Raw genomic sequence first — 52,785 nt, 5'->3', positions numbered from 1 at the left:
CGCTACGGGCTGGGTCGGCCCTAGAGCTTTTTCAGCCGGTTCACATGCCCCATCTTGCGGCCGTCGCGCACCGCGCGCTTGCCGTAGAGGTGCAGCCGGACATCCGGGTCCGCGATCAGGTCTTCCCACGCATCGAAATCATGCCCGATGAGATTGGTCATCGTGCAGCGTGAGTGCGGCGCGGGGTCGCCGAGCGGCCAGCCGGCCACCGCGCGCATATGCTGCTCGAACTGGCTCGCCGGACAGGCGTCCATCGTCCAGTGCCCGGAATTGTGCACGCGCGGGGCGATCTCGTTCACCCAGAGGCCCTGTTCGCCCATGTCGAACAGCTCGACCGCGAAGACGCCGACATGCTCGAGGCCCGCGCCGATCTTCTCCGCGATGGCGATGGCCTGATCGCGGATCGCCGCGTTGGCTTCGGCAGGTCCGGTGGATTCGCGCAGGATTCCGCCCCCGTGGACATTCTCCGCCAGCGGGAAGGGCAGGACCGTCCCGTCGAGCGCGCGGGCCGCGACGACGGAGAGCTCGCGCGTGAACGGCGCGAAGCCTTCGAGGATGGCGGGCTGCCCGCCGATCTCGTCCCATGCGGCTTCGGCGTCGGAAGGTGACTTCAGGCGCGACTGGCCCTTGCCGTCATAGCCGAGGCGGCGGGTTTTCAGGATGGATGGCGCACCAACCGTTTCGATCGCGGCCTTGAGGGTGTCGAGGCAGTCGACCGCCGCCCAGGGCGCGGTCGGGATGCCAAGCCCGTTGATGAAGGCCTTCTCGGTCACCCGGTCCTGGGTCAGTTCGAGCGACCGGGCTCCGGGGCGTACCGGCGCGGCCGAAGCGGCGGCATTGAGCGCCGCGAGCGGCACATTCTCGAACTCGAAGGTGACGGCGGCGCAGCGCGCGGCAAAGGCCTGCACGGCCCCGAGATCGTCCCATGGCGCCGCCCAGGCCCGGTCGCACACCCGCGCGGCGGGGCAGTTGGGTTCCGGGTCGAAGACGTGGATGTCGAAACCCAGCTGCGCCCCGGCCATGGCCAGCATCCGCCCCAGCTGTCCGCCGCCGAGAATGCCGATGGCGGCGCCGGGTTGCAGCGGCGTGTCGTGGCGCATGGGGTGTCGGTCCTAGTCTTCGACGCTCAAGGGGACGCTGTCGGTCTGGGCCTGGCGCCAGTCGGCGAGACGTTGCGCGACCGCCTCGTCGCCGAGCGCAATGATGGACGCGGCGAGCAGGCCCGCATTCTTCGCCCCCGCCTTGCCGATCGCCAACGTGCCGACGGGCACGCCGCCCGGCATCTGCACGATGGAAAGGAGGCTGTCCTGACCCTTCAGCGCGGCCGATTCCACCGGCACACCGAGCACGGGCAGGGCGGTCATCGACGCGATCATGCCGGGCAGGTGGGCGGCGCCGCCAGCCCCCGCAATGATCACTTTCAGACCGGCATCCTTCGCACCCTTGGCGAAGTCCGTCATGCGGTCCGGTGTGCGGTGAGCGGAGACGACCCGGCAGTCATGCGCGACGCCCAGTTCCGACAGAATGTCGGCGGCGTGCTTCATCGTCGGCCAGTCCGAACGCGATCCCATGACGATCGCAACGACCGGTGTCTCGTGGCCTGCGGGCATTTCAGCCTCCCGGCGAAAGGAAGCGCGCGAACATAGACACCACCGCGCCGTCGTCAAGCAGGCTTGGGGTTTCCGGGTTAACCTTGACCCTTTCTTAACCGCGCGCCGCGACCATGCCCTTGATTGCACCCGCATTCCCGGGAAGGACAGGTCATGCGCATCGGACGGCTCGAACAATCCGGCAGCACCCGCGCCGCGGGCGACACGAAACGCGCCTCGGCGTCGTCCGGCTCTTCGGCGGCGTCCGCCAAGGCGGCGCCGCGCGATGCCGCCTCGATCATGGGCGTGCCGGAACCGGAGCTGACCCCGAATGTCCAGCGTGCGCTTCTGACCCTGATGGGCGAGGTCGACCAGCTGCGCCAGGAAACCGAAAAGCTGCGCACGCGGGTCCGCGAACTGGAGTCGCTCGCCGATCACGACGCCATGCTGCCGGTGCTGAACCGGCGCGCCTTCGTGCGCGAAGTCTCGAAGGCGCTCGCGCTGGCTGAACGGCACAACGCGCCGTCCGCGCTGGTCTTCTTCGACCTCAACGGCTTCAAGGCGATCAACGACACGCACGGCCATGCCGCAGGCGACATTGCGCTGCATCACGTCGTCAACCTGATCGCCTCGCACCTGCGCGAAACCGACGCGATCGGCCGCCTGGGCGGGGACGAGTTCGGCGTGGTCCTGACGCTCTCCACGCAAGCTGCCGCCGAGACCAAGGCCGAGCAGCTGGCGACGCTGATCGCGGAATCGCCCTTCGAGCACGAAGGCAAGGCGTTGAAGGTCGGGGCCGCCTGGGGCGTGTGGCCGCTGGAAGCGGGCATGACGACCGATGACGCGTTGGCTGAGGCCGATGCGGCGATGTACGCCAACAAGGCGGCGGGCAAGGAACGCGCCGCGTCCTGATCGCCCCTACGCGATGATATCCGGAGTCATCTGATCCTCGAGGGCCGATATCCGGTCCTTCAGGAACAGTTTTTCCTTTTTCAGCCGGGCGATTTTCAGCTGGTCGGCCACGCCGGTTTCGATCAGCGCCGTGATCTGCCCGTCGAGCGCGCGGTGTTCGCTCCGCAACTGCATGATGCGGGCTCTCAGCGCGTCCTGATCGAGAAAATCTTCGCCCATGTGCGACGTGTCACATCCGGAATGTGGAATTGGAAACCGCGTCCGGCACCACCGGGGCCAGCCAACGGGGGCGGACACTACTACTTTTCGACCGCCGGTAAAATCCGGGAAATGAGCGTTTTGAATGAGGCATTTAGTCCCGCCGCGGCGGCATAGGCGGTGAGGTTGGCGGCCGCAAGTCCGCGGAAATCGCCCGTCGCGGCCTCGCCCGGTGCGCGGGTCTCCAGCCGCTCCAGCGTGATGATCTCGGTCTCCAGCTCGATCGTCTTCACCCGCTGGCGCAGGACGGCGATGTCGTCATCGGCCTCGGCATGCGGCTTGATCGCGCGCCGCGCCGCACGCAGCGGCCGCGTCACGGTATCTCCCCAGTCCCGGCCCCAGTCGAGCGCAATCTGGAGGTCGTCTCCCGGCATCCGGCCCATCGCCGCCAGCCAGCAGCACCACAGAACCAGCGTGACGTCGCATCCAGCCGTGTCCTGCAGGTCGAGCAGCGCCTCGCGGACGCCTTCGGCGTCGTAAATGCGCAGGGAAAAGGTTTTCAGACTCTCGGTCATCCCTTTGAAGAAGGCCGTTTCCCGCCCTCAAGTTCCTCGCCCCACCGCCGAACGGGTGTCCAGTCGAGACCGAACAGGTCGAGCGCGCGGCCGACCGACTGGTCGACCATGTCCTCGAGCGATTTCGGCCGGGCATAGAAGGCCGGCAGGGGCGGCATGATGATCGCGCCCATCTCGGTCAGCTGCGCCATCGTGCGGATATGCCCGAGGTGGAAGGGCGTCTCGCGCACCATCAGGACCAGCTTGCGCCGCTCCTTCAGTACCACGTCCGCGGCCCGCGTCATCAGGCTGGAGGTCACGCCGGTCGCGATTTCAGACATCGTGCGCACCGAGCAGGGCGCGATCAGCATGCCGAGCGTCCGGAAGGACCCCGAGGCGATCGACGCGCCGATATCGGCGGGCTTGTAGGCCATGTCGGCCATGGCCTTGAGTTCTCGCGGTTCCAGCGAGGTCTCGTAGCCGAGCGTCATTTCCGCCGCCTTGGAGGCCACGAGATGGGATTCGACGTCCAGATCCTTGAGGGCCGCCAGTGCGCGCACCCCGTAGATGACGCCGGACGCGCCGCTGATCCCGACGATAAGGCGCGATCGTTCACGCATTTTCAGCCTCGTCTTTAAACGTGATGTGACAGATAGCGCACGGACGTGTTTCAATCACCCCGTCGTTAGCTTCATCAAGGAGTTGCTCTCATGGCCATCGAAGCCCGTATCCGTGAACTCGACGCCCGTCATCACCGTCTGGACGACATGATCGACGAGGAGGTCAAGCACCCGAGTTCGGATTCGCTTCGACTTAACAGCCTCAAGAAGGAGAAGCTGAAGCTCAAGGACGAGATCCAGGCGCTCAAACGGAAGCATTGACGCATTTTTGATCCTGTGAATCTCGCGGGGCGGCCCTATATAGGGTCCGCCCCGTTTGCCATTATGGCCCGACCGGAGTTGGTATTGATGATTCGCGTATCCGTCCTCATCGCCGCGCTGACGCTTTGTGCTCCCGCCTGTGCGCAAAGGGAGTCCAATGTCGCCGAGATCGAGGATCCGTGCGCCGCGGGCGAAGCCGCCCTGCGCGCCGACGAGACCGAAACCGCCATCACCTCGTTCGAAGCCTGTCTGGAAAGCCGCTCGCTCGACCCCGAGCAGGAAGCCATCGTGCATTCCCAGCTGGGCGGGGCCTATCTCTATGCCGAGCGCTGGGAAGAAGCGCTGCGTGAATTCGACCTCGCCTACGCCATTGCCGAAACGCAGGGCACGTCGCTGAACAGCCCCTATGTCCGCCGCAATCGCGGCCTCGCCCGCTTGCGTCTCGGCCGTCTCGAAGGCGCACTCAGCGATCTGCAGGCCGCCAACGCCGAGCTACCGGACGACATGCTCGCCGCGCTCTTCCTCGGCGACGCCTATATGGAACTCGACCGCCCGGCCGAAGCCGTCGCGGCCTTCGACACGGTGACCCGTCTCGAACCGGCCTGGCCGTCGGGCTGGATCAGCCGGTCCGCCGCCTTCCTCGAACTCGGCATGAATGACCGCGCCGTCGCCGACGCGCGCCGCGCGGTTGAAGCCGCACCGGAAAGCGGGTTCACGCTGAATGCGCTCTGCTGGGCGCTGGTCGAGAACGGTCAGCCCGAGACCGCGCTGCCGACCTGCCGTCAGGCGGTGGAAGCCGAACCGGAAAGCGGCGCCATCATCCATTCGCTCGCCAGCGCGCTGGAAGATTCCGGCCAGGTCGAGGAGGCACTGCCGCTCTTCGCCCGGGCCTATGAGCTGACGCCAGACAGCGACGAAATCCGCGAAGATTACGAACGCACCCACGCGTCCAATCCGTAAACGGAACGGCCGCGCGGCAAGGAGGCGCTTTTGCCCGCACAGGATCGTGTTGCCATCGTCACAGGGGCAGCCAACGGTATCGGCAAGGCGTGCGCGCGCCGCCTGTCGGAAGACGGCTTCCGTGTCGTCGTGGCCGATATAGAGGATGCCGCCGGCAAGGCGCTCGCCGAGGAACTCGGCGCCGCCAAGGACCGGGCGCTCTATGTCGATTGCGACGTGTCCGACCGCCTGTCGGTCAACAATCTGCTGGCCGAGACGCGCTCCGCCTTCGGCCGGCTCGATGTGCTCGTCAACAATGCCGGCATCATTGCCAAGGGCGATATCCTGACCCTTTCGGACGACGATTTCGACAAGGTGATGGGCGTCAATCTGCGTGGCAGCTTCATGGTCGCCCGCGCCGCCGCCCGGCAGATGGTCGAACAGATCGACGAAGACAGCGAACGGCCCGACGATGTCCGCCGCCGCTATGCCATCGTGAACATGTCGTCGATCAACTCCGTCGTCGCGATTGCCGACCAGCTGGCCTATTGCGCCACCAAGGGCGCGATCAACCAGATGACAAAGTCGATGGCGCTGGCGCTCGCGCCTTATGGTGTCCGGGTCAACGCGGTCGGCCCGGGCAGCGTGAACACCGACGTGCTGAAAGCCGTGCTCGACGACCGTTCGGCCATGGACCGTGTCCTGTCGCGCACCCCGATCCGCCGGGTCGCCGACCCGGACGAGATCGCTTCCGTCGTCGCTTTTCTGGCTTCCAGCGATGCCAGCTACATCACCGGCGAATGCATCTATGCCGATGGCGGCCGCCTGGCGCTCAACTACACGGTCGATGCGGAGTGATCATATCTCACTGAATTGAGCGGCACTTCCGGGTGTAATCTCCCTCATGCCGAGGTGCTCGCGAAGCGACCTCGCCCAGGCAGTTCAGTTTGACGCTTCCCGGACGTCCGTCAGGACGATCCGGGATCCAATCCCAAATTTCCGGACCCCGGTCTTCGCTTCGCGAAACCGGGGAGCGTCACTTTCTCGGCGACTGCCGTGCATCATCGTTTGCACGAAAGGTGCGCACGGCGATCGAACCGGAATGAAAAAGGGCGGCCCTGGGGGCCGCCCTTTGACGTATCGGAACGGGCTCTCGCCTAGTCCTTCTTGGTCTCGCCGAACAGGGTTTCCAGCGTGATTTCCGAGCCGGCTTCCTTCTCTTCGGCCTGCGGCTCGAAGGACGGCGTCAGCGTATCGTCTTCCGGTCCGCGTTCCTTTTCCATCTTGGCGCGGCGCGAGGAGGATTTGCGGACCTGCTCGTCGAGATCCACCTGGCTGCACAGGCCGAGTGAAACCGGATCGGTCGGCTTGATGTTCGCCGAATTCCAGTGCGTGCGCTCACGCACGGATTCGATGGTCGACTTGGTCGTGCCGATAAGCTTGGAAATCTGGCCGTCGGTCAGTTCCGGGTGATTGCGGACCAGCCAGGCGATGGCATCCGGGCGCGACTGGCGGCGCGACAGCGGCGTGTAGCGCGGGCCGCGCTTCTTGTTCGGCTGGTGCAGGTCGGCATATTTCGGCGCCACCGCCTTCATGCGGTATTTCGCGTCGTTTTCCGCCTTCTCGATCTCGTCGCGGGACAGCTGGCCGTTCGAGACCGGGTCCGCGCCGCGTACGCCGGCAGCGACATCGCCATCGGCAATGCCCTTCACTTCCAGCGGGTGCAGGCCGCAGAAATCGGCGATCTGGTCGAAGCTCAGCGAGGTGTTGTCGACGAGCCAGACGGCGGTCGCCTTCGGCATCAGGATTTCGGTCATCGTGTCGGCTCCCGGAAATTGGGGGTGGTGCGAAAGAAAAAGCCCGGCGCGGTTGCCGGGCTTTCGGGCTTCCGCCGCTTTTCCTCCTGTCCTGATTGAGGACCATGAAGAAGAGCGAAACTGCGCCCGATATAGCGAAGCTTGCGCCCTGTGAAAAGACGCCTGACTCAGGGCACGACTACGGGACGAGCAGGATCTTGCCCGCATGGCCGCTGGAATCGATCAGCGCATGCGCCTTGGCGGCCTCCTCGAGCGGAAACACCGCATCCGCCACGACCCGGATCTTTCCCGCTTCGATCCACGGCCAGACGGTCTTTTCTACGGCGGCAGCCAGCCGCGCCTTCTCCGCCAGCGGCCGCGCGCGCAATGTCGATCCGGTAACGGTCAGCCGCTTCAGCATGATCGGCATCATGTCGATTTCGACCCTCGACCCCTTGAGGAAGGCGATCTGCACCAGCCGGCCCCCGGTGTTCAGGCATTTCAGATTCCGGTCGGCATAGTCCCCGCCCACCATGTCGAGAACCACGTCCGCGCCGCCCGCCGCCGCGACCGCGTCGACGAAATCCGCCTCGCGGTAGTTTACAGCGATCTCCGCCCCGAGTTCCCGGCACAGCGCGCATTTCTCGTCCGACCCCGCCGTTGCGATGACGCGCGCACCGTGAGCGGCGGCCATCTGGATCGCGGTCGTGCCGATGCCGCCCGCCCCGCCATGAATCAGGAAGGTCTCGCCGGGACGAAGTGCCCCGGCTTCGAACACATTCGCCCAGACGGTGAAAACCGTCTCCGGCAATCCCGCAGCATCGCGCAGCGACACCCCGGCCGGCTTCGGCAGGACAGAGCCCTGGTGCGCGATCGCGATTTCCGCGTAACCGCCACCGGGCAGAAGCGCGCACACCTCGTCACCGGTTTTCCAGCGCGTCACGTCGGGCCCCACCGCGTCGACCGTGCCGGAAACCTCCAGTCCCAGCACGTCGCTGGCCCCTTTCGGGGGTGGATAGACTCCCATGCGCTGAAAGGTGTCGGGCTTGTTCACGCCCGCCGCGGCAACGCGAATACGCACGTCTTCCGGCCCGGGTTCACACACCTCGCGCCTTTCGAGGACAAGCGCTTCGGGACCGCCCGGCTGCGGCGCGGTGATCGCGCGAAACATTCCGTGCTCGGACATTACCGGACTCCCTGCAGGCGCGCGGGGCGACATGCCCCTTCGATTGCGCTAATCTATCCGTGGACGTTCGGTCTTGTCAGGGGAGGCATGTGCGATGTTCGATGAGGGGGACCTGCCATTGCGCACGGGCCGTACCATCATCACACCGGGCGAGGATCTGAGCGAATTTTCCGTCGAGGGTCTGAAGGAACGCGTCGAGCTGTTGAACAGCGAGATCGCGCGCGCCGAGGCCATGATCCAGTCCAAGACCGCCGGGCGCGCTGCCGCTGAATCCGTTTTCAGGAAGTCGTGACGATGGCCCGGCGCTTGCACAACTTTCCGCTGTCCCGACTGAAGCTGTGTAGAGTAATGGCGTCCCGATGACCGATATGATTGCCACGCCCGGTAATGCCGCCGCCACGCCCGCGACCCGGGTTGCCGATTTCGTCGCCTCGGAAATGTTCGCCAAGTTGTTCCACGAAGGCATGGACCTGGTCGAGCGCACCGCTGCCTATCTCGACGGGCCGGGCCGTGATGACTCCCGCGCACTCGACCGGGCCGGCGCGCTCGCCTATGCCGCGGAAAGCATGAAGCTGACGACGCGCCTGATGCAGGCCGCCTCCTGGCTGCTGGTCCAGCGCCAGGTCGCGGAGGGCGAGATGAGCGCCGATGAGGCGATGGGCGAACGCTATCGCCTGCCCCCCGATTCGATCGAGGATCCGCACTGGCCGGAGAATGGCGAGACCGCCCCGGTCGAACTGGCCGATCTGGCCGCCCTGTCCCGGACGCTCTATGCCCGCCTGAAGCGCATTGACGAAAATCTCTTCGCCGGCGAACCGCCGCAGGCCTCGGTCAATGGCGTCGGCGCGCAGATGGACCGGTTGCGGTCCGCCTTCGGAAACTAGCTTTCAGCCCCGGGCACAAATGAAAACGGCGCCCCATCGGGGCGCCGTTCGTGTTTCCGGCACTGGCCTGATGGATCAGGCGAAGCCCTTGAACTTGTCCTTGAAGCGCGAAACGCGGCCACCGCGGTCGACCAGCTGCGTGTTGCCGCCGGTCCAGGCCGGGTGCGTCTTCGGATCAATATCGAGATTGATCGTGTCGCCTTCCTTGCCGTAGGTCGAGCGCGTCTGGAAACTCGTGCCGTCCGTCATCACCACATTGATGGTGTGATAGTCCGGGTGAATGTCTTTTCTCATTGGTCGCGCTCCAAACCTGTCGGACCCGGCGGGGCCGGGCAATCGAGCGGCGGCTTATAACGGAAGCTTTCAAACCCGGCAAGCGGTGCGGCGCGAAAGAGTCAGCGCGGCTTCGCGCTGCCCCAATAGGTGAAGCCGGCAAACTTCGGCGAGCGCGGCAGATACATCGTCTCGACGCGGTCGAAGGCGAATCCGCCCGCCTCGATCAGCCGGTCGATCGGCCGCGTCAGATGGCAGCCGCCGGCGATCGGCTTCCACACCGGTTCGATCCGTCTCTGCCATGTCGCGACGCCTTCATCGGGTGCGAGGCCGTGCTCGGAGAAGAGGAGGCGGCCGCCGGGTTTCAGCACCCGGCGCATCTCGCCCATCGCCCTTTGCCAGTCCGGAATGGTGCACAGCGTATAGGTCAGGACGACCGTATCGACGCTGGCATCCTCCAGCGGCACAGTCTCGCCCGGCAGGTCCAGCGTCTCCACCGGAACCGGGCTGGCGGCAATGGCCTTCGCCGCCTTGCGGCGCATGCCCTCGGAGGGTTCCAGCCCGTAGACCAGACTGACCTTGGACGGATCGTAGAATTCCAGATTCGGCCCGGCCCCCATGCCGACTTCCAGCACCACGCCTTCGGCGGCCGGCACGACCTTTTCGCGTTGCTTGCGGATCGGCTTCACGCCGCAGGCCGCGCCGATGATGTGCGGCAGGATGTGATTCTCGTAGAAGGACATGGGGTGAGAATACTCCGGAACCTGCCCTTGCGCATCGTCATCCCGACGGAAGTCGGGATCCAGTGCAATCGAAAATCTGGATTCCGGCTTGCGCGGGAATGACGACAGCTAGTCCCGTCCCGGGAAACTCTCCACGAATTCGATGCGGATGTCGGGAAAGCTTTCCACGAATTCGATGGTGAAGTCCGGGAAGCTTTCGACGAATTCCCACTCCCCGCAATCATCGGGAAAACTCGACACGGTTTTCACCCGCAGGTCGGGAAAGCTGCTGACGACCTGGACCTGGATGTCGGCGAAACTCTCGACGACCTCCACTTCGCCATAGAGCGGTATGCCGTTCCATGTGCAGTCTTCCGCGACCGGATTGTCCAGCATCGCGGCAATCAGGATGGATTCGATGATCATGGCACGCTCCTCCCCATCGGGCAGGGTGCGTTGCCGGATATGAATGGAGCATGACCCCTCCCCTTGAAGGGGAGCGGGGTGGGGTGAGCGTTCAAACCAGACACCCCCACCCCGGTCGGCTGGCTGACGCGCAGCCTCCCGGCCCTCCCCTCAAGGGGGAGGGCGAAGGAAGAGTTATCAGTCCATCGCCTTGACGATCTGCTCGGTCATCTTCTTGGCATCGCCGAGCAGCATCATCGTGTTGTCGCGGAAGAAGAGCGGGTTCTCGACCCCGGCATAACCTGACCCGAGGGAGCGCTTGATGAAGAAGACCGTCCCGGCCTTCCACACCTGCAGCACCGGCATGCCGTAGATCGGCGAGGAGGGATCGTCCTCCGCCGCCGGATTGGTCACGTCGTTCGCGCCGATCACGAAGGCGACGTCGGCATTGGAAAACTCCGAATTGATGTCCTCGAGCTCGAACACCTCGTCATAGGGGACGTTCGCTTCGGCCAGCAGGACGTTCATATGCCCCGGCATCCGCCCCGCGACCGGGTGGATCGCATAGGCGACGTCGACGCCTTCCGCCTTCATCGTGTCGGCCATTTCCTTCAGCGCGTGCTGCGCCTGCGCCACCGCCATGCCATAGCCCGGCACGATGATGACCTTGCGCGCATTCTTCAGGATGAAGGCCGCGTCGTCGGCAGAGCCCTGCTTCACCGTGCCCTGCGGGCCGTCGCCCGCCGGTCCGGCCGCCTCGCCGCCGAAGCCGCCGAGAATGACCGAGATGAAGCTGCGGTTCATGCCCTTGCACATGATGTAGCTGAGGATCGCACCGGAAGAGCCAACGAGCGCGCCGGTGACCAGAAGCGCCGTGTTTTCCAGCGTGAAGCCGAGCGCCGCCGCGGCCCAGCCCGAATAGGAGTTCAGCATCGACACGACGACCGGCATGTCCGCCCCGCCGATCGGGATGATCAGCGTCACGCCGAGCACGAAGGCGAGGATGGTCAGGATCCAGAAGGCGGCCTTCAGGTCGCCGGCTGAGGCTGACAGGAAGACGATGAAGACCGCGATCGCGATGCCGATCCCGAGATTGATCCAGTGCTGGCCTTTGAAGGTGATCGGCGCGCCGGACATGTTGCCGTTCAGCTTGGCGAAGGCGATCACCGAGCCGGAGAAGGTGATCGCGCCGATGGCCGAGCCGAGCGACAGTTCGATCAGGCTCGACAGGTGGAAATGCCCGTCCGCGCCGGTGATGCCGAAGGCGTCCGGCCGGTAGAGCGCGGCGACCGCGACCAGCACCGCCGACATACCGACGAGGCTGTGGAAGGCGGCGACCAGCTGCGGCATCGCCGTCATCTTGATCTGCCGCGCGATATAGGTACCGGCCGCCCCGCCGATGACCATGAAGATCAGGATGAGGCCGAACGCCCCGAAGCCCAGATCGACGGCGAGGAAGGACGTGATGATGGCGATGGCCATGCCGGCCATGCCGAAATAATTGCCCTGACGTGCGGTTTCGGGATTGGACAATCCGCGCAGCGCCAGGATGAAGAGAATGCCGGAAACCAGATAGAGCAGGGCGGCGATATTCGGGCTCATGGGTTCAGCCCTCCGCCTTCGGCGCTGGTTTCTCTTTCTTCTTGTACATCGCCAGCATGCGCTGGGTGACCAGGAAGCCGCCGAAGATGTTCACGCTGGCCAGCGCCACCGCGATCAGCCCCGACCATTTGGCGATGCCCGATCCCCCTTCCTGCCCGACGAGGGCCGGTGCCGCCGCGGCGATCAGAGCCCCGACGATGATCACCGAGGAAATCGCGTTGGTCACGGCCATCAGCGGCGTATGCAGCGCCGGCGTGACCGACCAGACGACGTAATATCCCACGAAGATCGCCATCACGAAGATGGCGAGACGCAGGATGAGGGGATCGACGGCTTCCATTTCAGTCCTCCGCGAATGCGGTCGTGTGGAATGCAAACTTGGGCTGACTAGAACAGCGACAGGCAGCCGGTCAGGGCGACGGCCGAAACCGCCAGGGCGGCGAGGGTCAGGATGCGCTTCATTGTGGGTCTCCTGTTTGGGTTGAGAATCAGGACTTTTTTGCGAGAAAGCGGTGGTCGCGGATCAGCAGCCAGCCGCCGAACACGATGAGAAGCGGAACGCCGGTGTAGAGGACGTAATATTCCCATCCGACCTGAACATAGTAGATGTCGTGCGGCGGCACCTCGATCGCCTGATCGAACTGCGAGCGCTGGAAATGCCAAAAGCCATTGAGTGCCAGAACGCAGGCCCCGATCAGGATTTGTGCGATTCCGACGACCAGCCTCATTTCAGCGACTCGTGGACAATCTGGCCGTCGCGCGTCAGCGTCATCGCGGCGATGACCTCGTCCTCGCGGTGCGGCGCCTTCGAGCCGTCTTCCGCGACGAGCAGCGGCAGGAGGTTGGCGAGGTTTTTCGCGTAGAGCGAGGACGCGTCCGAGGCGAGCCGCGCCGGCAGGTTCGAGAATCCGGCGACCGACACCCCGTTGTGGACGGTGATCTCGTCGGGCTTGCCGACCTCACAATTGCCGCCCATCGACGCCGCAAGGTCGATGATGACCGAACCCGGTTTCATCGCCTCGACCATCGCCTTGGTGACGAGTTTCGGCGCCGGGCGGCCGGGGATCAGGGCGGTGGTCACGACCACGTCCTGCTTGGCGATGTGAGCGGCAACGAGCTCGGCCTGCTTCGCGCGGTATTCCGCGCTCATTTCCTTGGCATAGCCGCCGGCGGTTTCCGCCGCCTTGAATTCCTCGTCCTCGACGGCGATGAATTTCGCGCCGAGCGAGGCCACCTGTTCCTTCGCCGCCGGGCGGACATCGGTCGCCGAGACCATCGCGCCGAGACGCCGCGCCGTGGCGATCGCCTGCAGGCCCGCCACGCCCGCACCCATGACGAAGACCTTGGCCGGCGCGATCGTGCCCGCCGCCGTCATCATCATCGGGAAGGCCTTGCCGAAAATGTGAGCCGCCTCGATCACCGCGCGGTAGCCGGCGAGATTGGACTGGCTCGACAGCGCGTCCATCGCCTGCGCGCGGGTGATGCGCGGTACGAATTCCATGGCCAGCGCCTCGACCCCGGCAGCGGCGCAGGCCTTCGCCAGCGCCGTATTGCCGTGCGGCTCCATCTGCGCGACCAGCAACGCGCCCCTGGGCAGTTTGGCGATCGTGGCATCGTCCGGCGCGCGCACCGCGAAGATGGCGTCCGCGTCTTTCAGAACGGTCGCGGCAGTACCCATCGTCGCGCCGGCGGCCTCGAAGGCGCTGTCGGGGATGCTGGCCGTGTCGCCGGCGCCTTTTTCGATGGAAACGGAATGCCCGCCGCCGACGAATTTCTTCACCGTCTCGGGCGTGGCCGCGACACGGGTTTCGCCTGCGCGGCGTTCCTTGAGGACTGCGATCTTCATTCGATTCCCGCCGGTGCTCCCTCAACCTGCGGGAACACTGGGATAATTCGCGGGAATGGGGAAGGGGGTCAGCTAAAAAGGCTGATGATGAAGCCGAGCACGAAGGTCGTGATGGTGAGGCCGACGATGGTGGCGTACCAGCCCGCCTTCATCTTCAGGGCCAGGCCCATCACGATGCCGACGATGGCGGAGATGATCGTGGCGACCATCCAGCCCATGCCCGTTGCGAAAGTCAGCGACAGCCACAGCACGATGACGGCGGTGAAGCCGCCGAACCAGACCGACATGCCCATGAAGCTGGAGAAAGTCTCCTGCTGCTCGGCAATGTCCATGTCGCCGCGGTTGTATTCGCTCGCCATTTGATCTGCTCCCCATGGGCTCGAACTGGTCGAAGGCGGGATTATCACGCGTTTCACGGCCCGCCAAGCACGGAAGGAAGACGCCCGTGCATGACAGCTGTCACCCGCTTCGGGTGACGCCGGTTTCTGCCGCTGGCGCGCGATCGCGGTGATCCTCGCCTCCACTCGGAAATGGAGGCAAACATGCTCATCTCGAAAGAAGACCTGCTCGCCGAACGCCGGCGCTATTACGTCGCCGCGCGCGGCGGAATTTCACTCCCTGTCGCCGGGGCCGTGTACTGGACGGTATTGGGCGTGCTCGCGGCGACAAACGCGGTCGAGAACTGGGGGCTGACGGCGGCCATGCTGTCGGGCTTCATCTTCCCGCTGGGCCTGCTGCTGCAATATCCGCTGAAGGCAAAATTCATGGGCGTGAAATCGCCCCTGTCCGGTGTCGCCATGTGGGCGATCGTGGCGATCAACTTCCTCTGGCCGATCCATTTCGTGGTGATCTCGTTCGTCCCGGAGGCCGCACCGCTCACCCTCGCCATCGGCATGACGCTGCATTGGCCGATCATCGGCTGGTCCTATGCCAGCCGCGTCTGCTACGCCCACGCCATCGCCCGCATCGCGGTCGTGACGGCCATCTGGTATGGCTTTCCCGAATGGCGCTACACCGGACTCTCCTTCGCCGTGGCCGGCCTCTACCTGATGGCGGCGGCGGGAATGGCCCTGGAAGTGGCGTGGACGCGCCGCCGTCTTCACCGGGAGGGTCGCCTTGACGGACCGGGTTTCGCAAATGCCGTCCCGGCCTGAAACCGGGGGCAGACGGGCGGCGCTCCTGTCGCCCGACGGCCCCTGGCTGCCGCTGGTCTATCTCGGCTTCTTCTTCGCGGGCTGGGCCTGGCGCCCGCCCGCCCCGGAGGAGGCCCTGTGGTCGCTTGGCGGGGTCGCCGTCTTCCTCGGTGTCTATGTCTACACCGTCCGCCGCGGCGGCTGGGCGCTGATCCCCGGGGCGGTGTTGGCCGCAACGATCGGCTTCGCCCTGATCCCGTGGAATCTCGGCGGCTTCGTCTTCCTCGCCTTCGCCGGGGCGATGCTCGCCCGCATGCCGCACTCGATTTTCAGGACACTGCTGCTGGCGGTCCTGGCCGCTGCAATCGTCGGTGCCGGTCTCTACTGGTCCGTCGCGTGGTGGCTGATCGCCGCCGTGCTCGCCGTCACGGCCATGGCGACCGCCGGGTCGGCCTGGGGGGTGATCCGGCACCAGCGTGACCGTGAGGCAGCGGCTCGCCATGCGCGGATCGAGGTCGAGGCGACCGAAGCCGAACGCCAGCGCATCGCCCGCGACCTGCACGATCTTCTGGGGCACACCCTGACGCTGGTCACGCTGAAGGCCGACCTTGCCGCCAAGCTGATCGACCGCGATCCGGCGGCGGCGCGCAGGGAACTGGCCGACCTGTCCACCGCCTCCCGTCAGGCGCTCGCCGAAGTCCGCGAGGCAGTGACCGGCCTGCGTCACCGTCCGCTCAGCGACGCGCTGCAATCGGCGAAGGCCGCGCTCGAGGCCGCCGGGCTGGAGGTCGAACTCGACATCGTCGAGCCCTTCCCTGAAGGACAGACCGCAACCGTCTTTGCGATGGCCGTGCGCGAATGCGCGACCAACATTCTGCGCCACGCCCATGCCAGCAAGGTGCGGATCGTATTCGTCGCCAAGGACGGTCTCTACAAGCTCGACATCATGGATGACGGGCGCGGCGGCGCCGCGATCGGGCAGGGCGGATTGCGCGGCATCCTCGACCGGGCCCAGCCCATGGGCGGCTTCATCTGCGTCGAGAACGCGTTCCGGGGCTCCCACATTTCGATGATACTGCCGCGCGAGGAGGGCGAGGCATGACCAGAATCGTCATCGCCGAGGACCAGGGCCTGTTGCGCGGCGCGCTGGCCAGCCTCCTGCGGATGGAGGACGGAATCGAGATCGCAGGCGAGGCGTCCGACGGGCGCGAGGCCTGGAACATGATCCGCCGCGATCCGCCGGATGTGCTCGTCACCGATATCGAGATGCCGGGCATGACGGGGCTGGAACTGGCCGCCGCAATAAAGCGCGACGGCCTGAAGGTCCGGGTGCTGATCGTCACCACCTGGGCCCGGCCAGGCTATCTGCGCCGCGCGCTCGAAGCTGGCGTCTCCGGCTATCTTCTGAAGGACACACCGGCCGAGGCGCTGGCCGCCGCCATCCGCGCCGTGGCAGCCGGTGAGCGCGTGATCGCGCCTGATCTCGCCGCCATGGCGTGGGAGGAAGCCGACCCGCTCAGCGATACCGAGCGGCGGCTTCTGCGGCTGGCTGAAGCCGGGCTCGACAGTCCGGCCATCGCCGACGCGACCGGGCTCGCGCGCGGGACAGTGCGCAATTATCTGCACGAGGCGATCTCGAAACTCGGCGCGTCCAACCGGATCGAGGCGGCGCGCCTCGCCCGCGCCAAGGGGTGGCTCTAGTCCTGACCCCAGCCGCTCGCGAACAGGGCGTCGAGGGCGGTGCATACGGCCAGCGGCTGGTCGAGGATGAGGTGGTGTTCCGCTTCCGGGATCGACACCATCGGCGCGTCCTTGAACACGGCTTTCATGAAGCCCCAGACCTCGTCGGTGACAAGCTCGGACTGTGCGCCGCGGAAGAAGGCGACGGGGCAGGCGATGGCCTTCATCATCTCCATCGGATCGCGGCGGGTATGGACCAGCTTCTGCCACAGCGCGGGATCGAACTTCCACGTCCAGCCGCCATCCACGGCCTTCAGGGATTCCCGCGCGATATGGTCAAGCAGCCAGTCATTGTCGCACGGCTGGTTCGGGAGCAGGCGGAAACGCAGCAGCGCGTCCTCGAACCGGTCATAGACCTTGCCGCCACGGCGCGGCGCGGGTGAGCTGCGCTGCTCATCCGGCGGCTTGATCGGCGAGTCGAGGATCACAGCGCCTTTCAGGTCAGCGCCATAGGTCATGGTCGCGACCATCGACACGAAGCCGCCGAAGGAATGCCCGGCGATGAAAGGCTTGCCGTTGTCGAACGCGCCGCCGTCATGGCCCGCCGTGCGGACCTCCTCGGCATAGAGTTCCATGCGGTATTCGTCGCGCCAGTCGCTGTCGCCCATGCCGGTCAGGTCGACCGCGACCACGCGCCGCCGCCGTCCGAGATGCGGCCCGAGCGCGTCCCACCACTGCTTGTGGGCGACACCGCCATGAATGAGGATCAGGCCCGGCTTGCCGCGCTTGCCCCAGGCTTTCCAGCTGATCGAGGCGTCCTTGACGGTCGAGACACCGCTTTCGAACGGCTCCGTCAGGGCGCGGGTGAACCAGTCCGGCGTTTCGGGCTTCTCGCCTTCATATCGGGCGAGCGGTGCAGTGGGGAGTTCCCGTTTGGGAGCGGCGCTGTCGGTCATCGCTTTCGGCTAGACCCGATTGTGCAGCGCGTCAATTGCATGCGCCTGAGCGTCCGTCATGCGCGAATGATGCGTCATACCGGCGGGGTGACCAGGAATTGCGGCACGCTGATCGCGAACAGATTGTTGAGCGCGTGCAGCAGCACGGCCCCCCAAAGCCGTCCCGAAAGAATGCGCGTGATTCCCGCCGTGAAGCCGAGGACGGCCGTATAGGCGACCGAAGCCGGGCCGGCGAAAACGTGCAGCAGGCCAAAGGCGAGGGAGGACACGATCAGTGCGCCGATCCAGCCCATCCCGCGCTGTTTGAGGGCGGGCAGCATCCATCCGCGGAAGATCAGTTCCTCAATGACCGGACCGATGATCACGATCCCGGGCAGGGCGATCAGGAAAAGCCCGAGCCCGGCCTCGGGCGGAACGATGTTTTCGGGGGATACGGGCTGCTGGATCTGCTGCATCATCCAGGTCACGAGGCTGCCGCCGGCATAGATCGTCACGATCAGCATCAGGAGGCCGAAGCCGGTTTCCCGCCACCAGCTTCGCGCGCGGAAGTCCATCACGGCGCTGGCCATGCCCCGCCGGCTTGACCAGCTCCAGAAGAAGATCAGCAGCGCCAGATTGGCGACCGCGATCATCGGGTGGAGATACCACATCAGGTCTTCGCCGCCCGTGTCGGCCACCATGCCCATTCCGACCTGGAAGCCATAGATCAGGCCCGCGACGAGGCCGCCGAACATGCCGAAGCCGAGGATCATCGCCGGCCAGATGAAGAACCAGATGGCCGGACGGCCGACCCGTTCCTGCCGCACTTCCGGCACGCGCGCGAACAGATCGGAACTGCGGAACCGCCAGGCTCGCGGTTTGCTCGGGGCGGCGGAAGGGGCGGGTGGCCAGTCGGGTGTCGCGTCCATGACCGGAAGCGTCCTTCCTGCCCGCCATCCGGTCAAGCAAAGCTTATGCTTAACGCGAAGCTACCCGCGTCTTAGCGCGAATTTTACTGCTCCTGTCCCATAACGCTCCACGGATGGCGCACCCCACCGATCCCGATGAGGGAGGGTGGCGAGGTCAAAAGGCCCGGTGCGATAGCGACCGAAAAGGGCGTGGGTGATGGCTAGGACTGTTCTGATCGTCGACGACGATCCGACTCAACGCCGCCTACTTCAGGCGGTTCTCGAAAAGCAGGGCTATTCGGCGGAATGCGCCGAGAGCGGCGAACAGGCGCTGCAGCGGGTCGGCCGCGGCGGCGTCGATGCGATGCTGCTCGATCTCGTCATGCCGGGCATGGACGGGATGGAGGTCCTGCAGACCCTGCGCGAGCAGGGCAGCGACCTGCCGGTCATCGTCCTCACCGCCCATGGCGGCATCGAGACGGTGGTGACGGCGATGCGCGCGGGTGCCCTCGACTTCTTCGTGAAGCCGGCCAGCCCGGAACGCATCGCGGTCTCGATCCGCAATGCCTTCAAGGTCCAGTCGCTCGAAGGCGAGGTGCGCCGCCTCAAGAAATCCCAGGACGGTACGCTCGGCTTTGCCGACATGATCGCCGGTGCTCCGGCCATGCGCCAGGTCGTGCGCCTCGGCGAGCGCGCTGCCGTGTCGAACATTCCGATCTTGATCACCGGCGAAAGCGGTGTCGGCAAGGAACTCGTCGCGCGCGCCATCCAGGCCGCCAGTGACCGGGCCGGCAAGCCCTTCGTCGCGGTGAACTGCGGCGCCATTCCGGAAAACCTGGTGGAATCGACCCTCTTCGGTCACGAGAAGGGCAGCTTCACCGGCGCCATCGGCAAGCATATGGGCAAGTTCCAGGAAGCCGATGGCGGCACGCTTTTCCTCGACGAGATCGGCGAATTGCCGCTCGACATGCAGGTCAAGCTGCTGCGCGCGCTGCAGGAAGGCGAAGTCGATCCGGTCGGGTCGAAGCGTCCGGTGAAGGTCAATGTGCGGATCATCTCCGCCACGAACCGCGATCTCGCCGAACAGGTGCGCGAAGGTGCGTTCCGCGAGGACCTCTTCTACCGCCTCAACGTCTTCCCGATCGAGGTGCCGTCGCTGCGCGTGCGCAAGGACGACATCCCGGCGCTCGTCCGCCATTTCATCCAGCGCTTCAATGCGCAGGAAAACCGCTCCATCCAGGATGCGACCGGCGAGACGATGGCAATGCTGACCGCCTTCGACTGGCCGGGCAATGTCCGCCAGCTGGAAAACGCCGTCTTCCGCGCCGTGGTCCTCAGCGAGGGCGACCACCTCAAGCCCGAGGACTTCCCGCAGATTTCCGGCCGCAGCGCCGACCTGACGGAAAGCGCCCCGCCGCCGCATGCCTATCCGGACCCGGCCACCGCCGCACCGGAACCGGCAGCGAACGACATGGCTGGCGTCACGATCGTCGATGGCGGCGGTCATCTGCGCAGCCTCGAAGCGATCGAACGCGACCTCATCCAGTTCGCGATCGAGACCTATGCCGGCCGCATGTCGGAAGTGGCCCGCCGTCTCGGCCTTGGCCGTTCGACCCTTTACCGCAAGGTCCGCGAGTACGAACTCGACGTCGACGAGGCCCGGACCGCGTAACGCTGTCTCCGAAAGAAGATCGGACACCTCTGCCCCGCCACAACCGTGGCGGGGTTCTTTTTATCCGGATACCGGCCACACCAGTTCGAACCGCTCGAACACGGCGTCGAGGTCGCGCGAATACGTGAATCCGTGCCGCGCGGCCTCGCGCCGCCAATAGGCTTCGTGGGCGTCGAGCCACCAGTCGAAGGAGCGATCGCCCTCGCCCTCGTCCCAGGCGAATTGCGCATCGGCCTCGCGGACCGGCTTGACCTCCACCGAGGTCGTGCGGATCACGGCGCGCGGCCGCTTCGCCCCGTCATGGATGACCCACAGATCGCCGGGCTTCGGCAGGCCATCGGGGTCATTCTCGTACCAGCGCGCCAGGGCACAGGTCGCGCGCTTGGGTCCGTGAAGCACCAGCTCTAGCAATTCGTCCATCAGTTCGGGACTGTCTCCGAAACCGTCATACCCGCGCGGCGTGCCGGGAAGGCCGGTCTGCGCGAAGAAGGCGAGGGCTTCGGGTGGGAGGTTACTCATCGGTCTTGCCGCCTTTCACGACGTGCAGCCGCGGCGGATGCGCCGGACGCGGGGCGTCCTCGCGGATCTCCGGCACCTGTGTCTCCGGCATGTCGTCATTGATGTCGCGCACGCGCGGTGTGGGACGATCGGTCTTCGGCTTGAAGCTGGAACGCTTGAAACCGCCTTCCGGCTTCGGCTTGAACCCCGACCCGCGCGACATCGGCTTGCGCGTCTTGCCCGCAGCCTTCTTCTCGATCTCGCGGAGTTTCAGCGACTGCTTGCCGGAGAGGGCCTCGTCGAGTTGCCCCTTCTCCGGGTCGTTGAAGGCCGAGCCGAACGTGTTGAGCCGGTCTTCCACCGAGGCGACGAATTCGTCTTCCCACTCGGACAGCTTGGCGTCCTCGCCCGCCGCCTCGGCCTTGGCCTTGGCGCGGGCGAGCCGCCTCAGGGCGCGCTTCGTCTTCTTCTCGTCGACCTCACGCGGCAAATGGCGGGCGCCTCCTAGCCCTCGACCGCGCCGAGATAGAGTTCCAGAAGCGCTTCGGCTTCCTGGCGCTCATTGCGGTCGATCTTTCTCAGGCGGATGACCTGGCGAAGGATTTTCGTGTCGAAGCCCATCGATTTGGCCTCGGCATAGACTTCCTTCATGTCGTCCATCACCGCCTTCTTGTCCTCTTCCAGCCGCTCGATGCGCGAGACGAAGGCCTTCAGATGGTCGCGGGCGACACCGCCAATGGCATCGGATTCATCGGTAACGGTCGCGGTCGCGGCGGCATCGGCCATGTCGGGCTCCATTTCAGGGCGGTCAAGGACGTTTCGGGGTCCGGCAAGCTAGGCCCGCGGGGCGGAATCCTCAAGCGGTCAGGAAGGCTCTTTCCACCGCCCAGTACAGTGCCGTCAGCGCGATCAGCGCGGAGACCGGGATCACCACGAAGCGCCGGTACCAGCCCTTTTCCCGGAACCAGACAGTCAGCACGAACGCGCCGGCAAGCACGGCCAGCTGTCCCAGCTCCACCCCGACATTGAACGCCAGCAGGGCCGGGACGGTCTGTCCCGCCGGCAGGCCGAGGCTGGACAAGACGCCGGCAAAGCCGAGGCCGTGCAAGAGGCCGAAGCCGAAGACCAGCGCCGGGCGCCAGGGCGCGGGCTCGGTGCGGAACAGGTTTTCCGCCGCCGCATAGGCGATCGACACCGCGATCAGGGTCTCCACCAGACGTTCGGGCACATCGATCAGGCCAAGGGCGGCCAGCGCCAGCGTTAGCGTGTGCGCGGCAGTGAAGGCGGTGATCTGCCAGACCAGCGGCCGGACGTGCCGCGACGAGAAATAGAGCGCGAGGATGAAAAGGACGTGGTCCAGCCCGTGCGGGAGGATGTGCGTCACCCCCCACCAGAGATACGTCCCAAGCAGATCCATCGTCAGTCGAGGTCGCCGTCCGCCACCGCGTCGATCGCGGCACGCACCCGGTCGCCCGCATAGTGGTGCAGCATATGCCCCCAGGCTTCATCGGTGATCAGCCGCGCATTCGGCATCGTTTCGACCACGCGCCCCGAATGCATGTGGGTGTAGACCACCTCGTCATTCGGGCCGGCAAGGATCATGGTCGGCAGCGCGATCTCGTCATAGCGGCCTTCCTGCGCGGCCAAATGCTCGTTCACCGGCGCCATGTCGGCAGCATTGGCCTTGAAGACGGACGGGTTGAACAGCCGGTTGATCCGCACCGTTTCGGCGTAGTCTTCAGGAACGGGTTGCGGCGAGAAGGTGGTTTCCAGCCCGCTGCCGATCTGGCGCGGCCCGAGAATCGGCACGAAGACCCGCGTGATCAGCGGACCGACGAGCGGAATGCGCGAGGCGCGGTTGTACCAGGCGGCTTCGCCCACATCGCTGCGCAGCGCCGGCGCGATCAGCACAAGGCCGGTCAGGGCGTCGCCATGGTCGATGGCCAGGCGCATCGTGATCGCCCCGCCCCAGCTATGGCCCACGACGACCGGATCCTCGATCTCCAGTTCGATCATCAGTTCGCGGATCAGCGCGGCTTCGCGTTCCGGCGTCCAGCGCCCGTCAGGCCGCTCGCTCCATCCCAGACCCGGGCGGTCGATATAGATGGCGCGATAGCCCTCGAGATGCCGGGACAGGGCGACGCGCATGTCTTCGGCATTCGACGACGCGCCGTGGATCAGGAGGACGGCGGGACCGCTGCCTTCCTCGACATAGCGGATGCTTGCGCCGTCGATCTCGACATACGCGCCGGGCGGCGCGGGAATTTCGGCACTGGCGCCGGAGGACAGCGCAAGGGTTGTGAGCGTCGCCATGAAGGTAAGAAGCCTCATTTCGGGCTAGAGCGTCCGGCCGCGCATGCGGGCCCGGATCCGGGCGGCATTCTGCTCGGCGAGCTCGTAGGCGGGATAGATTTCCAGCGCCTGTTCATAGGCTTCGAGCGCGGCTTCGGGCCGGTTCGCCTGTTCCAGCGTGCGGCCCAGCAGGTAGTAGGCGTCGAAGCGCCGGGGCTCGAGCGTCAGGGCGCGGTTGAGTGCCTGAAGCGAGAATTCCCAGTCCTGCCGCGCCTGCGCGATCTGGGCCGAGCGCAGCCAGCCTTCAGCAAACTCGGGCTCCAGCCGGTTGACGTGATCGAACATTCGGGCCGCGAGATCGGCTTCGCCGGCCATCAGCGCTTCCTCGCCGCGCTCCATCAGGAGATCGATCGTGGCGCTGTCGGCATCGGCCCACAGGGCGAGCACTTCCTGCGCGATATCGGCCGCTTCGCCTTCTTCGGCAGATTGCAGCGCTTCGAGACGGGCTTCCAGACGCTCCTCCGGTTCCAGCACCGGCTGTTGCGGGGCTTCCGGTATAGTGACGGTCTGGAGCGCGAAGGCGAGAGCAATCGAGATCATGGCTCCGGAAGATAAGCCTCTCGGCCCGGGCGTAAAGCGGCGGGCGCCTTCATGACCGCAATTTCATCGACAGCCGCCCGCCGCTTGACCTGCCCCCCGGTTTCCGGTGCACATACACCTCGCAGCCAAAGCAGGCCCGCCATGGCGTGTTGCAACGAAAACCATTGCGGTTCGAAGACGGTCGCCGACGGCCGCTACCGCATCGTCCTGTGGACGGTCCTCTTGATCAACGCGGCCATGTTCGCCGTCGAGATAGGGGCCGGGCTCGCCGCCGGTTCGGCGGCCCTGCAGGCCGACGCGCTCGATTTCTTCGCCGACGCCGCGAACTATGCCATCAGCCTGTTCGTTCTGGGCATGGCCCTGAAATGGCGCGCGCTCGCCGCGCTCATCAAGGGGGTCTCAATGGGACTTTTCGGTCTCTGGGTGATCGGCACGGTCATATGGCACGGCGTGCACGGCACGATTCCCGGCTGGGGCACGATGGGCGTCGTCGGCGCGGTCGCGCTCGCGGCCAATCTCGCCTGCCTTGGCCTCCTCTATGCCTGGCGCAATGGCGATTCCAACATGCGCTCGGTCTGGATATGCTCGCGCAATGACGTGCTCGCCAACCTGGCCGTTCTCGCCGCGGCGCTGGGCGTATTCGGAACGCAGACCGGCTGGCCCGACCTCGCCGTTGCCGCGATCATGGCCAGTCTGGCTCTTCACGGGGCGTGGACCATCATCCGGCACGCCCTGTCCGACTGGCGCAGCACTGCGCCGGGCGCACCCGTCGCGGCGGAATAGACCCCGAAACGGAAAACGCCCCGGCAAGCCGGGGCGTTTCAAAGACGTCATCGCGTCAGGTCGCGTCGGACTAGCCGGCGCGCGCCTTGTAACGCGGGTCTTTCTTGTTGATCACGAAGACCCGGCCACGGCGGCGGACCACCTGGCAATCGCGGTGGCGGTTCTTCAGCGATTTGATCGAGCTGCGCACCTTCATCGGACCGGCCCTCAAACTGTGAAAAAACCCGCATGGCTGCGGGGGAGCGGGCGATGTAGTTGAAGCACGCTGCGGTGTCAACGCCCTGCCGTCGCCTCTTCGCAGCCTTACCACACCGTTAGTTGCCCGCCCCGGAGGCGCACAATAGTTTCGCCGCCATGCGCAGTCTGATTGCCTGTCTCTCCCTGCTTGCCGCGCCGTCCATGGCGGCCGCGCAGGACATCGTCGAGGTTGATGTCGAGCTCGTGCTCGCCGTCGACATCTCCTATTCGGTCGATCTGGAGGAAGCCCGCCGCCAGCGCGAAGGCTATGTCGCCGCGCTCGCCCACCCCGACGTGATCAGCGCCATCCAGGCTGGTCCGCATGGCCGCATAGCGGTCACCTATGTGGAATGGGCCGATGCCGGCTTCCAGCGCCCCGCCGCGCCGTGGACCCTGATCTCCAGCGAAGCCGACGCCATGGCCTTTGCCGCCGTCGTCGCTGCCGCGCCGCTGGAGCGTGGCCACTATACCGCGATCGGGTCGGCGATCGCCGACGGGGTCGAGCGAATCGAGACCAACAATTTCCAGGGCATCCGCCGCCTGATCGACATTTCCGGCGACGGCCCGCAGAACCATGGCATGGACCTGGCCGAGGCGCGCGCCATCGCGAGCGCGGCCGGGATCACGGTCAACGGCCTGCCGATCATCACCGAGCGCCCGGGCCACTGGACGCGGCCGGCCGAGATCAATCTCGACGAATATTTCGACCGCAACGTGCTGACCGGGCCGGGCGCCTTCGTGCTGGCCGTGCGCGAGCCGGAAGACATTCAGATGGCCATCCTCAGGAAGATGACGCTGGAAATTGCCGGCGCGGCCCCGTCGCGCAGTGAGCTCAGCGGAATGGCCCCCTGATCCGATGATGCGTCTCGCCAGCCTTCTTTTCGCGCTTGTCTGCGCCGCCCCCGCCGCCGCCGCCCAGTGGGACGACGACTGGCTGGTGCGCGAACCGCAATTCGATGATGCCGGGCGCATGATCGTCGACGTCGAGATCGTCTTCGCGGTCGACGTGTCGTCCTCGATCGACGAGGAGGAGGCGCTGCGCCAGCGCCAGGGCCATGTCGCCGCGCTGGCTGATCCCGATGTGATCTCCGCCATCGAGGCGGGCGGCGAAGGCCGCATCGCGGTGATCTATGTCGAGTGGGCCGATGCCGGCTTCCAGCGTGTTGTTGCGCCCTGGACGGTGATAGAGGGGCCCGAAGACGCCGAGCTTTTCGCCGGTACGCTGGCCGCCGCGCCTTTCGTGTCCGGCCGCCGCACGGCGATCGGCGCGGTGATCGACACCGCGACCCAACTCCTCCAGACCAACAATTATGCCGGCCGCCGGCTGGTCATCGATATCTCTGGCGACGGGCCGCAGAATGCCGGCCCGCCCCTGACCGATGCGCGCGAGGCGGCTGACGCCGCGGGCATCACCATCAACGGCCTGCCGATCCAGTCCTCGCGGCAGGATCCCTTCCGCCCCCCTGTGAATATCGACGTGGCACGCTATTTCGAGAATCACGTGATCGTCGGCCCCGGGTCTTTCGTCATGCGCAGCGAAACCCACGAGGATTTCGTGACAGCGCTGCGCCGGAAGCTCATAGTCGAGATCGCCGGATTGTCGCCCGCTGCCCCCTGGCCTGCTGCCTTGTCGAGTGATGGATGAAACAGCTTCTCGCCGCGTGTTCCGCCCTTCTGTTTGCCGCGCCTGCGCTGGCGCAGGACGAACCCTTCTCCGAATGGCTGAATGATTTCCGCCCGCGCCTCGAGGCGCAGGGCGCCAGCCCGCAGACCGTGTCGGCCATGCTGGATGGGCTCGAACCCAATCCGCTGGTGATCGAGCGCGACCGCACCCAGCCCGAATTCGTCCGCCCCTTGTGGGAATATCTCGACATCGCGGCGTCAGACCGCCGGGTCAGTGACGGCCAGTCGGCGCTGCGCGAGAACCACGTCACCTTCCAGACCGTCGAAGCCAATCTGGGTGTGCCGCGCGAGATCGTTGCTGCGATCTGGGGTCTGGAATCCTCCTATGGCGCGATCACGGGCGATCTCGACGTCGTCCAATCGCTCGCCACGCTGGCCTGGGAAGGCCGACGCCGCCGCTGGGCCGAGGCCCAGCTCTTCGCGGTCGCTGAGATGCTCGATCGGGGCTATGCCTACCGCGATGAATTGCTCGGCTCATGGGCCGGGGCGATGGGCCAGACCCAGTTCATCCCGGAAACCTATCTCGCCCGCGCCGTCGATTTCGACGGCGACGGGCATCGCGACATCTGGACCAATTACGGTGACGCGCTCGCCTCGACCGCGAACCTCCTGTCCCGCGCGGGTTGGGCCGATGGCGTGCCACCGGCGGTGGAAGTCGTCGTGCCGGACGATTTCGACCTGTCCAACTGGAATCCCGACCAGCAGCGCATGACGGCGGAGTGGGCGATGCGCGGCATCACCCGCGCCGATGGCGAGGAATGGAATGCCGACCTCAACATGCGCGCCGCACGGCTGATCCTGCCGGCCGGCCTGCATGGTCCGGGCTTCCTGACCTATTCGAACTTCCAGGCGATCAAGCGCTACAACAATTCGACCAGCTACGCGCTGGGCGTCTGGCTCCTGTCCGAACGCCTCGCCGGGCGCGGCGAGATCCACCAGGACTGGCCGGTCGACAACCCGCCGATCACCCGCAGCCAGACCCAGGAAATGCAGGAAGCGCTCGTCGCGCTGGGCTACGATCCGGGCGTGCCGGACGGTATTTTCGGCCCGAATACCCGCGGCGCCCTGATGGCCTTCCAGCGCCAGCGCGGCCATCTCGCCGACGGCTATGCCGGCCGGCTGATGTATGACGCCGTGATCGCCGCGCGGAACGCCCAGTAGCAATCCGTTGCGTCATTCCGGCGCAAGCCGGAATCCAGATCGACGGTTTTGTGGATCCCGACTTTCGTCGGGATGGCGCTTAGCCATTTTTCTTCAGCGTCCGCCAGGCAAAGCGTGCCGGATGCAAGGTCTCGCGGCCCGCGCGTTCCAGCGGTGAGGGTTCGCCGCAGAGATCGCTGGCCAGCGCCTCGGCCAGAAGCGGGGCATGAGCAAAGCCGCGCGCGCCGAAACCGGTAAGCGCCGCCATCCGCCGCTCCATCACGTCAACTTCCTGATCCGGCGCAGGACCGCCGCGTGCCGTCTCGCCCCAGACCATGCCGTAAAGCGGGCCTGGCAGGGCTCCGGCCACGGGCAGGCGGTCTCGCGTCGCCGCGCGGGCCTCTCCCCACACCGTGTTCAGCGGGCCGAGCGCGGCGTGAATGTCGGGCACGAATTCGCGCGCCCCGGCGCGCAGTTCGGCTTCTACGTCCTCGTTTGTGCGCGCGTCGGAATAGCGTTCATGCGTCGCCCCGACGAGGATGCCGCCGGGCGCCGCCGACGCGTAGCCGCCCCAGGTGACGGGATGGGCCGGGACGGGTCCCGTCGCGTCGAACACCAACAGCCGCCCGGGATCGTCCTCCATCGGGATCTGGTATCTCGATACCAGAGGCCCCTGCCGCGCCCCGCCGCAATGCACGACCTGCGCGGCGAGCATCAGCACCTTGCCGTCCTCGCGCCTGAGGCCCCAGCCCGCGCTCGATGGTTCGAACACGGCGGCGCGGTCGTCGATCACCGGCGTGTGCCCGGCGAGCGCATGGACCAGCCGGGACGGTTCGAACCGCCCGCCGCGCGCCATCCACAGACCCGGCCAGTGCGCCCGGAAGTCGTAACCATCGCCCATCGCGCCCGCGAGGTTCTCAAGGCGCAGCACGTCGGCCTCGTCCTTCGCCATGCGCATCACGCCCTCCGGGTAGAACCCGTCGAGCCCGTCATAGAGCGACCGGGAATATTCGAACGCCGCCAGCGTCGCGCGGACATGCGGCCGGTCGGCGAATTCAAGCCGCGGCGTCAGCATGCCGGCCGGCGCGCCGGAGGCACCCGAGGCCAGCCCGCCCTCGGCGAAGATCACCGCTTCCCGGCCGCGTTGCCTCAGCGCATGGGCGAGGCTCGCCCCGGCGATCCCGCCGCCGATGATGGCGACCGGACCCTCGACCGGCGCGGTGCGGGGGAAGGGATCGGGCGCCGCCACCGCGCCGCCCTCGAAAACGGCCTCAAGCCGCTCGCGCTTGCGGCCGTGACCGGGCTTCTTCTCGACCCGGAAACCGGCGGTTTGAAGACCGCGCCGCACGGCCCCGGCCACGGTGAAAGTCGCCGCCACCGCGCCCGGCGAGGACAGGCGGGCCATCTCGCGGAACACCGCGTCCGACCACATCGCCTCATTCTTCGCCGGGGCGAAGCCGTCGAGGAACCAGGCATCGACCGAGGCTTCCATATTGGTCAGCGCGGCTTCGGCCTCGTCATGAAAGACGGTGAGGGCGAAGCGGTCGGCGTCGAAGCGGATGCGGTGCGCGCCCTTCAGGGCCGGCGGCCATTTGTCCGCGAGCTTCGTTCCAAGCTCGGCCAGTTCCGGCCAGGCGGTCAGGGCCCGGCGGGCATCATCCCGGGAAAGGGGGTGCTTCTCGACCGAGACGAGGTGCAGCCAGCCGGAGGCATGGCCCTCCCGCCGCCAGAGATCCCACAGCGCCAGCGCGTTGAGGCCCGTGCCGAAGCCCAGCTCCCCGACCGTGAAGACCGGTTTGCCGCGCCAGCGTCCGGGCAGGCCGCAGCCTTGTAGAAAGACGGCGCGGGTCTCGGCCAGCCCGTCCTCCTTGGAGAAATAGACATCGCCATAATCCGGTGCGACCGGCCCGCCCGCCTGCCAGTCGAGCGCCGGAGGATCGAGGACGAGCTTCACCATCGCCTAGCGGAAAATACCGCGCCCTTCGCGCGGTCCGACGAACAGCCAGATGATGAAGCCGATGATGGGCAGGATGAGGATCAGCGCGATCCAGGCCGCGCGCACCCAGCCGGAATAGCGCGAGCGCGCGATCTGCATGATCGCATACACGTCGAAGATCAGGACGAGCAGTCCGATCGGCCCGCCGATATGCAACTCGAACACGAGAAAAAACTCCCTCGCCGATCCTGACGAGGGAGCCTATCAGCGCATTTCAAACGCGTCAGCTTGCCGTTATGTCACGCTTCAGGCCGGCACCCATTCCTTCTCCCCTCGGGGGAGAAGGTGCCCCGCAGGGCGGTTGAGGGGTTGTCTTCAAAACCACCCGTCACCCCGGCCTCTCCCCCGAGGGGAGAGGGAGGAAAAATTTCGTTAATGCCTATGCTTCCGCCGGGATTTCCGATAGCGCGGTCTCGAGTTCCATGAAGCTGGGCTGCGACTTCGACGGAACGCCGGTCCGGCCGATCTCCACCGAGATCTGCGCCGCATTGCCGTGCAGGTGCGCAACCAGCACATTCTGGATGATGACGTAGAACATGTGTTCCTCGTCATAGACTTCCTTCAGGCGCGCCGCCATCGGGCCGACGAAACCGTAGGCCAGGAACACGCCGAGGAAGGTGCCGACCAGCGCCGCGCCGATCTTGCCGCCCAGCACGTCCGGCGGCGAGTTGATCGCGCCCATCGTCTTGATGATGCCGAGCACCGCCGCGACGATGCCGAGCGCGGGCAGGGCGTCGGCCATGGACTGCATCGCGTGCGCCGGGGTGGAGGCTTCGTGATGGTGCTTCTCCAGCTGCTTTTCCATCGCGTCCTCGACCTGGTGCGGGTCTTCGAGGTTCATCGTCATCATCCGCAGCGTGTCGCAGATGAAATCGATGGCGAAATGATCCTTCATGATGCGCGGATAGCGCTGGAAGATGCTGGAGTCGTGCGGGTTCTCGATATGGGTCTCGAGCGCGATCACGCCCTTCGTCTTCATCGTCTTGGTCAGCAGGAAGAGCAGCGAGAGCAGGTCGCGATAGTCCTGCGTCTTCCATTTCGGCCCGGAGATGATCTTGCCGAAATCACCGACCGTCTTCATCACCGTCTTGCCGGAGTTTCCGAGCAGGAAGGCGCCGACCGCCGCCCCGCCGATCATCATCAGTTCGAATGGGGCTGCGCGGATGATGATGTCGAAATGCCCGCCGGCGAGCATGAAGCCGCCGAACACCATGACGAACACGACAACAATGCCGATGATCTGAAACATGCCCGAAATCCACCCATGTCTGTTCCGGCGGCGCCTCTCTGGCGGGCACTGTCCGGTTTCGGGACGGACTATGGCGCGTTTAGCTTAATGTCCGGTGTAGCGCGCGTTAGGGCCGCGTTTACGGGGCGGGGTGTGCCCGGCCTCTTTATGCCCGCCAAATCTGAACTCCCGGCCTCCCGATGACGCACCCCGGTTTCGCGAAGCGAAGACCGGGGCCTATCTCATCCATGATGCTGGATCCCGGATCGCGCTTCGCGCGTCCGGGAAACGTCATATCATCTCGTATTGAATGCATTCCCGGCGAAAGCCGGGACCTCGACAGCGAAAGGAAGAAAGGCGGACCCGAGACCGCAACCGCACCTCGCGGCGCATCTGGACCGCACACGGGCGGGGTCCCGGATCGGCGCCCGCCCCCGGTGAAAACGGGGATTGCCGTCCGGGAATTCAGCAAGATGGAGCTGAAAAGCACCTCTCAATGGACGCCGCCCCGTCCCGGGTCTAAGTCCTAGGCAGTCATGCCGCCGATTTACGATCCGGCCAACCCGTCCTCGCCCGAGGTCCGGCGCCGCGCCTTCCGCCTCCTGTTTCTCTGCCTGATGGCGACCGGCATCGGCAATTCCATGCTGTTCGCCATCCTGCCGCCGCTGGCGCGGGAACTGGACGTGGCGGAAATCTATATCGGCGCGATCTACACGCTCTCGGCGCTGCTCTTCCTGTTGATGAGCCCGGTCTGGGGCGCGCTGAGCGACCGGCGCGGCCGCCGCCCGCTGATCATCTTCGGCCTCAGTAGTTTCGCGGTCTCCACCCTGATCTTCGCCTGCGGGGCGTGGGCGGGACAGGTCGGCCTCTTGCCGCCGCTCGCCGCGATCGTGGCGATGGCGCTGTCGCGCGCCCTGTTCGGCGGACTGGGCTCGGCGACCAACCCGTCGGCGCAGGCCTATGTCGCCGACCGGACGAGCCCGATGGAGCGCACCGAGGCGCTCGCTGGACTGACGGCCGCCTTCGGCCTCGGCGGCGTGATCGGCCCGGCGCTGGCGGCGGCCTTCGTGGAGCGGATCGGCGTCGCGCCCTTCATGATCGCGGTGGCGGTCATCGTCGCGCTCGGGGCTTTCGCGGTGCGCACGCTCCTGCCGGAAAACACGCCGCCGAAGCAGCGCCAGCGCCCGATCAACCCGTTCGCGCAATTCGCCTTCGCGGGCGATCCGCGCCTGATGCCCTTTATGGTCTATGGCGTGCTGATCTGGCTCAGCCAGGCCTCCTCGCTGCAGGCGATCGGCTTTTACGTGATGGATCGGCTTGAGGCCGACCCGAGCGAAGGCCTGCAATATGCCGGCGTGGCGCTGACCGCCGGGGCCGGGGCGCTGATCTTCGCCCAGCTCGCGGTGATCCCGGCGCTGAAGGCGAGCCCGCGCACGCTGATGGCGCTGGGCGCTGCTTTGATCCTGGTCGGCAATGCCGAACTGGTTTTCGCCACGAACTACGCCGCCATCGTGTTCGGATTTCTGCTGAATTCCTTCGGCTTCGGCCTCGCGCGCTCGGGCTTTACCGGCGGCGCGTCGCTCAGTGTCGATCCCGACGAGCAGGGGCGCGCCGCGGGCCTGACCACGGCGACGGCGGGGCTCGGCTTCCTCGTCGCGCCGGTCACCGGCCTCTGGCTCTATCAGGCGGTGGGGCCGCAAATGCCCTTCATCCTGAACACGATCGTCGCCGCGCTCGGGGCCGGGCTCGCCCTCCTCCACCCGCGCATCCGCGCCGTGGTGCAGATCGCCGTGCATGAGCCGGCGCCGAAAGACCCCCTGTAAAACGAGTCTAGAATTCTACCCGCCAGACCGGCCCGTCCGCCGGGCGGATGACAATCTCGACCAGGGCGCAATCGGCCTTCACGCAGCGTTCGGTCAGCGCCAGCTGCGGAGTGCGCTCGCCCAGAATGACGGCATAGGGACCAACCATAATCTCGGTCCGCACCTCCGGCATCACCGGCTCGGCCAGCACGGCCGATCCCGCCAGCGTGAACGCCGCCATCGCCAGTTTCGCCTGCACAATCATCGCTCCGCCTCGCCTGTCCGGTCCCGCTTGCACCATCAGATGCGGTGCGTCCCGGATTCGGATGCGGGAGACGGCGCGGCGCTTGCAGTTGACGGGGTCAGTCAGTCGCCTCTGGCGCGAATCGGGACGGAACACATGTCGATCCACGCTTCCGCGGAACACTTTGTCGAGGAACGCCGCTCGCGGCCGCGCCATATCTGGTTCCTCAATTCCGCTTTCGACAATATCGACTTCCCGCTCGCGGTTCAGCGCCTCGCCGAGCGCGATCCGAAAAAGCCCTTCGCCTTCGTCGTCACGCCGAATGTCGACCACCTCGTCCGCCTCAGGAAGGACGGCATCCTCGCCCCGCTCTACGCGCAGGCCTGGCTGACCGTGTGCGACAGCCGCGTGCTGGAACTGATCGCCGGGCTTTCGGGAGAGGACGTTGCCGTCACGCCGGGCTCGGACCTGACCGAAGCGCTGTTCGACAATGTCATCACCCAGCACGAGCCGGTGACGGTAATCGGCGGCAATGAGGACGTGATCAAGGCGGTCAAGGCGCGCTATGGCCTGCATGATGTGCGATGGCACCAGCCGCCCATGGGTCTGAGGACCAATCCCGAAGCCATTGCCGACTGCGCCGCCTTCGTCGCGGCCAACCCCGCGCGCTTCGTCTTCCTGTGTGTCGGCTCGCCGCAACAGGAGATGATCGCCGAAGCCTGCCAGGAACGCGGCGATTGCACCGGTATCGGGCTGTGCGTCGGGGCCTCGCTCGACTTCCTCGGCGGCAAAGCCGAACGCGCGCCGAAATGGATGCAGAGAACGCGCCTCGAATGGCTCCACCGCCTCGCGCAGGAGCCGCAGCGCATGTGGAAGCGCTACCTCGTCGACGGTCCGAAAGTCGTCTTCCTGTGGTGGGAATGGCGCAAGGCCCGCGCCAAGCTCCGCGCCTTCGAGAAACAGCTCGCGGCGGCAAATTTCAAGCTCTGATTGCCGCTGGACGCCGTCCGTACTGCCGGATAGGTTTCGCGCCGTATCGGTTCCCGCGAGGGATCTGATGGGAAGACCGGTGAGGCGGGAAACCGCCGAGTCCGGCGCTGTGCCCGCAGCCGTGAGCGGCGAGCGGCGATGCAACGAAGCCACTGGGGCAACCCGGGAAGGCGCATCGACCGCGTAGACCCGCGAGCCGGAAGACCAGCCGATGCCGTCGCTCGTTCGGCCCGTGCGGGAGCACGCGGGAAGGCGCGGACCATTCCGTTTGCAGCGACTCCTTTGAACCCGGCGGACCGGTGAGCCCGGCCGCCTGACATGGAGTCTGTGGACCATGACCGGACATTCCGGCTTTCGGCGAAGTCTTTTCGCCGCGACTTTCCTTCTTCCTCTGGCCGGCGCACCTGCTTTTGCGCAGGAGATGGACGAGACCATCATCGTCGTCGGTGCCCGCGTGCCCGTGCCGGAGAGCGAGGTGACTTCCGCGGTCACCGTGCTCGACGAAGACGAGATCGAGTTGCGCGGCCCGATCCTGTCCGACGCGCTGCGGGCGATTCCCGGTCTTGCCGTGTCGCGGTCGGGCCCCGCCGGGTCGCTGACCGATGTCCGCCTGCGCGGTAGCGAGGCGAACCACGTCCTGATCCTGATCGACGGTATCGAGGCCTCGGTACCGCTGACGGGCGGCTTCAACTTCTCGCAAGCGCCATCTCACGGCGTGTCTCGTGTCGAGGTGTTGCGCGGTGAGCAGTCCGCCCTGTGGGGGTCGGACGCGATCGGCGGCGTGATCAACATCCTGACGAATCCCGGCACGCGGGAGACAAGCGTGTCGGGCTTTGCCGAGGCAGGGTCGTTTGAGACCTGGCGCACCGGCGCATCGCTGTCCGGCACGCGCGGATCGCTCTCCGGCGGCGTGTCGGCGAATGCCTATTCCACCGAGGGCATTGATGCGGCGGGCCTGGGCGGCGAGGAAGACGGGTTCGACCTGCGCAGTCTTTCGGCGGCGGGCACGCTCGGCCTGTCGCCCGGCATAAGTGTTGAAGGCGCGGCGCGCCTGACCGGCTACACGACCGAATACGACAGCGACAGTGATTTCGACGGGCGTCTCGACCAGACGCTCAACGAAACCGGCGGGCTGCGGCATGGCGCGCGGCTTGCCGTCATTGCCGAGCCGGGCGCGGTGCTCCTGCCCTGGCGGAGCGAAGTGTCGCTCAGCGTCATGGCGGACGAGATGGAAAATTCCAATGCCGGCACCTTCACCGGCGAGACCGAGGCCCGCCGCTGGCAGGCATACTATCAGGGCACGCTGGAATTCACCCGCGCTGGGGCCGATCACCGCCTGACCGTCCTCGCCGAGCACGAAAGCGAGCGTTTCGCGGCCTTCTCCGGCCCCGGGGCGGGGGACAATCAGGTGCGTGAACTGTCGAACGATGCGTTCGCCTTCGATTATGGCGCGACGGCGGGCAGGCTCAGCCTGCATGCCTCGGCCCGGCATGACTGGAACGACCAGTTCGACGATGCCACAACCTGGCGGATCGGTGCGGCCTATGCCTTCGATGCGCTCGATGGCCGGATCCGCGCCAGCTTCGGTGAAGGCGTGAAGAATCCGGGCATCTACGAACTCTACGGCTTCTTCCCGGGCTCTTTCACCGGAAATCCGGACCTTCAACCCGAACGATCGCGCGGCGGGGAGATCGGCTGGGATCAATTCTTCGGCGACACGCTGCGTCTCGGCGTCACGGCCTTCGCGGCGACGCTGGAGAACGAGATCTACACCGATTTTGCCGCTTTTCCGTCGACGGCGCGAAACCGCGCCACGGAATCCGAGCGCAATGGTGTCGAACTCGAAGGCGAATGGACCCCCTCGGCCGGCCTCGCCGTCCGGGGACATGTGACCTTGCTCGACTCCGAGGAAAACGGCACGCCGGAAATCCGCCGCCCGGACCGGCTCGCCAGCGTCTCGGTGATCTGGTCGCCGGAGGCGAGCCCGTTCAGCGCCGGTGTGTCCGCCGACTATACCGGTGAGCAGATCGACACCGATTTCGGGACTTTCACCGACGTGACCCTTCCGGCCTACACGCTGGTGTCGGGACGGCTGGGGTATGAGTTGAACGAGCATGTCGCGCTCTATGTGCGCGGCGATAACCTGCTGGATGAGGATTATCAGGATGTTGTGGGTTACGCGGCTCCTGGCCGCGGGCTTTATTTCGGCCTGCGTCTGGCAAACTGACGCTTGCGCGCAAGGGGAGGGCGGCGCGCCAGCGCGCATTGCCTCCGCCGACCTTTGCGCTGACGCCTGGGTCATCGAACTGGCCAGCCAGGACAGCGTGATCGCGTTGTCCTGGCAGGTCGATTCGCCGGTCTCCGCCGCGCCGGGATGGGCGCGCGCCCTGCCGCGCGCCTGGGGCGATGCCGAGCGTCTGATCGCCCTGGACCCGGACCTCGCCGTCTTCGGTCCGGGCGGGCCGGGCCGCGCCCTCCCGGTTCTCGACGCGTCGGGCATCGACACACTCACCCTGCCCTGGGGCGAGGATTTCGCGGCGATCCGCGCCAGCGCCCGGACTGCGGGCGCGGCGCTGGGCCGCGAGGCCGGAGCCGAAGTCTGGATCGCCGATCTCGATGCAAGGCTCGAAGCCCTTTCAGGGCGGGCCGAAGCACGCGGCTGGTCCCCCTCCGTCTTCTATCTCTCGGTGACCGGCGGCACGGCCGGAGACGGCACGCTGATCGATGCCGCGATCCGCGCCGCGGGCGGGCGCAATGCGGCGAGCGAGGCCGGCGCGGCCGGCTGGACCCAGTCCGACGCGGAATGGGCGCTGCGCGTCGCGCCCGATCTCGTCGTGACCAGCTATTTCACAGACGGCTACCGCACGGCGGGCAATGCCGGCCAGCGCCATGCCGCCTTTCGGCGGCTGGTCGAACACCATCCCTCGATCGAGGTTCCGGGCGCGCTCTGGTCCTGCGCCGGGCCGGGCCTGATCGAGGCGGCCGAACGTATCGCCGATGCGCTCGATGAATTGACTCCGGAGGGGGAGGGATGAGGGATTTCAAGCTCGTTGTGATCCAGCTCGCGATCTGCGCGATCGCTTCGCTCGCCCACCTGCTCGCGGGCGGTTTCCCGCTGGGCGCGCTCCTGTCCGGCGATGAGGCGGCGCGGCTCATTCTGGTTGACCTCCGCCTGCCGCGCCTCGTTCTCGGCCTCGTCATCGGGGCGAGCCTCGGCCTGACCGGCGCGGTGCTGCAGGGCTATTTCCGCAATCCGCTCGCCGATCCCGGCATTGTCGGCGTCACCTCCAGCGCCGGTCTCGGCGCGGTGATCGCGCTCTATTTTGGCCTCGGCGGCTTTCTGGGGATTGGCGTACCGCTGTTTGCAATTCTCGGCGCGGCGACCGGCGCGGCGGTCCTGCTGCTCGTCGCAGGGGCGCGCGCCAGCGCGACAACGCTGATCCTCTCCGGTGTCGCCGTGGCGGCTCTCGCCAACTCACTGACGGCGCTGATGATGAATCTCTCGCCCAACCCCTGGGCGCTGTCGGAAATCGCCTACTGGCTGATGGGCTCGCTCGCGAACGCGAGCTGGACCGAGGTTTCCGTCGCCCTGCCGCTGATCGCCGCGGGCTGCTTCGTCCTCGCCTTCACGGCGCGGGCGCTTGACGCGCTGACGCTGGGCGAGGAAACCGCGCGCAGCCTCGGCGTCAATCTGACCCTCCTGCGCATCCTTTGCGTGGCGGGCGCGGCGCTGGCCGTTGGCGGCGGTGTCGCGGTGGCCGGGGCGATCGGTTTTGTCGGACTGGTCGCACCGCACCTGCTTCGGCGCTTCGTCGATCACCAGCCCTCGCGCCTCCTCCTGCCCGCCGCGCTGGGCGGGGCGGCGCTGCTCACAGCAGCCGATGCGCTCATCCGGCTTCTGTCCGGGCAGGGCACGCCGCTCTATCTCGGCGTGGCCACGGCGCTCCTTGGCGTGCCCTTCTTCTTCTGGCTGGTGCGCACACAGACTCGGGGGCCGGCATGATCATGCTTTCGCTCGCCAAGGCCACGCTGGGTCATGGCCAATGCCCGGTGCTGCAGGACGTGAACGCCGCCTTCGCGCCGGGAGAGTTCGTCGCCCTCGTTGGGCCCAACGGAGCCGGAAAGTCGACGCTTCTGTCGGCGCTGGCGGGGCTCAATCCACCAATCTCCGGTGAGGCGATGCTGGCCAACCGCCCGGTGGCGCTTCTGTCCCCGGGAGAACGCGCGCGGCGGATCGCTTACATGCCCCCCGATGAGCAGACCGTCTGGCCGGTCCCGGCCCGCACGATTGCGGCGCTCGGGCGGATGCCGCACCGCAAGCCACTCGAGCGGCTCAAGGCCGGGGACGAGGCCGCGATCGACGCCGCGCTCGAAAAGACCGGTGTCGCGCATCTCGGTCACCGCCGCTTCGACATGCTGTCCTCGGGCGAACGCGCGCGCGTGCTCCTCGCACGAGCCCTCGCGACCGAGGCGGAGATCCTTCTCCTCGACGAGCCGACCGCCTCGCTCGATCCGCGTCATCAGCTGGGTCTGATGGACCTGCTGGCGGCAGAGGCCGCGTCCGGAAAGCTGGTCGTGATCGCCGCCCACGCGCTTGGTCTCGTCGCACGCTATTGCAGCCGCGTGATCCTGATCGATGGCGGAAAGGTCGCCGCGGACGGGCCGCCTGCGGAAGCCCTGTCGGAATCGAATCTCGAACGCGTGTTCGCGATCACGGCACCCGGCGGGGCCCGTCCGACCGGCTGGTCTCCCGCTTAACTGAATACGATTTCCGGCAAGGGTTTGCGCGCCTCGTCGCAGGCGGCGAGCACGCTTTCGGCAAGGCGTTCGAACGCCTTGGCGACCGGCCCGTCATCGAAGGCGACAGGCCGGCCTTCGTCGGAGCGTTTGCGAAGTTCGATATGCAGCGGGATCTCGCCAAGGAAGGGCACGCCCATGGCCTCGGCCTCGGCGCGCGCGCCGCCATGCCCGAAAATCTCGCTCGGCTCGCCGCAATGCGGGCACAGGAAGACCGACATGTTCTCGATCAGCCCGAGGATCGGCGTGTGGGTCTGCTGGAACATCGCCATCGCCTTCTTCGCATCGTCGAGGGCGAGGTCCTGCGGCGTCACCGCTATGACGGCACCATCCACGGCGGCGGTCTGGGCGATGGCGAGTTGCGCATCCCCCGTGCCCGGCGGCATGTCGATCAGCAGCACGTCCGGCTCGTCCCAGACGGTTTCGTTGAGGAATTGCGTGATCGCGCCCTGAACCATCGGGCCGCGCCAGACCACGGCCGCGCCCGGCTTGGTCAGGAAGCCCATCGACACCACCTTGATCCCGTGCGCTTCGGCGGGCTGGATCCCCGCCTCGTTCTTCTGCAGGCCCGGCACATCGCGCAGACCCAGCAGGCGCGGGATGGACGGGCCGTAGACGTCCGCATCGAGTACGCCGACCTTCAGCCCCTGTTTCGCGTAGGCGGCGGCAAGATTGGCGGTCACGGTCGACTTGCCGACCCCGCCCTTGCCGGCGGCCACGGCGATGATCCGCTTCGCCGGGCGCTTGCCCTGCGGCGGGGTGACCGGGCGCTTCGGCGCTTCGGGTTTCTGCGCGCGCTCCATCGTCGTGATCAGGCGCACGCGCTTGACGGCCTTGTCCTTTTTCAGGGTCTTCTCGATCGTCTTCTTCAGCGACCCGTCATCCCCGCCTTGCGGCACTTTCAGGACGACGGTCGCGGTGCCGTCGCGTTCGCTGACGCCTTCCAGCCGGCCGGAGTCGGGCAGCGGCTTCCCGGAAACGGGATCGGTAATCGTGGCGAGAAGGGCGATCAGGCGGTCGGCCATGGGTCAACTCCGGTTGTCGACCCCGGAGATAGCGCTGCGCGGTGACGTGCGAAAGGGCAGTGCCGCAATTGACAGGGGACGGACCGCACTCTTCCTTGCGCTGCGATCGAACGGGAGTGCGGCGTGAGCGATACCGACCTTCAGCGCGACATGGATGCGGTCCGGCGGCTGACCGCCGCGCAGCGCTATGGCGAGGCCGTACAGATTTGCGAGCGCCTCGTCACCGCCTTTCCGGATGCGTTCGATCCTCACTTCCATCTCGCCGCGATTCTGTTGCTCCGCGAGCCGAAGAAGGCGATCCCGTTTCTGGAACGAGCACACGCCATCGATCCGGCTCATGACGAGGTCCTGACCCTGCTCGCCCGCGCCACCGAGCGTGTGAATGACTGGCCAGCGGCGGAGGCCTGGTCCCGCAAGGTGCTGGAGCGCGACCCGGGCAATGTCCACGCCATCGCGGCCTTTGCCGCGGCGGAGATCGAGGCCGGGCGCCCGGAATCGGCCATCGAATGTATCGAACAACGCTTCCAGCCCGGCGGACCGGACCCGCTGGCCGATGCGGCCGTCTATGAACGCCTGGGCCGGGCGCGTGAGGCCCGCGCCGATTATCCGGCCGCCTTCGACGCGCACATGACCGGCAACAGCATCGTCAAGACGGCCTTTGCCGACCGGATCGATCCCGCGTCGCAGATTGCCGGGCCGCCAGCGCTCAGGCGGATTGCGGACTTCTACGCCGCGATGCCGGTGCAGACCGAGCCCGATCCGGTCGATGACCTGCCGGACCCGGCCTTTCTGCTGGGCTTTCCGCGGTCGGGCACAACACTGCTCGAAAACATGCTGGCGGCCCATCCGCAGGTCGAAACCACAGACGAGCGGCCACTGCTCGATCCGATCGCCAATGCCGCCGGATCGACACCGCAAAGCCTCGCCCGTTTCTTCGCCGCCAGCGACGATGAAGTGCGCAAGATGCGCAGCTGGTACTGGCAGAATGCGCGCGGCGGTCCGCCGCCGGCCGGTCATGTCTTCATCGACAAGCAGCCGTCGAACACGATCTGGCTTGGCCTGATCGCGAAAGTGTTTCCGCGCGCCCGGATCCTGTTCGCCGTGCGCGATCCGCGCGACGTCCTGTTGTCGAATCTCTTCCTGACTTTCGACACCAACCCGTTCGGCCTGAACATGCTGACGCCGGAAGGGGCTGCGGAATACTACGACCTGGTGATGACCGCCGGTCAGGCCGCGCTCCGGGCCTTCCCGGACCTCGCCGTGCACGAAGTGCGATACGAGTCCGTCGTCGAGGACTGGGAGCAGGAGGTCCGGTCGGCGCTCGACTTCCTGGGGCCGGGCTGGGATGACGCGGTGCGCAACTACCGCGAGACGCTGGGCGAGCGCCGGATCTCGACGCCGTCCGCACGTCAGGTCTCGAAGCCGGTCTACAAGTCGGCCAGGGCGAAATGGCGCCGCTACGACTTCGCCTTCGACGGGATTCGCGACCGGCTCGACCCCTGGATCCGGCACTGGGGCCATCCGGCCTGGGACGAAACCGCCCCGATCACGGACACGTGATCCCCGGCCCGGAGGCCGTTTTGCCATTTTCGAGGGAAAGGGGATGGTGGGCGCGGCTGGGATCGAACCAGCGACCCCTACGATGTCAACGTAGTGCTCTCCCGCTGAGCTACGCGCCCATCCCGTTGCGGGGAAGGCGCTCTTAGCCTCCGGAAAGCGGACGCGCAAGGCCTGTGTCAGCGCTTTGCTGTCCGGTCCGTGACAGGGTCCTCAACGGGTTATGACTTTTTTGCAACATCCGGGGCCGAAATGCGGTGGGAATAGGGCGATCCCTTTACGGGGATAGGGCGCATGGGGATAGTGCGCGCCGGGATAGACTAGACTCCCGTCTGTGCGCTCGTCCGGACTCAATCCGGAAGGGCGGAGGAAACAACACCACGAAGGGGTAATGCATCGTGAGCAGCTATTGGGATCGTGAGCGTCTTCTGCGCTCCACCATCTTGGCCGGCTTCGCGGCTGCGGGTCTGACGGTCGCACCGTCCTGGGCTCAGCAGGCTGAAGAAGACGACGAAGATGAAGAACAGGCCGAGCAGGCCGAAGACAGCATCGTCGTTACGGGTTCGCGTATCCGTCGCGACTCGTTCTCTTCGACGTCGCCGCTTCAGGTCATCGACGCCGAAACCGTGACGGAAGCCGGTCTCGTCGACACGGCCGAAATCATCCGTTCGGTTCCGGTGATCCAGGGCGCCCAGCTCGACCAGACCATCAACAACGCGTTCGTCACGAACGGCGGCCCGGGCGTGAACAACGTCTCGCTCCGCGGTCTGTCGGCTGACCGTACGCTCGTCCTCATCAACGGCCGCCGCATGTCGCCGGCCGGTGTGGAAGGCGCGCCGTCCTTCCCGGACATCAACCTCATTCCGTCGTCCATCATCCAGCGGGTCGACATCCTGCTCGATGGCGCGTCCTCGGTTTACGGCTCTGACGCCGTCGCCGGCGTGATCAACATCATCACGCAGCAGGACTATGAGGGTCTCAACATCGAAGGTTACGTCTCCATTCCGGAAGACGATGGCGGCGAAAACCAGCGTTACTCGCTGCTCGTCGGTGATCGTTCGGAGCGTGGTGGCTTCAACTTCGCCCTCGAATACTTCGACCAGCAGAACCTGCGCGCCAACCAGCGCGACTGGAACCGCAGCCCGTCGGGCTTCTACTGCTCGCAGGACATCGACCTGGACGCCTCCGGCAACCAGATCACGTCCTCGGCCACCCGTCCGAACACCTGCGGCGGTTCGATCGTCAACCGCGTCCGCGTCTACTCGACCCTCGCCCGTCCGGGCGGCGGCCTCCTGCTCGGTACCGACGTGTACCGCTTCCAGGGCCCGGCCGGTGTCGCTCTGAACACGGTTGATCCGCGTTCGCCTGCCGGTTGGTTCACGGCTCCGACCGCTGCCGGCCGGACCTTCATGTCCAACCTGCCGGAAGCGCAGTCCTATCCGTCGGCCCAGTGGTCCGACATCCTGCCGTCGAACTCGCGTTACGCGATGTTCCTGACGGGCGACTACGATATCGACTCCCTGTTCGGTATCGAGGGGACGACCTTCTTCTTCGAAGCGTCGCACTCCAACTCGCAGACCTTCCAGAACTCGAACTTCCACGGTCAGCTCTTCCCGACCGTGCCGGACTCCAACCCGACGAACCCGTTCACCTACAACAATGGTGCGAGCTTCTACGGTTACGGCGTCGTTCCGATCATCGCGTCCCCGACGCAGCGTTCGGACGTGGATGTCGAAATCCAGCAGACCCGCTTCCTGACCGGTCTGCGCGGCGATCTCGGCTTCATCGGCGCCCCGGGCTGGGACTTCGAGTCCTTCGTCTCCTACACCCGCTCGATGGGTTACTCCTCGCGCGGTGCGGTGCTCGAAGAGCGTCTGCGTCTCTCGCTCGCCACGACCCGTTTCGACGGTGGTGGCAACCTGATCTGCGGCGATCCGTCCTATATCGACCTGTTCGGTTTCCTGGATCCGGAAAACTGCGTGCCGATCAACATGTTCGCGCCGTCGCTCTACACCTACGACCCGCAAACGGGTCCGTCGTGGGGCACCCAGGCCGAAACCGACTTCCTGACCGGTGAGCGTACCGTCACCACGAAGGTTGACGAGCTGGTGGCCGGTGCGTTCGTCACGGGTCCGCTGTTCAACATGCCTGACGGTGAAGTCAACGCCGTGTTCGGTTGGGAATTCCGTGAAATCGGTCTCGACTCGGGCGTCGATACGGTTGCCGCTCTGGGCCTCGCGGCCGGCTTCTTCGCCGACCAGCTGTCCCAGGGTTCCGTGAACCTGAACGAGTTCTACACCGAGCTGTCGTTCCCGCTGCTGCGTGGCCGTCCGTTCGCTGAAGACCTGACCTTCGACATCGCGGGCCGTCTGACGGACCACGAATTCTACGGTCAGAACTCGACCTGGGCTGCGAAGCTCGCCTGGTCGCCGGTTGATTACCTGACCTTCCGCGGCACGGCGGGCACGTCCTTCCGCGCTCCGAACGTCCGGGAACTCTTCCTCGGCGGTCAGACCGGCTTCACCGGCGGCGGTGCCGACCCCTGCGTCGTTCCGCTCGCGGCGATCCCGGGCGGTCCGGGTTCCTACGACCCGAACCTCGACCCGCGTTCGCCGACGGTTCTCGCGAACTGTATCGCGGACGGTGTCGACCCGACGACCCTGGGCCAGACCGGCGTTCCGTCGATCCAGTCCTTCCGGGCCGGTAACCCGGGCCTCGAGCCGGAAACCTCCGACTCGATCAGCGTCGGCTTCGCGGTGGACCAGCCGTGGTTCGACTCGTTCGACTTCCAGTTCGGCGTGAACTACTTCGAGATCAACGTGGAAGACTCCATCGCGATCCCGGGTACCGCCTTCTCGCTGAACCGCTGCTACAACTCGACCAACTACCCGAACGATCCGTTCTGTGCGCGTCGTCAGCGTGACCCGAATACGGGCTTCCTGACCTTCGTGGACAACACGCCGTTCAACATCGCCCAGCAAGCCACTTCGGGTGTCGACTACAACGCCCGCTTTGGCATGGACGTGTGGGGTGGTGCTCGCATCGAAGCGAACACGGTCTTCACGCAGTCGATCGAGATCACCAACCAGACGACGCCGGGTTCGGCCATCAACGACGTTGTTGGCACGATCGGCTTCCCGGAATGGCGCGGCACGGTTGATGCCCGCTACATCCAGGGCGACTGGACGCTCTTCTGGCGTGGCCGTTACATCGGCTCCCAGGAAAACCTGGGCGTGTTCGGTGCAGCGGAGCCGGCGTGTGAGTTCACGGGCTGCGTGGACGTCGTCGACGACGTTGACTCGGTCCTGTACCACGACCTGTCGGTCAGCTGGCGTTCGGACACCTGGCGTGTCACGACCGGTGTGAACAACCTGCTGAACGAAGATCCGCCCCTGGTTGACCAGAACACGGCGGACGCCACCCTCGGCGGTACGAACGTGCCGCTCGGTGCGGGCTACGACATGATCGGTCGTCGCTTCTTCATCAACGTCTCCAAGCGCTTCTAATCGAACGCAAGGTGACGTAAGGGATCGGGCCCGTTCTTCGGAGCGGGCCCTTTTCTTTGGCGGCAACACCGCAACGAAAAAGGGGCGCCCCGGAAGGCGCCCCTTTTCTGTTCTGTATGCCGGTCGGATCAGGCGGCCATCACCCGCGCCACCTCATCGACCAGTTCGCGCAGGTGGAAGGGCTTGGACAGCACCTTCGCCTGTGTCGGCGCGCCGGACCCCGGGTTCAGCGCCACGGCGGCGAAGCCGGTGATGAACATGATCTTCAGCCCAGGCACCGTTTCCGCGGCGCGGCGGGCCAGCTCGATCCCGTCAATGCCCGGCATCACGATGTCGGTCAGCAGAAGATCGAAGCCGTCGGGCTGACCTTCGAAGACCGACAGGCCCTCATCGCCATCGGCACAGGAAATGACTTCATGGCCGGCCCGCTTCAGAGCCTTGGCCAGGAAGTCGCGCATTGAATCGTCGTCTTCCGCCAGCAGAATTCTCGCCATCTCGCGGTACTCCCCCGAATTGATCGTTGGCGGGACCATACGCGCTCTTGGTAAAAACCCGCTGAACGCGGGTGAATTGGTTGACCGGCGGTGCAGCGCACAGCAGCATGGCGGCCATGGTGGTGAAACTGACATCTCCGGCACGCAAGGCCTCCACGCCCGGCCCGGCAACGCTGCCGCCGGTCGAAGTGCTGCGACCGCTGCGCGGAACTGCGCCGGTCATCATCGCTTCACCCCATTCCGGCCGGACCTATCCGGAGCGCTTTCTCGAACAGTCTGCCCTGTCTGTGGAACTGCTGCGCCGGTCCGAAGACGCCTATATGGACGAGCTTTACGCTGCGGCTCCGGCGGCCGGACTGACGCTGGTGTTGGCGACTTTCCCGCGCGTCTATGTCGACCCGAACCGCTCCGCCGATGAACTCGACCCGCTGCTGACGGGAGACCGGGCCGATCCGCTGACACCGATCCGTTCGCCGCGGGCACATGCGGGATTGGGTGTCGTTCCGCGGCTGGGTGCGGACGGACTGTCGATCCATCCCGGCATCCTGGACCCCGGTGAAATCCACCAGCGCATCGCGGACTGCCATACGCCCTATCACACCGCGCTCGAGGCCGAAGTTTCACGCCTCGTCGACCGCCACGGCTTCGCGATCGTCATAGACGCCCATTCCATGCCCTCGATCAGCGCGCCGGGGATTGATGCGGTGATCGGCGACCGGCACGGCGTTTCCTGTGCCCCGGGTATCACCAATGCCATCGAGGCGGCGCTGCATGCCCAGGGTCTCAGGACGCGGCGGAATACGCCCTATGCCGGCGGCTACACCACCGAACGCTACGGCCAGCCCGACCATGCCCGTCATGCGGTGCAGATCGAGCTCAATCGCGCCCTTTATCTCGATGAAGCGCGTGTGACCCGATCCGGGACATTCGACTCGCTCAAGGCGAGAATCGACGGCTTCCTCGCTTCTATCGTGGCGATAGACTGGGTCGAAAAACTCGCCTAACTGCGTGTATTTCAAGGATTTGGTCATCTTTGACGCGTTCGGCACGCGCTTTGCTCCCTTGTTACGCGAAAGCCTCAGGCGCGAGGGCCGGAGGCGGGGTACACGCATCAAGGGTGGACAGTTCGACATGACCAACGAAATCGATCTTCACGTCGGCAAGCGGCTGCGCCGCCGCCGCCGTCTCCTGGGCCTGACGCAGCAACAGCTCGCCGAATCCGTCGGCATCCGCTTCCAGCAGATCCAGAAATACGAGTGCGGCGCGAACCGAGTCAGCGCCAGCCGCCTCTTCGAGCTGGCCGAGTCGCTCGACGTGCCGGTGCAGTATTTCTACGAGGGCCTGTCGCGCCGCGAAGGTGCCGACGAGCCGGAGGCCGTCCTCGCGGCCGACATTCTTTCGCAGAAGGAAACCATGGACCTGATCCGGGCCTATTACCGGCTCGGCGAGCGTCCGCGCAAACGCCTTCTGGAACTGGCGAAATCCCTCGAGCCGGGTGAACCGGCCAACGACGCCGCCTGATTCAAAGAATCTGGCAGCCAGTCAGGATGCGTGATAGGCGGGCAGCGATGTCCGCCTTTTCCTTGTCCGAAGACCTCGAATTCGCCTTCCGTCTGGCCGATGCGGCCGGGGAAGCCATCCTGCCCTATTTCCGGGCCGGCGCGGCCATCGACAACAAGGAGGCCGCAGCCTTCGACCCGGTGACCGAGGCCGATCGCGCGTCCGAAGCCGCCATGCGGCGGCTGATCGCCGAACACCGCCCCGGCGACGGCGTGCTGGGCGAGGAATTCGACACCTTGCCGTCGGCGAATGGCCGCGGCTGGACCCTCGACCCGATTGACGGAACGCGCGGCTTCATCGCCGGCACCACGGCCTGGACCGTGCTCATCGCGCATACGCGGGAGGGATTGCCCCGCGTCGGCGTGATCGATCAGCCCCACACCGGCGAACGCTTTTTCGGCGATGGTGAAACGGCAGCGCTCGCCCATCGCGGTGTCACGACGCCGCTCCGGGTTTCCGGAAAGACAAGGCTCGACGAAGCCCTGATGGCGACGACCGATCCCTATCTCTTCCTCGAAACAGAAGCGGACGTCTTCGCGGCGATGCGCCCGGACCTCCGCCTGATCCGCTACGGCATGGATGCCTATGCCTACGCCTTGCTGGCGGCAGGCGGCGTCGATCTGGTCGTGGAATCCGGCCTGAAGCCGTTCGACGTCCAGGCCCTGATCCCGGTCGTGACCGGGGCAGGCGGCATCATCACGGACTGGTCAGGCAATCCCGCCCACAAGGGCGGGCAGGTCGTGGCCGCGGCCACGCCGGAACTTCACGCCGCCGCGCTCGAACGCCTCGCGCCGGCGGCGCGCCCGGCCTAGCCTTCCTCACCTGCGTCGCCGCCGGCATCCTCTTCGGCATCCGACGGCGTGTTGTCGCGCAGCGGCTTGCGGAACAGCAGCGTCATACGGTCGCTTTCGCCAATAGCGTCATAGGGCTCGCGGTCGAAAGCCGGGTCTTCCGGCTCGCCGAAGGGCGAGGTCCGGCTGACCGGCGGCAGGGTCCAGACCCCGAACGGGTGGTCCGCGGTATCCGCCGGGTTGGCGTTCACATCGCTGCGTCCGACGAGTTCGAACCCGGCCTCTTCCGCCAGCGCGATGATGTAGGCTTCCTGGACATAGCCGGTCGAGGCGCGCGGGTCCTGTTCGCGGGTGTCGGGCAGGCGGTGCTCGACCACGCCCAGCACGCCGCCCGGGCGCAGAACCGTGTAGAAGTCGGCGAAGGCGCGCTCGGCGAAACCGCCGCTCATCCAGTTGTGCACATTGCGGAAGGTCAGCACGGCATCCACGCTGCCCGCGGGCGCGATATTGGCCACATCGGCGCTGAAGTCACCGGCCTGAACCTGGCCATAGACCGGGTTGGAGGCCATTTCCGCGAGGAAGTTCGCGCGGGCCTCGCGCCGCGCTTCGCTCGGGCTGGATTCCGGGAAGGTCGCGCCGATATAGGTGCCGCCATTGGCTGCGATCCACGGGGCCAGGATGCGCGCATACCAACCGCCGCCCGGCCAGATTTCGACAATCGTTCCGGACGGATCGATCTCGAAGAATTCGAGGGTTTCCTGCGGGTGCCTCCAGACATCGCGCGCCGTGTCGCCGCCGCGCCAGTCACCGGCCACCGCCCACTCAAGCGTGCCTTCCGTCGCAGTCGAATCGGCCGGGTCCTGCGGTGCAAGTCCGTTCTCGGTCGCCATCTCCGTATCGACCATCGCGCTGTCATCGCCGCCGGTTTCGACGTCTGTCGTGTCCGGTTCGCCGCCGCCACATGCGGAGAGCAGGGCCAGAGAGGACAGGGCGGTCAGAAGGGCGAAGCGCGACATGGGGATCTTCCTGAATTGCTGCGGCGATAGCCCTAGCCGAGGCGCGATCCGGGCGCAACGGCCTCGCCTCTTGAACCGGGAAAACCGCTCCCCAAATAGTCTTCTGCGGAACGCCGGTACCGGGTTCCGCGGGTCCCCGGCACGGCCTTCGGGCGTGCGGACAGGGATCGCCTGAGGACGCTCCGCAAGGAACATCGCGGAGCGGCTTGTTGCTCTAGCTGGAGGATAAGTGCCATGCGTGGCGTTGATTACAGCCCCTTCTACCGTTCCATCGTCGGCTTCGACCGGCTGGCCAACCTGATCGATGCGGCCTCGAAGGCCGAACCGTCGAACGGTTACCCGCCCTACAACATCGAACAGCTCGGCGAGAATGACTACCGCATCGAACTGGCCGTCGCCGGCTTCGGTGACGAGGATCTCTTCGTCGAGGTCCAGGAAAACGTCCTGACCGTGTCCGGCCGCAAGGCCGAACGCTCCGAGGACGAGGCCCCGAACTATCTCTATCGCGGCATCGCCGAGCGCGCCTTCGAGCGCCGCTTCCATCTCGCCGACCATGTGTCGGTGACGGGCGCGGAGCTGAAGAACGGTCTGCTGCTCATCAATCTCGAGCGTGAAATCCCGGAAGCGGCGAAGCCGCGCCGGATCGAGATCGGCAGCACAGGCAGCAAAGCCAAGACGATCGAGGGCCGCAAGTCCAAGGCGGCCTGACGCGCGGCAGCGCGAGCATACCCTTCGAGACACTCTTCGCGGGCGGGGTCTATCCCCGCCCGTTTTTTATTCTGGATCGGGTCAGGCCGCGTCGAGATCGACGGCGCCTTCGGCGTTCTCCACGTCCTCGCCGAAATTCGGATCGATCCGGGCCCCCGTGAAACAGGACCCGGTGAACAGGCCGTGGCGCACATCGCAGCTGTCCAGCCGCGAATAGGAGAAATCGGCCCCGGTTGCCCGGACCCGCTTGAGGTCCGCGCCGCGCAGGTCGGCATAGCGGATTTTCGCCGCGGCGAGGGAAGCCGGCATCAACCGGTCCTTACCGATCAGCAGCGGTCCCAGCTTGCAGTCGCGAAGATCGGCATTGTTGAGACGCGCCCCGGTCAGGTCCGCGCCGCGCAGATCGGCCCCGCGCAGACAGGCCATGCGAAGGTCGGCGCGTTCCAGCCGTGCGCCCTGCAACTGCGCGCCCTCCAGGTCGAGCCCATAAAGCGTGGCCCCGCGCGCCTGGAAAGCGGTCAGCCGCTTGCCGGCGAGTGATTGCAGTTCGCGCATGTCGGCGCCGTCGAAGATCGACGGGCGGCCTTCCGCTCCGTCGGTCTCGCACCAGCGTATGTGATCGGCCAGGAGGTCTGCGACCGGCGCACCGAGGGTTTCGAGCGTCTTGCCGGCGGGCTTTTCGGTCAACGCCCCGGCGGTCTTTACGCCTTCGAGCTTCGACATGGTGAGATTGGTGTTCACCAGGATCGAGTCCGACAGATCGGCATCGGAAAGATCGGCGCCCGACAGGTCCGCCCCTTCGAGATTGGCACCGGAAAACACGCTGCCGCGCAGATTGGCGCGGATCAGTCGGGCCCCCAGCAGCATGGCATCTGTAAAGTCGGCGCGCTGCGCCACCATGCCGGTCATCTTGGAGCGTGTTAGGTTCGCGCCCGTGAAATTGGCTTCATTCGCTTCGCCCGCGCGGGTTTCATGCTTGATCACCGCCAGGCCGCGTTCGCGGTCGGGCCGCGCGATCACGCCTTCGCGCAGATCGGTCTCGGTCATGTCCGCCCCGGTCAGGACCGCGCCGCGCAACACCGCGCCGCGCAAATCGGCACGGCGGAGAGAGGCCCCTTCCAGATTGGCCCGGCGCAGATCCGCGCTGTAGAGGCTTGAGGAATTCAGCACCGTACCGGACAGGTTGGCCCCGATGAGGATGGCCCCGGTGAAGTCCGCATCGGACAGGTCGCGCCGCGACAGATCCATGTCGGTCAGAATGCAGTAGGCGAAATGCGCCCGCGCGCCGCCCGATCGTCCCGACCAGAGCCTCTCGTGCCGGTCGCACATCTCCGACACCTGCGCCTGGGTCAGCGTCTTGTATGCGATACCTTCCGCGGGCATGGCGTTTGGCCGGGTCCTGATGCTGTCGCGAACCGGTAGGGTCCACGTCCTGTGGAAAGACTAATCAGTGCCGGTTAACGGTAAGTGTTGATCACCGGTGGCATGCCGCCGGCGGAAGTCAGGGCCTCGGCGCGGGAAATCGCGACAGGAATTCGGACTTCAAGCCGCGCGCTTCGTCTTCGCGTAGTCCGGCCTCCACCGCAACACCGGCTTCGACAAGCCGGGCAAGGCCGTCTCCATCGACGCGCGGGTCCGGGTCCAGCAGGGCAACCACGCACCGCGATATACCTGAAGCGATCAGCGCATCCGCGCACGGTCCCGTCACACCGGTATGCGCGCATGGCTCCAGCGTGACATAGGCGGTCGCGCCGCGCGCAGCGTCTCCGGCAATGGCGAGGGCTTGCGTTTCCGCGTGCGGACGTCCGCCATCGGCGGTCCGTGCGGCCCCGACCACCTTGCCGTCCTTCACCAGCACGCAGCCGACCGATGGATTGGGAGCGGTCCGCCCGATGCCGCTGCGGGCCCAGGCCAGCGCGGCATCCATGAAGCGGAGATCGCCGGTCCGGCTCAAGGCAGGGCAGGCAGCGGTTGGGCGCGGTCAGCGTCGAGATAGCGCACCGAGACCGGTTTCAGATCGCCGTTGAGCTCGATCATCAGCGGGTTGCCGGTCGGGATCTCGATCCCGACAATCTCCTCGGGCGACACGTTGAACAGCAGTTTCACGATGGCGCGCAGGGAATTGCCATGCGCGGCGATCAATATGTCTTCGCCCGCCTTCAGCCGGGGCGCGATCTCGCCATCCCAGTAAGGCTGGACCCGCTCCAGGGTCGTGGCGAGCGACTCCGTGGCCGGAAGATCGCTGTCGGCCAGGCCGGCATAGCGCGGATCGAAGCGAGGATGGCGTTCATCGTCGCGGTCGAGCGCCGGCGGCGGCGTGTCGTAGGAGCGGCGCCAGATCTTCACCTGTTCCTCGCCGTGCCTGGCCTTCGTCTCCGCCTTGTCGAGCCCGGTCAACGCGCCGTAATGGCGCTCGTTGAGCCGCCAGCTCTTCTCCACCGGGATCCAGCTCATCCCCATGTCCGCGAGCGCCAGATTCAGCGTGCGGATCGCGCGGGTCAGCATCGAAACGAAGGCACGCTTCGGCGCGAAGCCGGCCGCCTTCATCAGCGCTCCGGCCTTCTTCGCCTGGGCTTCGCCCTCTCCGGTCAGATTGACATCGACCCAGCCGGTGAACCGGTTCTGCAGATTCCATTCGCTCTGGCCGTGACGGACGAGGACGAGTCGGGACATGGCGCGGACCCTTGTAACGGTGAATGCCGGACGGGCCGGCAGGTCTCAGCGGGATAGCCCGCCGGGCTGCTGCGGGCAAGCTACGCGAAGCGCGGTCTTCCACTCGCCTTTTCGTCTCCGCGGGCCTAAAAGGCGAAGCCATGAACGACCAAGATAAGGCCAGCGCGGCGGGCCGCCGCGTCATCGAGATGGAACGCGATGCGCTCGAGGCGCTGGCGCAATCCATCGACGGAGAATTCGCGCGCGTCGTTGCGCTGGTGAACGCCATCAAGGGGCGGCTGATCTGCGCCGGGGTCGGCAAGTCCGGCCATGTCGCGCGCAAGATCGCCGCGACGCTCGCCTCGACGGGGACGCCCGCCTATTTCGTCCACCCGACCGAGGCCAGCCACGGCGATCTCGGCATGATCACGCCGGACGATGCCGTCCTGGCGTTGTCGAAATCGGGCGAGACACGGGAGCTGGGGGACCTGATCGCTTATTGCCGCCGCTTTGCGACCCCGCTGATCGCGATGACGGCAGGGCGTGATTCCGTGCTGGCGCGCGGCGCGGACTATCACCTCTTCGTTCCCGATGCGCCGGAAGCGTGCGGCGAGACGCGCGCCCCAACGACGTCCACGACGCTGATGATGGCGATGGGCGATGCGCTGGCCGTGGCGCTGCTGGAAGCGCGCGGCTTCACCGCCACCGACTTCCGCGTCTACCACCCGGGAGGGGCGCTCGGTGCCGCGCTGGCCACGGTCGCCGACCTGATGCATGCGGGCGATGCCATGCCGCTGATCGGCGAGGACGCACCGATGTCCGATGCCCTGCTGGAGATGTCTGCCAAGGGCTTCGGTTGTGTCGGCGTCATCCGGGGCGATGGCACGCTGGCCGGGATCGTGACCGACGGGGATTTGCGCCGTCATATGGGCGAAGGACTCGTCTCCCGCCCGGTGGCCGAAGTGATGACACGCGATCCGCAAACGATCGCGCCGGGCGCGCTGGCCGCCGACGCGATGCGCCGGATGACCGCGGGCGACCGGAAAATCCTGCAGCTTTTTGCGCTTCAGC

62 protein-coding genes, 1 tRNA gene and 1 riboswitch (2 of these 64 only partly in view) are annotated in these 52,785 nt (G+C 66.3%); of the genes, 28 read left to right on the top strand and 35 right to left on the bottom strand.

Annotation, left to right across the window (positions count from 1 at the left end; all coding sequences use genetic code 11):
* Nucleotides 1-24: the 3' portion of a COQ9 family protein gene (locus tag L5876_RS09230; protein ID WP_236955997.1), read on the top strand. Its footprint begins 639 nt before the window's first position; the window shows 24 of its 663 coding nt (coding positions 640-663); its start codon lies off the left edge, out of view; the stop codon is at nt 22-24.
* Here L5876_RS09230 and L5876_RS09225 read toward each other — a convergent pair.
* Nucleotides 21-1,100 carry a 5-(carboxyamino)imidazole ribonucleotide synthase gene (locus L5876_RS09225; protein ID WP_236955995.1) on the bottom strand — a complete coding sequence of 360 codons (1,080 nt, stop codon included), beginning with the start codon at nt 1,098-1,100 and terminating at the stop codon, nt 21-23. The two genes, L5876_RS09230 and L5876_RS09225, sit on opposite strands and share 4 nt — an antisense overlap.
* A gap of 12 nt (nt 1,101-1,112) precedes the next feature.
* A complete protein-coding gene (gene purE / locus L5876_RS09220) occupies nt 1,113-1,610 on the bottom strand; it encodes a 5-(carboxyamino)imidazole ribonucleotide mutase (RefSeq protein WP_236955993.1) in 498 nt (165 codons plus the stop codon).
* 153 nt (nt 1,611-1,763) lie between these two features.
* Between purE and L5876_RS09215 the strand changes: the two genes are divergently transcribed.
* Nucleotides 1,764-2,501, top strand: coding sequence for a GGDEF domain-containing protein (locus L5876_RS09215; protein WP_236955992.1), 738 nt, complete (start codon nt 1,764-1,766; stop codon nt 2,499-2,501).
* 6 nt (nt 2,502-2,507) lie between these two features.
* On the opposite strand, the gene L5876_RS09210 is transcribed toward L5876_RS09215, so the two are convergent.
* From L5876_RS09210 to L5876_RS09200, 3 genes are all read right to left on the bottom strand, one after another.
* Nucleotides 2,508-2,720, bottom strand: coding sequence for a YdcH family protein (locus L5876_RS09210; protein ID WP_236955991.1), 213 nt, complete (start codon nt 2,718-2,720; stop codon nt 2,508-2,510).
* Between the two features lie 80 nt (nt 2,721-2,800).
* Entirely contained in the window at nt 2,801-3,274 is a 474-nt protein-coding gene (locus tag L5876_RS09205) for a TIGR02444 family protein (protein WP_236955990.1), read from the bottom strand.
* Complete coding sequence (locus tag L5876_RS09200) at nt 3,271-3,873, bottom strand: UbiX family flavin prenyltransferase (RefSeq protein ID WP_236955989.1); 603 nt, start codon at nt 3,871-3,873, stop codon at nt 3,271-3,273. The genes L5876_RS09205 and L5876_RS09200 overlap by 4 nt, the downstream gene beginning before the upstream one ends.
* A 90-nt stretch (nt 3,874-3,963) precedes the next feature.
* On the opposite strand from L5876_RS09200, the gene L5876_RS09195 reads away from it, so the two are divergent.
* The 3 genes from L5876_RS09195 to L5876_RS09185 all read left to right on the top strand — a co-directional run bounded on the left by L5876_RS09195 (nt 3,964) and on the right by L5876_RS09185 (nt 5,931).
* Entirely contained in the window at nt 3,964-4,134 is a 171-nt protein-coding gene (locus L5876_RS09195) for a DUF465 domain-containing protein (protein ID WP_236955988.1), read from the top strand.
* 87 nt (nt 4,135-4,221) lie between these two features.
* Nucleotides 4,222-5,094 (top strand): tetratricopeptide repeat protein, encoded by an 873-nt coding sequence (locus tag L5876_RS09190; protein WP_236955987.1) that lies wholly within the window; start codon nt 4,222-4,224, stop codon nt 5,092-5,094.
* 30 nt (nt 5,095-5,124) lie between these two features.
* Entirely contained in the window at nt 5,125-5,931 is an 807-nt protein-coding gene (locus tag L5876_RS09185) for an SDR family NAD(P)-dependent oxidoreductase (protein WP_236955985.1), read from the top strand.
* Between the two features lie 299 nt (nt 5,932-6,230).
* Here the strand turns inward: L5876_RS09185 and L5876_RS09180 are convergent, their stop codons facing one another.
* Together L5876_RS09180 and L5876_RS09175 are read right to left on the bottom strand one after the other, a co-directional pair.
* On the bottom strand, nt 6,231-6,890 hold the full coding sequence (locus L5876_RS09180) for a DUF1013 domain-containing protein (protein WP_236955984.1): 660 nt from the start codon (nt 6,888-6,890) through the stop codon (nt 6,231-6,233).
* A gap of 178 nt (nt 6,891-7,068) precedes the next feature.
* Nucleotides 7,069-8,055 carry an NAD(P)H-quinone oxidoreductase gene (locus L5876_RS09175; protein WP_236955983.1) on the bottom strand — a complete coding sequence of 329 codons (987 nt, stop codon included), beginning with the start codon at nt 8,053-8,055 and terminating at the stop codon, nt 7,069-7,071.
* A gap of 94 nt (nt 8,056-8,149) precedes the next feature.
* Here L5876_RS09175 and L5876_RS09170 point away from each other — a divergent pair, with 94 nt between their 5' ends.
* Together L5876_RS09170 and L5876_RS09165 are read left to right on the top strand one after the other, a co-directional pair.
* Nucleotides 8,150-8,347 (top strand): DUF1192 domain-containing protein, encoded by a 198-nt coding sequence (locus L5876_RS09170; protein ID WP_236955982.1) that lies wholly within the window; start codon nt 8,150-8,152, stop codon nt 8,345-8,347.
* Nucleotides 8,348-8,414: 67 nt separating this feature from the next.
* A complete protein-coding gene (locus L5876_RS09165) occupies nt 8,415-8,939 on the top strand; it encodes a DUF1465 family protein (protein WP_272906925.1) in 525 nt (174 codons plus the stop codon).
* 75 nt (nt 8,940-9,014) lie between these two features.
* Here the strand turns inward: L5876_RS09165 and rpmE are convergent, their stop codons facing one another.
* From rpmE to L5876_RS09125, 8 genes are all read right to left on the bottom strand, one after another.
* A complete protein-coding gene (rpmE, locus tag L5876_RS09160) occupies nt 9,015-9,233 on the bottom strand; it encodes a 50S ribosomal protein L31 (RefSeq protein WP_236955981.1) in 219 nt (72 codons plus the stop codon).
* A gap of 101 nt (nt 9,234-9,334) precedes the next feature.
* Nucleotides 9,335-9,955 (bottom strand): class I SAM-dependent methyltransferase, encoded by a 621-nt coding sequence (locus tag L5876_RS09155; RefSeq protein ID WP_236955980.1) that lies wholly within the window; start codon nt 9,953-9,955, stop codon nt 9,335-9,337.
* 108 nt (nt 9,956-10,063) lie between these two features.
* Nucleotides 10,064-10,360, bottom strand: a complete 297-nt coding sequence (locus tag L5876_RS09150) for a hypothetical protein (protein WP_236955979.1) — start codon at nt 10,358-10,360, stop codon at nt 10,064-10,066.
* A 177-nt stretch (nt 10,361-10,537) separates the two neighbouring features.
* Nucleotides 10,538-11,941, bottom strand: a complete 1,404-nt coding sequence (locus L5876_RS09145; RefSeq protein WP_236955977.1) for an NAD(P)(+) transhydrogenase (Re/Si-specific) subunit beta — start codon at nt 11,939-11,941, stop codon at nt 10,538-10,540.
* A 4-nt stretch (nt 11,942-11,945) separates the two neighbouring features.
* A complete protein-coding gene (locus tag L5876_RS09140; protein ID WP_236955976.1) occupies nt 11,946-12,281 on the bottom strand; it encodes a proton-translocating transhydrogenase family protein in 336 nt (111 codons plus the stop codon).
* A gap of 148 nt (nt 12,282-12,429) precedes the next feature.
* On the bottom strand, nt 12,430-12,669 hold the full coding sequence (locus L5876_RS09135) for a hypothetical protein (protein ID WP_236955975.1): 240 nt from the start codon (nt 12,667-12,669) through the stop codon (nt 12,430-12,432).
* Nucleotides 12,666-13,787 carry a Re/Si-specific NAD(P)(+) transhydrogenase subunit alpha gene (locus L5876_RS09130; RefSeq protein WP_236955974.1) on the bottom strand — a complete coding sequence of 374 codons (1,122 nt, stop codon included), beginning with the start codon at nt 13,785-13,787 and terminating at the stop codon, nt 12,666-12,668. The genes L5876_RS09135 and L5876_RS09130 overlap by 4 nt, the downstream gene beginning before the upstream one ends.
* Before the next feature lie 68 nt (nt 13,788-13,855).
* Nucleotides 13,856-14,146, bottom strand: coding sequence for an aa3-type cytochrome c oxidase subunit IV (locus L5876_RS09125; protein ID WP_236955973.1), 291 nt, complete (start codon nt 14,144-14,146; stop codon nt 13,856-13,858).
* Nucleotides 14,147-14,329: 183 nt separating this feature from the next.
* On the opposite strand from L5876_RS09125, the gene L5876_RS09120 reads away from it, so the two are divergent.
* The 3 genes from L5876_RS09120 to L5876_RS09110 are packed head-to-tail and all read left to right on the top strand — an operon-like array spanning nt 14,330 to nt 16,621.
* On the top strand, nt 14,330-14,941 hold the full coding sequence (locus L5876_RS09120; protein ID WP_236955972.1) for a hypothetical protein: 612 nt from the start codon (nt 14,330-14,332) through the stop codon (nt 14,939-14,941).
* On the top strand, nt 14,904-16,022 hold the full coding sequence (locus L5876_RS09115; protein ID WP_236955971.1) for a sensor histidine kinase: 1,119 nt from the start codon (nt 14,904-14,906) through the stop codon (nt 16,020-16,022). Before L5876_RS09120 ends, L5876_RS09115 begins: the two co-directional genes overlap by 38 nt.
* A complete protein-coding gene (locus L5876_RS09110) occupies nt 16,019-16,621 on the top strand; it encodes a DNA-binding response regulator (protein ID WP_236955970.1) in 603 nt (200 codons plus the stop codon). The genes L5876_RS09115 and L5876_RS09110 overlap by 4 nt, the downstream gene beginning before the upstream one ends.
* Here the strand turns inward: L5876_RS09110 and L5876_RS09105 are convergent.
* On the bottom strand, nt 16,618-17,556 hold the full coding sequence (locus tag L5876_RS09105) for an alpha/beta fold hydrolase (protein WP_236955969.1): 939 nt from the start codon (nt 17,554-17,556) through the stop codon (nt 16,618-16,620). The genes L5876_RS09110 and L5876_RS09105 overlap by 4 nt on opposite strands.
* A gap of 74 nt (nt 17,557-17,630) precedes the next feature.
* Entirely contained in the window at nt 17,631-18,464 is an 834-nt protein-coding gene (locus tag L5876_RS09100; protein ID WP_236955968.1) for a CPBP family intramembrane glutamic endopeptidase, read from the bottom strand.
* 196 nt (nt 18,465-18,660) lie between these two features.
* Between L5876_RS09100 and L5876_RS09095 the strand changes: the two genes are divergently transcribed.
* Entirely contained in the window at nt 18,661-20,115 is a 1,455-nt protein-coding gene (locus tag L5876_RS09095) for a sigma-54 dependent transcriptional regulator (protein ID WP_236955967.1), read from the top strand.
* Between the two features lie 60 nt (nt 20,116-20,175).
* Here L5876_RS09095 and L5876_RS09090 read toward each other — a convergent pair whose 3' ends face one another.
* The 6 genes from L5876_RS09090 to L5876_RS09065 all read right to left on the bottom strand — a co-directional run bounded on the left by L5876_RS09090 (nt 20,176) and on the right by L5876_RS09065 (nt 23,505).
* Nucleotides 20,176-20,634, bottom strand: a complete 459-nt coding sequence (locus L5876_RS09090) for an ASCH domain-containing protein (protein ID WP_236955966.1) — start codon at nt 20,632-20,634, stop codon at nt 20,176-20,178.
* Entirely contained in the window at nt 20,627-21,103 is a 477-nt protein-coding gene (locus L5876_RS09085; RefSeq protein WP_236955965.1) for a hypothetical protein, read from the bottom strand. The genes L5876_RS09090 and L5876_RS09085 overlap by 8 nt, the downstream gene beginning before the upstream one ends.
* A 14-nt stretch (nt 21,104-21,117) precedes the next feature.
* Nucleotides 21,118-21,399 carry a DUF2312 domain-containing protein gene (locus L5876_RS09080; RefSeq protein ID WP_052289563.1) on the bottom strand — a complete coding sequence of 94 codons (282 nt, stop codon included), beginning with the start codon at nt 21,397-21,399 and terminating at the stop codon, nt 21,118-21,120.
* 70 nt (nt 21,400-21,469) lie between these two features.
* On the bottom strand, nt 21,470-22,030 hold the full coding sequence (locus L5876_RS09075) for a HupE/UreJ family protein (protein ID WP_236955963.1): 561 nt from the start codon (nt 22,028-22,030) through the stop codon (nt 21,470-21,472).
* 2 nt (nt 22,031-22,032) lie between these two features.
* On the bottom strand, nt 22,033-22,926 hold the full coding sequence (locus L5876_RS09070; protein WP_236955961.1) for an alpha/beta fold hydrolase: 894 nt from the start codon (nt 22,924-22,926) through the stop codon (nt 22,033-22,035).
* 24 nt (nt 22,927-22,950) lie between these two features.
* The gene (locus L5876_RS09065; RefSeq protein WP_236955959.1) at nt 22,951-23,505 is read right to left on the bottom strand and encodes a tetratricopeptide repeat protein; all 555 of its coding nucleotides are present in this window, start codon (nt 23,503-23,505) and stop codon (nt 22,951-22,953) included.
* 141 nt (nt 23,506-23,646) lie between these two features.
* Between L5876_RS09065 and L5876_RS09060 the strand changes: the two genes are divergently transcribed.
* Nucleotides 23,647-24,288 (top strand): cation transporter, encoded by a 642-nt coding sequence (locus L5876_RS09060; protein ID WP_236955957.1) that lies wholly within the window; start codon nt 23,647-23,649, stop codon nt 24,286-24,288.
* A 70-nt stretch (nt 24,289-24,358) separates the two neighbouring features.
* Here the strand turns inward: L5876_RS09060 and ykgO are convergent, their stop codons facing one another.
* Nucleotides 24,359-24,484 carry a type B 50S ribosomal protein L36 gene (ykgO, locus tag L5876_RS09055; protein WP_236955956.1) on the bottom strand — a complete coding sequence of 42 codons (126 nt, stop codon included), beginning with the start codon at nt 24,482-24,484 and terminating at the stop codon, nt 24,359-24,361.
* A 158-nt stretch (nt 24,485-24,642) separates the two neighbouring features.
* Between ykgO and L5876_RS09050 the strand changes: the two genes are divergently transcribed.
* The 3 genes from L5876_RS09050 to L5876_RS09040 are packed head-to-tail and all read left to right on the top strand — an operon-like array spanning nt 24,643 to nt 27,369.
* Complete coding sequence (locus tag L5876_RS09050) at nt 24,643-25,377, top strand: DUF1194 domain-containing protein (protein WP_236955954.1); 735 nt, start codon at nt 24,643-24,645, stop codon at nt 25,375-25,377.
* A 4-nt stretch (nt 25,378-25,381) separates the two neighbouring features.
* On the top strand, nt 25,382-26,170 hold the full coding sequence (locus tag L5876_RS09045) for a DUF1194 domain-containing protein (protein ID WP_236955952.1): 789 nt from the start codon (nt 25,382-25,384) through the stop codon (nt 26,168-26,170).
* On the top strand, nt 26,167-27,369 hold the full coding sequence (locus tag L5876_RS09040; RefSeq protein ID WP_236955950.1) for a lytic murein transglycosylase: 1,203 nt from the start codon (nt 26,167-26,169) through the stop codon (nt 27,367-27,369). Before L5876_RS09045 ends, L5876_RS09040 begins: the two co-directional genes overlap by 4 nt.
* A gap of 79 nt (nt 27,370-27,448) precedes the next feature.
* Here L5876_RS09040 and mnmD read toward each other — a convergent pair whose 3' ends face one another.
* From mnmD to motA, 3 genes are all read right to left on the bottom strand, one after another.
* A complete protein-coding gene (gene mnmD / locus L5876_RS09035; RefSeq protein ID WP_236955948.1) occupies nt 27,449-29,305 on the bottom strand; it encodes a tRNA (5-methylaminomethyl-2-thiouridine)(34)-methyltransferase MnmD in 1,857 nt (618 codons plus the stop codon).
* Between the two features lie 3 nt (nt 29,306-29,308).
* On the bottom strand, nt 29,309-29,509 hold the full coding sequence (locus tag L5876_RS09030; protein ID WP_236955946.1) for a PLDc N-terminal domain-containing protein: 201 nt from the start codon (nt 29,507-29,509) through the stop codon (nt 29,309-29,311).
* 214 nt (nt 29,510-29,723) lie between these two features.
* A complete protein-coding gene (motA, locus tag L5876_RS09025; protein ID WP_236955944.1) occupies nt 29,724-30,593 on the bottom strand; it encodes a flagellar motor stator protein MotA in 870 nt (289 codons plus the stop codon).
* Between the two features lie 515 nt (nt 30,594-31,108).
* On the opposite strand from motA, the gene L5876_RS09020 reads away from it, so the two are divergent.
* Nucleotides 31,109-32,395 (top strand): MFS transporter, encoded by a 1,287-nt coding sequence (locus tag L5876_RS09020; protein ID WP_236955942.1) that lies wholly within the window; start codon nt 31,109-31,111, stop codon nt 32,393-32,395.
* A 7-nt stretch (nt 32,396-32,402) separates the two neighbouring features.
* On the opposite strand, the gene L5876_RS09015 is transcribed toward L5876_RS09020, so the two are convergent.
* A complete protein-coding gene (locus L5876_RS09015; protein ID WP_236955940.1) occupies nt 32,403-32,639 on the bottom strand; it encodes a hypothetical protein in 237 nt (78 codons plus the stop codon).
* A 135-nt stretch (nt 32,640-32,774) separates the two neighbouring features.
* Between L5876_RS09015 and L5876_RS09010 the strand changes: the two genes are divergently transcribed.
* The 5 genes from L5876_RS09010 to L5876_RS08990 all read left to right on the top strand — a co-directional run bounded on the left by L5876_RS09010 (nt 32,775) and on the right by L5876_RS08990 (nt 38,366).
* Complete coding sequence (locus L5876_RS09010; protein WP_236955938.1) at nt 32,775-33,608, top strand: WecB/TagA/CpsF family glycosyltransferase; 834 nt, start codon at nt 32,775-32,777, stop codon at nt 33,606-33,608.
* 30 nt (nt 33,609-33,638) lie between these two features.
* Nucleotides 33,639-33,836, top strand: a riboswitch (cobalamin riboswitch).
* A 106-nt stretch (nt 33,837-33,942) separates the two neighbouring features.
* Nucleotides 33,943-35,835 carry a TonB-dependent siderophore receptor gene (locus L5876_RS09005; RefSeq protein ID WP_236955936.1) on the top strand — a complete coding sequence of 631 codons (1,893 nt, stop codon included), beginning with the start codon at nt 33,943-33,945 and terminating at the stop codon, nt 35,833-35,835.
* A complete protein-coding gene (locus L5876_RS09000) occupies nt 35,774-36,643 on the top strand; it encodes an ABC transporter substrate-binding protein (protein WP_236955934.1) in 870 nt (289 codons plus the stop codon). Before L5876_RS09005 ends, L5876_RS09000 begins: the two co-directional genes overlap by 62 nt.
* On the top strand, nt 36,640-37,611 hold the full coding sequence (locus L5876_RS08995; protein ID WP_236955932.1) for an iron ABC transporter permease: 972 nt from the start codon (nt 36,640-36,642) through the stop codon (nt 37,609-37,611). The genes L5876_RS09000 and L5876_RS08995 overlap by 4 nt, the downstream gene beginning before the upstream one ends.
* Nucleotides 37,608-38,366, top strand: a complete 759-nt coding sequence (locus tag L5876_RS08990; RefSeq protein WP_236955930.1) for an ABC transporter ATP-binding protein — start codon at nt 37,608-37,610, stop codon at nt 38,364-38,366. The genes L5876_RS08995 and L5876_RS08990 overlap by 4 nt, the downstream gene beginning before the upstream one ends.
* Here L5876_RS08990 and L5876_RS08985 read toward each other — a convergent pair.
* On the bottom strand, nt 38,363-39,430 hold the full coding sequence (locus L5876_RS08985) for an Mrp/NBP35 family ATP-binding protein (RefSeq protein WP_236955928.1): 1,068 nt from the start codon (nt 39,428-39,430) through the stop codon (nt 38,363-38,365). The two genes, L5876_RS08990 and L5876_RS08985, sit on opposite strands and share 4 nt — an antisense overlap.
* Nucleotides 39,431-39,553: 123 nt before the next feature.
* Between L5876_RS08985 and L5876_RS14820 the strand changes: the two genes are divergently transcribed.
* Nucleotides 39,554-40,990, top strand: coding sequence for a sulfotransferase (locus L5876_RS14820; protein ID WP_236955926.1), 1,437 nt, complete (start codon nt 39,554-39,556; stop codon nt 40,988-40,990).
* A gap of 44 nt (nt 40,991-41,034) precedes the next feature.
* Here the strand turns inward: L5876_RS14820 and L5876_RS08975 are convergent.
* Nucleotides 41,035-41,109 (bottom strand) — tRNA-Val (locus L5876_RS08975).
* 276 nt (nt 41,110-41,385) lie between these two features.
* Here L5876_RS08975 and L5876_RS08970 point away from each other — a divergent pair.
* Nucleotides 41,386-44,493: a TonB-dependent receptor domain-containing protein gene (locus L5876_RS08970; protein WP_236955924.1), complete on the top strand. Its 3,108-nt coding sequence runs from the start codon at nt 41,386-41,388 to the stop codon at nt 44,491-44,493.
* Between the two features lie 128 nt (nt 44,494-44,621).
* Here L5876_RS08970 and cpdR read toward each other — a convergent pair whose 3' ends face one another.
* A complete protein-coding gene (gene cpdR / locus L5876_RS08965; protein WP_039712249.1) occupies nt 44,622-44,987 on the bottom strand; it encodes a cell cycle two-component system response regulator CpdR in 366 nt (121 codons plus the stop codon).
* Nucleotides 44,988-45,067: 80 nt separating this feature from the next.
* Here cpdR and L5876_RS08960 point away from each other — a divergent pair, with 80 nt between their 5' ends.
* The 3 genes from L5876_RS08960 to L5876_RS08950 all read left to right on the top strand — a co-directional run bounded on the left by L5876_RS08960 (nt 45,068) and on the right by L5876_RS08950 (nt 47,359).
* Nucleotides 45,068-45,991, top strand: coding sequence for an N-formylglutamate amidohydrolase (locus L5876_RS08960; RefSeq protein WP_236955922.1), 924 nt, complete (start codon nt 45,068-45,070; stop codon nt 45,989-45,991).
* Between the two features lie 127 nt (nt 45,992-46,118).
* Complete coding sequence (locus L5876_RS08955) at nt 46,119-46,508, top strand: helix-turn-helix domain-containing protein (protein WP_039712251.1); 390 nt, start codon at nt 46,119-46,121, stop codon at nt 46,506-46,508.
* A 47-nt stretch (nt 46,509-46,555) separates the two neighbouring features.
* Nucleotides 46,556-47,359: an inositol monophosphatase family protein gene (locus L5876_RS08950; protein WP_236955920.1), complete on the top strand. Its 804-nt coding sequence runs from the start codon at nt 46,556-46,558 to the stop codon at nt 47,357-47,359.
* Here L5876_RS08950 and L5876_RS08945 read toward each other — a convergent pair.
* Nucleotides 47,356-48,354: a class I SAM-dependent methyltransferase gene (locus L5876_RS08945; RefSeq protein ID WP_236955918.1), complete on the bottom strand. Its 999-nt coding sequence runs from the start codon at nt 48,352-48,354 to the stop codon at nt 47,356-47,358. The genes L5876_RS08950 and L5876_RS08945 overlap by 4 nt on opposite strands.
* Before the next feature lie 234 nt (nt 48,355-48,588).
* Here L5876_RS08945 and L5876_RS08940 point away from each other — a divergent pair, with 234 nt between their 5' ends.
* The gene (locus tag L5876_RS08940) at nt 48,589-49,062 is read left to right on the top strand and encodes an Hsp20 family protein (RefSeq protein ID WP_236955916.1); all 474 of its coding nucleotides are present in this window, start codon (nt 48,589-48,591) and stop codon (nt 49,060-49,062) included.
* Between the two features lie 81 nt (nt 49,063-49,143).
* On the opposite strand, the gene L5876_RS08935 is transcribed toward L5876_RS08940, so the two are convergent.
* The 3 genes from L5876_RS08935 to gpmA all read right to left on the bottom strand — a co-directional run bounded on the left by L5876_RS08935 (nt 49,144) and on the right by gpmA (nt 51,735).
* A complete protein-coding gene (locus L5876_RS08935) occupies nt 49,144-50,445 on the bottom strand; it encodes a pentapeptide repeat-containing protein (RefSeq protein WP_236955914.1) in 1,302 nt (433 codons plus the stop codon).
* Nucleotides 50,446-50,563: 118 nt separating this feature from the next.
* Nucleotides 50,564-50,989, bottom strand: a complete 426-nt coding sequence (gene ribD, locus L5876_RS08930) for a bifunctional diaminohydroxyphosphoribosylaminopyrimidine deaminase/5-amino-6-(5-phosphoribosylamino)uracil reductase RibD (RefSeq protein WP_236955912.1) — start codon at nt 50,987-50,989, stop codon at nt 50,564-50,566.
* A 23-nt stretch (nt 50,990-51,012) separates the two neighbouring features.
* Nucleotides 51,013-51,735, bottom strand: a complete 723-nt coding sequence (gpmA, locus tag L5876_RS08925; protein WP_236955910.1) for a 2,3-diphosphoglycerate-dependent phosphoglycerate mutase — start codon at nt 51,733-51,735, stop codon at nt 51,013-51,015.
* A gap of 140 nt (nt 51,736-51,875) precedes the next feature.
* On the opposite strand from gpmA, the gene L5876_RS08920 reads away from it, so the two are divergent.
* Nucleotides 51,876-52,785: the 5' portion of an SIS domain-containing protein gene (locus L5876_RS08920; protein WP_236955909.1), read on the top strand. Its footprint extends 62 nt past the window's final position; 910 of the gene's 972 nt are visible here — the first part of the coding sequence; the start codon lies at nt 51,876-51,878; its stop codon lies beyond the right edge, outside the window.

The sequence above is a fragment of the Hyphobacterium sp. SN044 genome (genome assembly GCF_021864465.1).
Lineage (GTDB): Bacteria > Pseudomonadota > Alphaproteobacteria > Caulobacterales > Maricaulaceae > Hyphobacterium.
Note: the sequence above shows the minus strand (reverse complement) of the source record. Positions and strands in the feature narration are given on the sequence as shown.

What these genes read in the sequence shown, in the direction of transcription:
- L5876_RS09130 (WP_236955974.1), bottom strand. Translation starts at nt 13,787, where the DNA reads ATGAAGATCGCAGTCCTCAAGGAACGCCGCGCAGGCGAAACCCGTGTC.
- purE (WP_236955993.1), bottom strand. Translation starts at nt 1,610, where the DNA reads ATGCCCGCAGGCCACGAGACACCGGTCGTTGCGATCGTCATGGGATCG.
- L5876_RS09145 (WP_236955977.1), bottom strand. Translation starts at nt 11,941, where the DNA reads ATGAGCCCGAATATCGCCGCCCTGCTCTATCTGGTTTCCGGCATTCTC.
- L5876_RS09005 (WP_236955936.1), top strand. Translation starts at nt 33,943, where the DNA reads ATGACCGGACATTCCGGCTTTCGGCGAAGTCTTTTCGCCGCGACTTTC.
- L5876_RS09170 (WP_236955982.1), top strand. Translation starts at nt 8,150, where the DNA reads ATGTTCGATGAGGGGGACCTGCCATTGCGCACGGGCCGTACCATCATC.
- L5876_RS09015 (WP_236955940.1), bottom strand. Translation starts at nt 32,639, where the DNA reads ATGATTGTGCAGGCGAAACTGGCGATGGCGGCGTTCACGCTGGCGGGA.
- L5876_RS09225 (WP_236955995.1), bottom strand. Translation starts at nt 1,100, where the DNA reads ATGCGCCACGACACGCCGCTGCAACCCGGCGCCGCCATCGGCATTCTC.
- L5876_RS08945 (WP_236955918.1), bottom strand. Translation starts at nt 48,354, where the DNA reads ATGTCGCGCTTCGCCCTTCTGACCGCCCTGTCCTCTCTGGCCCTGCTC.
- L5876_RS09190 (WP_236955987.1), top strand. Translation starts at nt 4,222, where the DNA reads ATGATTCGCGTATCCGTCCTCATCGCCGCGCTGACGCTTTGTGCTCCC.
- cpdR (WP_039712249.1), bottom strand. Translation starts at nt 44,987, where the DNA reads ATGGCGAGAATTCTGCTGGCGGAAGACGACGATTCAATGCGCGACTTC.
- L5876_RS09210 (WP_236955991.1), bottom strand. Translation starts at nt 2,720, where the DNA reads ATGGGCGAAGATTTTCTCGATCAGGACGCGCTGAGAGCCCGCATCATG.
- L5876_RS09200 (WP_236955989.1), bottom strand. Translation starts at nt 3,873, where the DNA reads ATGCGTGAACGATCGCGCCTTATCGTCGGGATCAGCGGCGCGTCCGGC.
- L5876_RS09120 (WP_236955972.1), top strand. Translation starts at nt 14,330, where the DNA reads ATGCTCATCTCGAAAGAAGACCTGCTCGCCGAACGCCGGCGCTATTAC.
- L5876_RS08940 (WP_236955916.1), top strand. Translation starts at nt 48,589, where the DNA reads ATGCGTGGCGTTGATTACAGCCCCTTCTACCGTTCCATCGTCGGCTTC.
- L5876_RS09140 (WP_236955976.1), bottom strand. Translation starts at nt 12,281, where the DNA reads ATGGAAGCCGTCGATCCCCTCATCCTGCGTCTCGCCATCTTCGTGATG.
- L5876_RS08990 (WP_236955930.1), top strand. Translation starts at nt 37,608, where the DNA reads ATGATCATGCTTTCGCTCGCCAAGGCCACGCTGGGTCATGGCCAATGC.
- L5876_RS09125 (WP_236955973.1), bottom strand. Translation starts at nt 14,146, where the DNA reads ATGGCGAGCGAATACAACCGCGGCGACATGGACATTGCCGAGCAGCAG.
- L5876_RS09165 (WP_272906925.1), top strand. Translation starts at nt 8,415, where the DNA reads ATGACCGATATGATTGCCACGCCCGGTAATGCCGCCGCCACGCCCGCG.
- L5876_RS09070 (WP_236955961.1), bottom strand. Translation starts at nt 22,926, where the DNA reads ATGGCGACGCTCACAACCCTTGCGCTGTCCTCCGGCGCCAGTGCCGAA.
- L5876_RS09195 (WP_236955988.1), top strand. Translation starts at nt 3,964, where the DNA reads ATGGCCATCGAAGCCCGTATCCGTGAACTCGACGCCCGTCATCACCGT.
- L5876_RS09150 (WP_236955979.1), bottom strand. Translation starts at nt 10,360, where the DNA reads ATGATCATCGAATCCATCCTGATTGCCGCGATGCTGGACAATCCGGTC.
- L5876_RS09075 (WP_236955963.1), bottom strand. Translation starts at nt 22,030, where the DNA reads ATGGATCTGCTTGGGACGTATCTCTGGTGGGGGGTGACGCACATCCTC.
- ykgO (WP_236955956.1), bottom strand. Translation starts at nt 24,484, where the DNA reads ATGAAGGTGCGCAGCTCGATCAAATCGCTGAAGAACCGCCACCGCGAT.
- rpmE (WP_236955981.1), bottom strand. Translation starts at nt 9,233, where the DNA reads ATGAGAAAAGACATTCACCCGGACTATCACACCATCAATGTGGTGATG.
- motA (WP_236955944.1), bottom strand. Translation starts at nt 30,593, where the DNA reads ATGTTTCAGATCATCGGCATTGTTGTCGTGTTCGTCATGGTGTTCGGC.
- L5876_RS09020 (WP_236955942.1), top strand. Translation starts at nt 31,109, where the DNA reads ATGCCGCCGATTTACGATCCGGCCAACCCGTCCTCGCCCGAGGTCCGG.
- L5876_RS09000 (WP_236955934.1), top strand. Translation starts at nt 35,774, where the DNA reads ATGTTGTGGGTTACGCGGCTCCTGGCCGCGGGCTTTATTTCGGCCTGC.
- gpmA (WP_236955910.1), bottom strand. Translation starts at nt 51,735, where the DNA reads ATGTCCCGACTCGTCCTCGTCCGTCACGGCCAGAGCGAATGGAATCTG.
- L5876_RS09010 (WP_236955938.1), top strand. Translation starts at nt 32,775, where the DNA reads ATGTCGATCCACGCTTCCGCGGAACACTTTGTCGAGGAACGCCGCTCG.
- L5876_RS09105 (WP_236955969.1), bottom strand. Translation starts at nt 17,556, where the DNA reads ATGACCGACAGCGCCGCTCCCAAACGGGAACTCCCCACTGCACCGCTC.
- L5876_RS09080 (WP_052289563.1), bottom strand. Translation starts at nt 21,399, where the DNA reads ATGGCCGATGCCGCCGCGACCGCGACCGTTACCGATGAATCCGATGCC.
- L5876_RS09090 (WP_236955966.1), bottom strand. Translation starts at nt 20,634, where the DNA reads ATGAGTAACCTCCCACCCGAAGCCCTCGCCTTCTTCGCGCAGACCGGC.
- L5876_RS09175 (WP_236955983.1), bottom strand. Translation starts at nt 8,055, where the DNA reads ATGTCCGAGCACGGAATGTTTCGCGCGATCACCGCGCCGCAGCCGGGC.
- L5876_RS09100 (WP_236955968.1), bottom strand. Translation starts at nt 18,464, where the DNA reads ATGGACGCGACACCCGACTGGCCACCCGCCCCTTCCGCCGCCCCGAGC.
- L5876_RS09095 (WP_236955967.1), top strand. Translation starts at nt 18,661, where the DNA reads ATGGCTAGGACTGTTCTGATCGTCGACGACGATCCGACTCAACGCCGC.
- L5876_RS09110 (WP_236955970.1), top strand. Translation starts at nt 16,019, where the DNA reads ATGACCAGAATCGTCATCGCCGAGGACCAGGGCCTGTTGCGCGGCGCG.
- L5876_RS09135 (WP_236955975.1), bottom strand. Translation starts at nt 12,669, where the DNA reads ATGAGGCTGGTCGTCGGAATCGCACAAATCCTGATCGGGGCCTGCGTT.
- L5876_RS08935 (WP_236955914.1), bottom strand. Translation starts at nt 50,445, where the DNA reads ATGCCCGCGGAAGGTATCGCATACAAGACGCTGACCCAGGCGCAGGTG.
- L5876_RS09040 (WP_236955950.1), top strand. Translation starts at nt 26,167, where the DNA reads ATGAAACAGCTTCTCGCCGCGTGTTCCGCCCTTCTGTTTGCCGCGCCT.
- L5876_RS09215 (WP_236955992.1), top strand. Translation starts at nt 1,764, where the DNA reads ATGCGCATCGGACGGCTCGAACAATCCGGCAGCACCCGCGCCGCGGGC.
- L5876_RS08995 (WP_236955932.1), top strand. Translation starts at nt 36,640, where the DNA reads ATGAGGGATTTCAAGCTCGTTGTGATCCAGCTCGCGATCTGCGCGATC.
- L5876_RS09180 (WP_236955984.1), bottom strand. Translation starts at nt 6,890, where the DNA reads ATGACCGAAATCCTGATGCCGAAGGCGACCGCCGTCTGGCTCGTCGAC.
- L5876_RS08985 (WP_236955928.1), bottom strand. Translation starts at nt 39,430, where the DNA reads ATGGCCGACCGCCTGATCGCCCTTCTCGCCACGATTACCGATCCCGTT.
- mnmD (WP_236955948.1), bottom strand. Translation starts at nt 29,305, where the DNA reads ATGGTGAAGCTCGTCCTCGATCCTCCGGCGCTCGACTGGCAGGCGGGC.
- L5876_RS09045 (WP_236955952.1), top strand. Translation starts at nt 25,382, where the DNA reads ATGATGCGTCTCGCCAGCCTTCTTTTCGCGCTTGTCTGCGCCGCCCCC.
- L5876_RS08950 (WP_236955920.1), top strand. Translation starts at nt 46,556, where the DNA reads ATGTCCGCCTTTTCCTTGTCCGAAGACCTCGAATTCGCCTTCCGTCTG.
- L5876_RS09205 (WP_236955990.1), bottom strand. Translation starts at nt 3,274, where the DNA reads ATGACCGAGAGTCTGAAAACCTTTTCCCTGCGCATTTACGACGCCGAA.
- L5876_RS09050 (WP_236955954.1), top strand. Translation starts at nt 24,643, where the DNA reads ATGCGCAGTCTGATTGCCTGTCTCTCCCTGCTTGCCGCGCCGTCCATG.
- L5876_RS09155 (WP_236955980.1), bottom strand. Translation starts at nt 9,955, where the DNA reads ATGTCCTTCTACGAGAATCACATCCTGCCGCACATCATCGGCGCGGCC.
- L5876_RS08955 (WP_039712251.1), top strand. Translation starts at nt 46,119, where the DNA reads ATGACCAACGAAATCGATCTTCACGTCGGCAAGCGGCTGCGCCGCCGC.
- L5876_RS09065 (WP_236955959.1), bottom strand. Translation starts at nt 23,505, where the DNA reads ATGATCTCGATTGCTCTCGCCTTCGCGCTCCAGACCGTCACTATACCG.
- ribD (WP_236955912.1), bottom strand. Translation starts at nt 50,989, where the DNA reads ATGGATGCCGCGCTGGCCTGGGCCCGCAGCGGCATCGGGCGGACCGCT.
- L5876_RS09060 (WP_236955957.1), top strand. Translation starts at nt 23,647, where the DNA reads ATGGCGTGTTGCAACGAAAACCATTGCGGTTCGAAGACGGTCGCCGAC.